This window comes from Streptomyces sp. L2 (assembly GCF_004124325.1).
Classification (GTDB): Bacteria; Actinomycetota; Actinomycetes; order Streptomycetales; family Streptomycetaceae; genus Streptomyces.
On record NZ_QBDT01000001.1, the window covers coordinates 3421425 to 3479095 of the forward strand.

47 protein-coding genes, 1 tRNA gene and 3 pseudogenes (2 of these 51 cut by a window edge) are annotated in these 57671 nt (G+C 71.1%); 15 read left to right on the top strand and 36 right to left on the bottom strand.

Annotated features, from left to right (window positions below):
- The 3 genes from tilS to dacB all read right to left on the bottom strand — a co-directional run.
- Positions 1–590, bottom strand: the 5' portion of a protein-coding gene (gene tilS, locus DBP14_RS14815; protein WP_129307680.1) for a tRNA lysidine(34) synthetase TilS. The gene continues 445 nt to the left of window position 1, outside the view; 590 of the gene's 1035 nt are visible here — the first part of the coding sequence; its start codon is at positions 588–590; the stop codon falls past the left edge of the window.
- Between the two features lie 191 nt (positions 591–781).
- Positions 782–1930, bottom strand: coding sequence for a zinc-dependent metalloprotease (locus DBP14_RS14820; protein ID WP_129307681.1), 1149 nt, complete (start codon positions 1928–1930; stop codon positions 782–784).
- A 289-nt stretch (positions 1931–2219) separates the two neighbouring features.
- Positions 2220–3791: a D-alanyl-D-alanine carboxypeptidase/D-alanyl-D-alanine-endopeptidase gene (gene dacB / locus DBP14_RS14825; RefSeq protein ID WP_129311869.1), complete on the bottom strand. Its 1572-nt coding sequence runs from the start codon at positions 3789–3791 to the stop codon at positions 2220–2222.
- A 124-nt stretch (positions 3792–3915) separates the two neighbouring features.
- Here dacB and DBP14_RS14830 point away from each other — a divergent pair, with 124 nt between their 5' ends.
- Together DBP14_RS14830 and DBP14_RS14835 are read left to right on the top strand one after the other, a co-directional pair.
- Positions 3916–4407 (top strand): inorganic diphosphatase, encoded by a 492-nt coding sequence (locus DBP14_RS14830; RefSeq protein WP_129311870.1) that lies wholly within the window; start codon positions 3916–3918, stop codon positions 4405–4407.
- Between the two features lie 102 nt (positions 4408–4509).
- Positions 4510–6171 carry a threonine/serine exporter family protein gene (locus tag DBP14_RS14835; RefSeq protein WP_129307682.1) on the top strand — a complete coding sequence of 554 codons (1662 nt, stop codon included), beginning with the start codon at positions 4510–4512 and terminating at the stop codon, positions 6169–6171.
- Between the two features lie 77 nt (positions 6172–6248).
- Here the strand turns inward: DBP14_RS14835 and DBP14_RS14840 are convergent, their stop codons facing one another.
- Entirely contained in the window at positions 6249–7115 is an 867-nt protein-coding gene (locus tag DBP14_RS14840) for a VTT domain-containing protein (RefSeq protein ID WP_129307683.1), read from the bottom strand.
- Between the two features lie 156 nt (positions 7116–7271).
- Here DBP14_RS14840 and DBP14_RS14845 point away from each other — a divergent pair, with 156 nt between their 5' ends.
- Positions 7272–7637: a YbjQ family protein gene (locus tag DBP14_RS14845; protein WP_129307684.1), complete on the top strand. Its 366-nt coding sequence runs from the start codon at positions 7272–7274 to the stop codon at positions 7635–7637.
- A gap of 49 nt (positions 7638–7686) precedes the next feature.
- Here DBP14_RS14845 and DBP14_RS14850 read toward each other — a convergent pair whose 3' ends face one another.
- Entirely contained in the window at positions 7687–8448 is a 762-nt protein-coding gene (locus DBP14_RS14850) for a MerR family transcriptional regulator (protein WP_129307685.1), read from the bottom strand.
- A 122-nt stretch (positions 8449–8570) separates the two neighbouring features.
- Here DBP14_RS14850 and DBP14_RS14855 point away from each other — a divergent pair, with 122 nt between their 5' ends.
- Positions 8571–9857 carry an ion channel protein gene (locus DBP14_RS14855; RefSeq protein WP_129307686.1) on the top strand — a complete coding sequence of 429 codons (1287 nt, stop codon included), beginning with the start codon at positions 8571–8573 and terminating at the stop codon, positions 9855–9857.
- Positions 9858–9942: 85 nt separating this feature from the next.
- Entirely contained in the window at positions 9943–11349 is a 1407-nt protein-coding gene (locus DBP14_RS14860) for a glutamate decarboxylase (protein WP_129307687.1), read from the top strand.
- A 45-nt stretch (positions 11350–11394) separates the two neighbouring features.
- On the opposite strand, the gene DBP14_RS14865 is transcribed toward DBP14_RS14860, so the two are convergent.
- The 3 genes from DBP14_RS14865 to DBP14_RS14875 form a co-directional block, all read right to left on the bottom strand.
- The gene (locus DBP14_RS14865) at positions 11395–12036 is read right to left on the bottom strand and encodes a PadR family transcriptional regulator (RefSeq protein ID WP_129307688.1); all 642 of its coding nucleotides are present in this window, start codon (positions 12034–12036) and stop codon (positions 11395–11397) included.
- A 152-nt stretch (positions 12037–12188) separates the two neighbouring features.
- Positions 12189–13649, bottom strand: a complete 1461-nt coding sequence (locus DBP14_RS14870; RefSeq protein WP_129307689.1) for an aldehyde dehydrogenase family protein — start codon at positions 13647–13649, stop codon at positions 12189–12191.
- A 120-nt stretch (positions 13650–13769) separates the two neighbouring features.
- Positions 13770–14594, bottom strand: coding sequence for a helix-turn-helix transcriptional regulator (locus tag DBP14_RS14875; RefSeq protein WP_129311871.1), 825 nt, complete (start codon positions 14592–14594; stop codon positions 13770–13772).
- 371 nt (positions 14595–14965) lie between these two features.
- On the opposite strand from DBP14_RS14875, the gene DBP14_RS14880 reads away from it, so the two are divergent.
- Positions 14966–15454: an ATP-binding protein gene (locus DBP14_RS14880; RefSeq protein ID WP_129307690.1), complete on the top strand. Its 489-nt coding sequence runs from the start codon at positions 14966–14968 to the stop codon at positions 15452–15454.
- 107 nt (positions 15455–15561) lie between these two features.
- Here DBP14_RS14880 and DBP14_RS14885 read toward each other — a convergent pair whose 3' ends face one another.
- Positions 15562–15780: a DUF397 domain-containing protein gene (locus tag DBP14_RS14885; protein WP_048910258.1), complete on the bottom strand. Its 219-nt coding sequence runs from the start codon at positions 15778–15780 to the stop codon at positions 15562–15564.
- 449 nt (positions 15781–16229) lie between these two features.
- Here DBP14_RS14885 and DBP14_RS14890 point away from each other — a divergent pair, with 449 nt between their 5' ends.
- Together DBP14_RS14890 and DBP14_RS14895 are read left to right on the top strand one after the other, a co-directional pair.
- Positions 16230–16739 (top strand): hypothetical protein, encoded by a 510-nt coding sequence (locus tag DBP14_RS14890; protein ID WP_206739271.1) that lies wholly within the window; start codon positions 16230–16232, stop codon positions 16737–16739.
- Between the two features lie 205 nt (positions 16740–16944).
- Positions 16945–17463, top strand: a complete 519-nt coding sequence (locus tag DBP14_RS14895) for a DUF4232 domain-containing protein (protein WP_129307692.1) — start codon at positions 16945–16947, stop codon at positions 17461–17463.
- Positions 17464–17507: 44 nt separating this feature from the next.
- Here DBP14_RS14895 and DBP14_RS14900 read toward each other — a convergent pair whose 3' ends face one another.
- The gene (locus DBP14_RS14900) at positions 17508–18629 is read right to left on the bottom strand and encodes a DUF2786 domain-containing protein (RefSeq protein ID WP_206739272.1); all 1122 of its coding nucleotides are present in this window, start codon (positions 18627–18629) and stop codon (positions 17508–17510) included.
- Positions 18630–18760: 131 nt separating this feature from the next.
- On the opposite strand from DBP14_RS14900, the gene DBP14_RS14905 reads away from it, so the two are divergent.
- Both DBP14_RS14905 and DBP14_RS14910 read left to right on the top strand, forming a co-directional pair.
- On the top strand, positions 18761–19531 hold the full coding sequence (locus DBP14_RS14905; RefSeq protein WP_129307694.1) for a Clp protease N-terminal domain-containing protein: 771 nt from the start codon (positions 18761–18763) through the stop codon (positions 19529–19531).
- 319 nt (positions 19532–19850) lie between these two features.
- Complete coding sequence (locus tag DBP14_RS14910) at positions 19851–21536, top strand: bifunctional 3'-5' exonuclease/DNA polymerase (protein WP_129307695.1); 1686 nt, start codon at positions 19851–19853, stop codon at positions 21534–21536.
- Between the two features lie 69 nt (positions 21537–21605).
- Here the strand turns inward: DBP14_RS14910 and DBP14_RS14915 are convergent, their stop codons facing one another.
- The 3 genes from DBP14_RS14915 to DBP14_RS36860 all read right to left on the bottom strand — a co-directional run bounded on the left by DBP14_RS14915 (position 21606) and on the right by DBP14_RS36860 (position 29215).
- Complete coding sequence (locus DBP14_RS14915; RefSeq protein WP_129307696.1) at positions 21606–24977, bottom strand: AfsR/SARP family transcriptional regulator; 3372 nt, start codon at positions 24975–24977, stop codon at positions 21606–21608.
- A 451-nt stretch (positions 24978–25428) separates the two neighbouring features.
- The gene (locus DBP14_RS14920; protein ID WP_129307697.1) at positions 25429–25713 is read right to left on the bottom strand and encodes a hypothetical protein; all 285 of its coding nucleotides are present in this window, start codon (positions 25711–25713) and stop codon (positions 25429–25431) included.
- Between the two features lie 391 nt (positions 25714–26104).
- Positions 26105–29215, bottom strand: coding sequence for a helix-turn-helix transcriptional regulator (locus DBP14_RS36860; RefSeq protein WP_241740915.1), 3111 nt, complete (start codon positions 29213–29215; stop codon positions 26105–26107).
- Between the two features lie 154 nt (positions 29216–29369).
- Between DBP14_RS36860 and DBP14_RS14935 the strand changes: the two genes are divergently transcribed.
- On the top strand, positions 29370–29897 hold the full coding sequence (locus DBP14_RS14935; protein ID WP_241740916.1) for an ATP-binding protein: 528 nt from the start codon (positions 29370–29372) through the stop codon (positions 29895–29897).
- Positions 29898–29989: 92 nt separating this feature from the next.
- Here the strand turns inward: DBP14_RS14935 and DBP14_RS14940 are convergent, their stop codons facing one another.
- From DBP14_RS14940 to DBP14_RS15015, 16 genes are all read right to left on the bottom strand, one after another.
- Positions 29990–30838: a hypothetical protein gene (locus DBP14_RS14940; RefSeq protein WP_129307699.1), complete on the bottom strand. Its 849-nt coding sequence runs from the start codon at positions 30836–30838 to the stop codon at positions 29990–29992.
- Between the two features lie 13 nt (positions 30839–30851).
- Positions 30852–31529: a C1 family peptidase gene (locus DBP14_RS14945; RefSeq protein ID WP_129307700.1), complete on the bottom strand. Its 678-nt coding sequence runs from the start codon at positions 31527–31529 to the stop codon at positions 30852–30854.
- The gene (locus tag DBP14_RS14950; protein WP_129307701.1) at positions 31519–32361 is read right to left on the bottom strand and encodes a phytanoyl-CoA dioxygenase family protein; all 843 of its coding nucleotides are present in this window, start codon (positions 32359–32361) and stop codon (positions 31519–31521) included. Before DBP14_RS14950 ends, DBP14_RS14945 begins: the two co-directional genes overlap by 11 nt.
- Entirely contained in the window at positions 32358–33014 is a 657-nt protein-coding gene (locus DBP14_RS14955; protein ID WP_129307702.1) for a TfuA-like protein, read from the bottom strand. Before DBP14_RS14955 ends, DBP14_RS14950 begins: the two co-directional genes overlap by 4 nt.
- Complete coding sequence (locus DBP14_RS14960) at positions 33011–34369, bottom strand: YcaO-like family protein (RefSeq protein WP_129307703.1); 1359 nt, start codon at positions 34367–34369, stop codon at positions 33011–33013. The genes DBP14_RS14955 and DBP14_RS14960 overlap by 4 nt, the downstream gene beginning before the upstream one ends.
- Positions 34366–35589 carry a 50S ribosomal protein L11 methyltransferase gene (locus DBP14_RS14965; RefSeq protein ID WP_241740917.1) on the bottom strand — a complete coding sequence of 408 codons (1224 nt, stop codon included), beginning with the start codon at positions 35587–35589 and terminating at the stop codon, positions 34366–34368. Before DBP14_RS14965 ends, DBP14_RS14960 begins: the two co-directional genes overlap by 4 nt.
- Positions 35582–36205: a flavoprotein gene (locus tag DBP14_RS14970; protein ID WP_129307704.1), complete on the bottom strand. Its 624-nt coding sequence runs from the start codon at positions 36203–36205 to the stop codon at positions 35582–35584. Before DBP14_RS14970 ends, DBP14_RS14965 begins: the two co-directional genes overlap by 8 nt.
- Positions 36198–37124, bottom strand: a complete 927-nt coding sequence (locus tag DBP14_RS14975; protein ID WP_129307705.1) for a phosphotransferase — start codon at positions 37122–37124, stop codon at positions 36198–36200. The genes DBP14_RS14970 and DBP14_RS14975 overlap by 8 nt, the downstream gene beginning before the upstream one ends.
- Complete coding sequence (locus DBP14_RS14980; protein WP_129307706.1) at positions 37121–38128, bottom strand: T3SS effector HopA1 family protein; 1008 nt, start codon at positions 38126–38128, stop codon at positions 37121–37123. The genes DBP14_RS14975 and DBP14_RS14980 overlap by 4 nt, the downstream gene beginning before the upstream one ends.
- On the bottom strand, positions 38122–39225 hold the full coding sequence (locus tag DBP14_RS14985) for an aminoglycoside phosphotransferase family protein (RefSeq protein ID WP_129307707.1): 1104 nt from the start codon (positions 39223–39225) through the stop codon (positions 38122–38124). The genes DBP14_RS14980 and DBP14_RS14985 overlap by 7 nt, the downstream gene beginning before the upstream one ends.
- 109 nt (positions 39226–39334) lie before the next feature.
- A complete protein-coding gene (locus DBP14_RS14990) occupies positions 39335–40066 on the bottom strand; it encodes an AfsR/SARP family transcriptional regulator (protein ID WP_164992330.1) in 732 nt (243 codons plus the stop codon).
- A gap of 572 nt (positions 40067–40638) precedes the next feature.
- Positions 40639–40866, bottom strand: a complete 228-nt coding sequence (tvaA, locus tag DBP14_RS14995; RefSeq protein ID WP_129307709.1) for a thioviridamide family RiPP peptide — start codon at positions 40864–40866, stop codon at positions 40639–40641.
- A gap of 421 nt (positions 40867–41287) precedes the next feature.
- Complete coding sequence (locus DBP14_RS15000; RefSeq protein ID WP_241740918.1) at positions 41288–42088, bottom strand: serine hydrolase domain-containing protein; 801 nt, start codon at positions 42086–42088, stop codon at positions 41288–41290.
- Positions 42089–42149: 61 nt separating this feature from the next.
- Positions 42150–43154 carry an HTTM domain-containing protein gene (locus DBP14_RS15005; RefSeq protein WP_129307711.1) on the bottom strand — a complete coding sequence of 335 codons (1005 nt, stop codon included), beginning with the start codon at positions 43152–43154 and terminating at the stop codon, positions 42150–42152.
- Positions 43151–43810, bottom strand: coding sequence for a DUF5819 family protein (locus DBP14_RS15010; protein WP_129307712.1), 660 nt, complete (start codon positions 43808–43810; stop codon positions 43151–43153). Before DBP14_RS15010 ends, DBP14_RS15005 begins: the two co-directional genes overlap by 4 nt.
- Positions 43807–44136: a hypothetical protein gene (locus DBP14_RS15015; RefSeq protein ID WP_164992331.1), complete on the bottom strand. Its 330-nt coding sequence runs from the start codon at positions 44134–44136 to the stop codon at positions 43807–43809. Before DBP14_RS15015 ends, DBP14_RS15010 begins: the two co-directional genes overlap by 4 nt.
- A 420-nt stretch (positions 44137–44556) precedes the next feature.
- Here DBP14_RS15015 and DBP14_RS15020 point away from each other — a divergent pair, with 420 nt between their 5' ends.
- Positions 44557–46056: an NAD(P)/FAD-dependent oxidoreductase gene (locus DBP14_RS15020; protein ID WP_347239650.1), complete on the top strand. Its 1500-nt coding sequence runs from the start codon at positions 44557–44559 to the stop codon at positions 46054–46056.
- 430 nt (positions 46057–46486) lie between these two features.
- Positions 46487–46704 (top strand): annotated as a pseudogene (locus DBP14_RS37450) (hypothetical protein); the annotation flags it as partial.
- Between the two features lie 337 nt (positions 46705–47041).
- On the opposite strand, the gene DBP14_RS15030 reads toward DBP14_RS37450, so the two are convergent.
- The 3 genes and pseudogenes from DBP14_RS15030 to DBP14_RS15040 all read right to left on the bottom strand — a co-directional run bounded on the left by DBP14_RS15030 (position 47042) and on the right by DBP14_RS15040 (position 51722).
- The gene (locus DBP14_RS15030) at positions 47042–47455 is read right to left on the bottom strand and encodes an ATP-binding protein (RefSeq protein WP_129307714.1); all 414 of its coding nucleotides are present in this window, start codon (positions 47453–47455) and stop codon (positions 47042–47044) included.
- Between the two features lie 166 nt (positions 47456–47621).
- A pseudogene (locus DBP14_RS15035) lies at positions 47622–48119 on the bottom strand (DUF5753 domain-containing protein); the annotation flags it as partial.
- Between the two features lie 291 nt (positions 48120–48410).
- A complete protein-coding gene (locus DBP14_RS15040) occupies positions 48411–51722 on the bottom strand; it encodes a DUF3320 domain-containing protein (protein ID WP_241740919.1) in 3312 nt (1103 codons plus the stop codon).
- Positions 51723–51862: 140 nt separating this feature from the next.
- Here DBP14_RS15040 and DBP14_RS15045 point away from each other — a divergent pair.
- Positions 51863–52231 (top strand): annotated as a pseudogene (locus tag DBP14_RS15045) (tyrosine-type recombinase/integrase); the annotation flags it as partial.
- A gap of 102 nt (positions 52232–52333) precedes the next feature.
- On the top strand, positions 52334–53209 hold the full coding sequence (locus DBP14_RS15050; RefSeq protein ID WP_129307715.1) for a hypothetical protein: 876 nt from the start codon (positions 52334–52336) through the stop codon (positions 53207–53209).
- Between the two features lie 47 nt (positions 53210–53256).
- Here the strand turns inward: DBP14_RS15050 and DBP14_RS15055 are convergent.
- The 4 genes from DBP14_RS15055 to tmk all read right to left on the bottom strand — a co-directional run.
- Positions 53257–53330: transfer RNA gene (locus DBP14_RS15055), tRNA-Thr, on the bottom strand.
- Positions 53331–53437: 107 nt separating this feature from the next.
- Entirely contained in the window at positions 53438–55027 is a 1590-nt protein-coding gene (locus tag DBP14_RS15060; protein ID WP_129307716.1) for an alpha/beta hydrolase, read from the bottom strand.
- Positions 55028–55190: 163 nt separating this feature from the next.
- Positions 55191–56396 carry a DNA polymerase III subunit delta' gene (locus DBP14_RS15065; RefSeq protein WP_129307717.1) on the bottom strand — a complete coding sequence of 402 codons (1206 nt, stop codon included), beginning with the start codon at positions 56394–56396 and terminating at the stop codon, positions 55191–55193.
- Positions 56397–56642: 246 nt separating this feature from the next.
- Positions 56643–57671 carry the final stretch of a dTMP kinase gene (gene tmk / locus DBP14_RS15070; protein WP_129307718.1) on the bottom strand. It continues 2277 nt past the right edge of the window, so the window shows 1029 of its 3306 coding nt (coding positions 2278–3306); its start codon lies off the right edge, out of view; it ends in the stop codon at positions 56643–56645.

Below are 57671 nucleotides of genomic sequence, written 5' to 3' on the forward strand. Positions count from 1 at the left end.
CAGGCCGTGCGGGCGGTCTGCCGGTCGAGGTGCAGGAAGGGGCGCCGGTAGCGGCCGCCGGCCCCCGAGACCGCGGCCATGCCGGACAGGGAGCGGATGCCGGAGCCGCGGGCGAGGCCCAGCAGGACGGTTTCGGCCTGGTCGTCCCGGGTGTGGCCGAGGAGGATCGCGGCGGCGCCGTGGCGTTCGGCGGCGGCGTCGAGGGCGGCGTAGCGGGCGTCGCGGGCGGCTGCTTCGGGTCCGCCGTCGCGGCCGACCGTGACGGCGACGGACTCGACGGGGTCGAGGCCGAGGTCGCGCAGCCGCTGGGCGACCTCGCCCGCGCGGAGGTCGGAGCCGGCCTGGAGGCCGTGGTCGACGGTGACGCCGCCGGCGCGGATGCCGAGTTTGGGGGCTTCGAAGGCGAGGGCGGAGGCGAGGGCCATGGAGTCGGCGCCGCCGGAGCACGCGACGAGGACGAGCGGGGAGGGGGGCCGCTCGGCCGTGGTGCGGGGATGCTCGCCGGGGGTGTGCTGGTGGTCGGTGAGGAGGTCGTTGAGGGCGCGGCGGACCGCCAGGCGTATCGCCGCGACCGCAGGATGGGGACCCATGTCCGGTTCCCTTCATGAAGTTTTCGGGGGTGAGCCCGAGATTCGGTCACTCAGAGTGTGTAGATGGTGACAGAAGCGGGGCGTTCCCCGAGCATTGCACGCCTACTCATGGCTCACGGTCCCTCGGACGGGTGATTGAGGGGGCGTTCGCCTGCCGTCGGCCGGATTCGTTCACCACGCTCGTACGGGGTTCACGACTCGGCCTTGCGGTGCACCCGCGCGACCCAGTCCGCCGGTTTGGCGATCTCCGCCTTGGTGGGGAGGGTGTTGGGGGAGGTCCACACGCGGTTGAAGCCGTCCATGCCGACCTGGCCGACGACGGCCCGTACGAAGCGTTCGCCGTCCCGGTACTGCCTGAGCTTGGCGTCCAGGCCGAGCAGTTTGCGCAGGGCGAGGTCGAGCCGGGAGGCGCCCTTGGCCCGTCGTTGCTGGAACTTCTCGCGGATCTCGGAGACGGTCGGTACGACGTCGGGTCCGACGCCGTCCATGACGAAGTCGGCGTGGCCCTCCAGCAGTGACATGACGGCGGTGAGGCGGCCGAGGATCTCGCGCTGGGCGGGGGTCTGCACCAGTTCCACGAAGGAGCGTCCGCCGTCGTCCTCCTCGGCCTCGGGGCGGCCGCCGGCGAGGGACTGCGCGGCTTCCCGGACGCGTTCCAGGACGGTCATCGGGTCGACGTCGGTCTCCGACAAGAACGACTGGATTTCGCCCTCCAGGTGGTCCCGCAGCCAGGGCACGGCGGTGAACTGCGTGCGGTGCGTCTCCTCGTGCAGGCAGACCCACAGCCGGAAGTCGTGGGGCTCCACGTCGAGTTCGCGCTCCACGTGGACGATGTTCGGCGCGACGAGCAGCAGGCGGCCGCCGCCGGCCGGTGCGTCCGGGGGGCCGCCGGCGGGGAGGTCGCGGGTGGCGGGGGCGAAGGTCTCGTACTGGCCGAGGACGCGGGAGGACAGGAAGGACAGGAGCATGCCGAGTTCGACGCCGGTGACCTTGCCGCCGACGGCGCCGAGGACGGCGCTGCCGGGGTTGCCGGTGCGGCGCTCCTGCATCTTCTCCAGGAGCGGCTTGAGGATCTCGCGGAAGCCGGCGACGTTCGCGCGGACCCAGCCGGGGCGGTCGACGACGAGGACGGGGGTGTCGTGGATGTCCTCGGTGGCCATACGAGTGAAGCCCCGGACGTGTTCCTCCGAGGCCTTGGCGTGTTTGCGCAGCTCCGCGACGACGGCCCTCGCCTCGTCGCGGCTGACTTCGGGGCCCGGTCGTACGAGCCGTGTCGCGGTCGCCACCGCGAGGTTCCAGTCGACCATCCCGGGCGAGGCAGTGCCACCGAAGCCAGTCATGGTCCCAACCGTACGTGAGCGTTCCCACTTGGGGCAGGCGGTGGGGCTTGCAGCCCGGCTACTCCGACCGGGTGGGCAAGCTCGGGCGGCGCTGCCCCGGCACCCGGCGCCGCAGGCCGTGCCCACCCTCCCCCATCGCCCTGCGGAACGCCTGCCCACGGCGGGAACGGGACCGGGGCCGCGTCACCCGGGGACGCGCCCCGCAGGGGCGCGGGGAGCTGCGCGAGCGGCCACGACGGTGGGGAGCCAGGGCGCGGTGCAGCCGGGGCATCCCCGAGCGGCACCACTCTCAGCGGAGCGCTTTGCAGCCGCAGGCGGACAGCGCAGTGACCGTCGTGTCGAGGGCGGACTGCGCCGCGTCGGCGTTCGTGGTGTGGGAGGCGAGGAAGGCGAAGGCGAGGAGGCGGCCGTCGGCGTCGACGACCGTGCCGGCGAGGGTGTTGACGCCGGTGAGGGTGCCGGTCTTGGCGCGGACGAGCCCCGCCGCGCCCTCGGTCTCGCGGCCCGCCATCGTGCCGGTGAAGCCGGCGATGGGCAGGCCGGTGAGGATGGGCCGCAGTTCGGGGTGGGCGGGGTCGGCGGCCTTGACGAGGACGGCCGTGAGGAGGTCGGCGGTGACCTTGTCGTCCCGGTTCAGCCCGCTGCCGTCGTGGAACGAGGCTCCGGCCAGCGGCAGCCCCAGCTTCCTCAGCTGGGCGGCGATCGCGCGGGCACCGCCGTCGAAGCTGCCCGGTTCGCTGGTGGCGAGGGCGGTCTGCCGGGCGAGGGTCTCGGCGATGTCGTTGTCGCTGTTGGTCAGCATGCGCTCGACCAGGGCGGACAGCGGCGGCGAGGAGACGGTCGCGAGGGTCTCGGCGCGGGTGGTCGCCTTGGAGGGCCCGGGGGACGAGGTCCTGACGCCGGCGTCGTTCAGGAAGGCCGCGAACGCGCGCGTGGCGTCCGCCGCGGGGTCGGCGACCCGGGTGACGGGGCCGTGGGTGGAGTCGTCGGTGCGGCCCTCGTCGGCGGCCAGGGCGGTGACGGGCGCGAGGTTGACGTTCACGCCGATGGGGTGCAGGGCGGGGCCGGTGAAGAGCGTGGTGTCGTACGACAGCGTGACCTGGTGGATGCCGCGCTCGCGCAGCGCCTTCGCGGTGTCGGCGGCCAGGGTGCGCAGCGAGGCCCAGCCCTGGGCGTCCCGGTGCGCGGTCAGCGTGGGGTCGCCGCCGCCGACGAGCACCAGTTCCCCGGTGTCGGGTTCGAGCGCGGCCCGGGTGGTGAAGCGGTGGTCGGGGCCGAGCGCGGACAGGGCCGCGGTGGCGGTGGCCAGCTTGGTGGTGGAGGCGGGCGTGCTGGGCCGGTCGGCGTCGACGCCGTAGAGCCGCTTGCCGGTGGCCACGTCGACGACGACCGCCGCGTGGCCGCCGCTGAGCGCGGGGGCGCCCAGGAGGGGCCCCAGGACGCTCGCCAGGGCGTCCGGGCCGGGCGGGGCCTCCTTGGTCGTCACGGTGGTCCCGGCGGCCCCCAGACCGGTCAGTACGGGCGGGGCGCTCGGGGCGGGCCTGGGCGCCCCCGCGGCCGTACCGGCGCCGTGATCTGCGCCACCTGACCGCTCCAGGGCGACCGCCCGGTCCCGCTCGGCCGTACGCTGGCCGTTGGCGTCCCAGGGACCTGCCACGGTCACCACACCGGCGGCCAGCGCCAGTCCGGCGGTGGCGGCACCGGCGGTGAACTGCCAGGTCCGGACCGTCCTGACGGTCCGCGAGCCGGGGAGGTGCGCACGCGTGGACCGTACGGCCCTCGCCAGCCGCGCGACCCGCGGCCTCGCGGCGGTCGCGGCGCGCGCCAGACGTGGTCGAACGGCGTTCGCGATCCGCACCACCTGCGGTCTCGCGTCTCGTCCAGGCCCCTGCTCTGGCACGACCACCAGCCCCTTTCGCGATCACACACCTGCGTGAGGGACACTTAACCACCAGAACTATGTGTTGATCATGGAGGAGCCACCGGTGGAGTTCGACGTCACGATCGAGATCCCGAAGGGTTCGCGGAACAAGTACGAGGTGGACCACGAGACCGGTCGGATCCGCCTGGACCGTCGCCTCTTCACCTCGACCGCCTACCCGACCGACTACGGATTTGTCGAGAACACCCTCGGCGAGGACGGCGACCCGCTGGACGCGCTGGTCATCCTGGACGAGCCGACCTTCCCGGGCTGCCTGATCAAGTGCCGCGCGATCGGCATGTTCCGGATGACGGACGAGGCCGGCGGCGACGACAAGCTGCTGTGCGTCCCGGCGACCGACCCGCGCGTGGAGCACCTGCGGGACATCCACCACGTGTCGGAGTTCGACCGCCTGGAGATCCAGCACTTCTTCGAGGTCTACAAGGATCTGGAGCCCGGCAAGTCGGTCGAGGGCGCCAACTGGGTGGGCCGCACCGAGGCCGAGATCGAGATCGAGCGGTCGTACAAGCGCTTCAAGGAGACGGGCGGTCACTGACCAGCCGTCTCCCGCGGGCCGCACGCGCACGCGTGCGGCCCGTTCGCGTGCGGGTACGCATACTGAAGGCCGACGATCGGTTCGTTCAGGGAGCAAGGCACGGTGACGGAGGCGGAGGACAGGAAGCCGCGGTCGGACGAGGCGCGGACCACGTACGACCCGGAGATCACCTCCGAGTTCGCCCTCCCCGAGGGGATGGTGGCCCCCAGGGCCGGCGGTGAGTCCGAGACGACGTCGGAGTTCGCCGTCCCGCAGGGCCTGGCGTCGCCGCAGCAGGCAGGGGCCGAGCCGGAGGGGTCGGCGTTCAGCACCCCGCGCACCTACAGCGCCAAGGACGCCCCGCCCGCGTTCACACCGGCCGCCGGGGTGCCGCTGGTCAGCCTCGTCAAGGACGCCCCCTGGCAGGACCGGATGCGCACGATGCTGCGCATGCCGGTGACCGAGCGGCCGGCGCCGGAACCGGTGCAGCGGGTCGAGGAGGAGGGCCCCGCCGTCCCGCGCGTGCTCGACCTGACCCTGCGTATCGGGGAGCTGCTGCTGGCGGGCGGGGAGAACGCCGAGGACGTGGAGGCCGCGATGTTCGCGGTGTGCCGGTCCTACGGCCTCGACCGCTGCGAGCCGAACGTCACGTTCACCCTGCTGTCGATCTCCCACCAGCCGTCCCTGGTCGAGGACCCGGTGACGGCGTCCCGCACGGTACGGCGCCGGGGCACGGACTACACGCGGCTCGCGGCCGTGTTCCGGCTGGTGGACGACCTCACCGACCCCGAGGCGCACATCTCGCTGGAGGAGGCGTACCGGCGTCTTGCCGAGATCCGCCGCAACCGGCACCCGTACCCCGGCTGGGCGCTCACCGCGAGCGCCGGGCTGCTGGCGGGCGCGGCCTCCGTCCTCGTCGGCGGCGACCTGCTGGTGTTCGTGGCGGCGGCGGTCGGCGCGATGCTCGGCGACCGGCTGGCCTGGCTCTGCGCCGGGCGCGGGCTGCCCGAGTTCTACCAGTTCACGGTGGCCGCGATGCCGCCCGCGGCGATCGGTGTGGCGCTCACGGTCGCGCACGTCGACGTGAAGGCGTCCGCGGTGATCACCGGTGGTCTGTTCGCGCTGCTGCCGGGGCGGGCGCTGGTGGCGGGCGTGCAGGACGGGCTGACCGGCTTCTACATCACCGCGTCCGCACGCCTGCTGGAGGTCATGTACTTCTTCGTCGGCATCGTGGTGGGCGTGCTGGTCGTCCTGTACTTCGGCGTGAAGGTGGGCGCCAAGCTCAATCCGGACGCGGCGCTGAACATGCCCGAGCGGCCGCTGGTGCAGATCGCCGCGTCGATGCTGCTGTCGCTGACGTTCGCGGTGCTGTTGCAGCAGGAACGGTCCACCGTGCTGGCGGTCACCCTGAACGGGGGGATCGCGTGGTCGGTCTACGGCGCGATGCGCTACGCCGGCGACATCTCGCCGGTGGCGTCCACCGCCGTGGCCGCGGGGCTGGTGGGGCTGTTCGGGCAGCTGCTGTCCCGGTACCGGTTCGCGTCGGCGCTGCCGTACACGACGGCGGCGATCGGGCCGCTGCTGCCTGGGTCGGCGACCTATTTCGGGCTGTTGTCGATGGCGCAGAACCATGTCGACAAGGGGTTGGTGTCCTTGGCCAAGGCCGCGTCCTTGGCGATGGCCATCGCCATTGGGGTCAACCTGGGGTCGGAGATCTCGCGGCTGACGTTGCGGGTCGGCTCCGCCGGGAAGCGGCGGGCTGCTAAGCGGACCCGGGGTTTTTAAACGCCGGTCAGCTCGGGGGGGGCTCGCCGTAGGCGGGTGCGGGTGCGTTGTGGTTGTTCGCGCAGTTCCCCGCGCCCCTAAGGGGCGCGGTATTCGCCCTGGTTGTAGTCGTAGCCGTACTGCTGTTGCTGCGGGTACTGCTGGTCGCCGTAGTACTGGTTGTCGTAGTTCTGGTTCCAGTACTGGTCCTGCTGTTGCTGGTACGGCTGGTCGTACTGCGGTTCCGGGTCGATGCGGCGGAGCCGGGTCGTGGCGTCGTCCATCATCGGGGCCGGGGGCTGCTGGTGAACCGGAGCCGGGGGCGGGGGCGGGGGCGGGGTCTTCTTGTTCTTGGAGCGGGCTCGGAGGAACTCGATGGCGATCGGGACGACCGAGACGAGGACGATCAGGATGAGGATCGCCTCGATGTTGTTCTTGACGAACGTGATGTTGCCCAGCCAGGAGCCGAGCAGGGTGACGCCCGCGCCCCAGAGGGTGCCGCCGATGATGTTGAAGGTGAGGAAGGAGCGGTACCGCATGCCGCTGACGCCGGCGATGATCGGCGTGAAGGTGCGGACGATGGGCACGAAGCGGGCGAGGACCAGGGACTTCGGGCCGTACTTCTCGAAGAACTCGTGCGCCTTGACGACGTTCTCCTGCTTGAACAGCCGCGAGTCGGGCCGGTTGAACAGGGACGGGCCGACCTTCTTGCCGAACATGTAGCCCGCCTGGTCGCCGAGGATCGCGGCGAGGCAGATCAGGACGATCGCGGCCCACAGCGGGAAGTCCAGCTGACCGGACGTGATCAGCAGACCGCAGGTGAACAGGAGCGAGTCGCCGGGCAGGAAGAAGCCGATGAGCAGGCCGGACTCGGCGAAGACGACGATCAGCAGGCCCCAGATGCCGTACGTGTCGAGCAGGTGGTTGGGATCCATCCAGCTCGGGCCTAGGGCGAGTGTCATCACGGGTCCGGGCTCCTGGGGGTGCTGGGGAGATGAGGGCGGCTACGGCGGCTGACGCGCGGCGGAGCGCCGCACAAAGCTACAACGCCCGGTGACCGCCCCGGGTTCCACCGCTGTCTCCAGGATGCACTGTGCGCCGACTCGGTCAAAGCTGTGGGCATGGGACTCGATGACTACGGCGGCGGCCAGGGGCCCCAGCCGGACGTGCTGGTCGTGACGACGAACGACGTGCCCGGACACCGGGTGGAACAGGTGATCGGCGAGGTCTTCGGCCTCACCGTGCGCTCGCGGCATCTCGGCAGCCAGATCGGCGCCGGGCTGAAGTCGATGATCGGCGGCGAGCTGAAGGGCCTCACGAAGACGCTCGTGGAGACCCGCAACCAGGCCATGGAGCGCCTGGTGGAGCAGGCACGCGCGCGTGGGGCCAACGGTGTGCTGGCGTTCCGGTTCGACGTGACCGAGGCGGCGGACGTCGGGACCGAGGTGTGCGCGTACGGCACCGCCGTGGTCCTGGCCCGGGAGTGAGCCCCCGGGCCAGGGCGTGAGGACATCAGCGCTTCAAGGCGTCAGGCGGTCATGACGTGTGGCGGTCGGCGTTGGCCAGGATCGCGTCGCGCAGGTGCTCGGCGACGCCGGCGCCCATCGCGTCGTAGAACGCCTTGAAACGCTCGTCGGAGACGTACATCTCGCCGAAGCACCGGTGCATCTCGTAGGGGACCTCGAAGAAGTACCCGCTGATGTGCTGCCGGTGTTCCTCGGCGAGGTCCATGGCGGCCTCGCCGGACGGGCGCTCGCCGGTGGCGACGAGGGCCGCGTAGCGCCGGCCCCAGTCGTCGACCTCGGCCTGGATGCGCTTCCAGTCCTCCTTGGTGTACGTGGCGGCCCGGCGCTGCGACTCGGCGTACGCCTCGGTGTCGCCCCAGCGTGCCTCCGCCTCCTCGCGGTACTGCTCGGGGTCCTTGTCCCCGAACACCTCGAACCGCTCCTCGGGTGTGAGGTCGATGCCCATCTTGCGTGCCTCCATGGCGTGTTCCACGGCCGTGGCCATCTTCTGCAGCTTCTCGATCCGGGCCGTCAGCAGTTCGTGCTGGCGGCGCAGGTGGGCGCGCGGGTCCACCGCCGGGTCGTCGAGCAGGGCCGCGACCTCGTCGAGGGGGAAGCCGAGCTCCCGGTAGAACAGGACCTGCTGGAGCCGGTCGAGGTCGGTGTCGGTGTAGCGCCGGTGCCCCGCGTGGGTGCGTTCGCCGGGCACGAGCAGGCCGATCTCGTCGTAGTGGTGCAGGGTGCGCACCGTGACTCCGGCGAACCCCGCGACCTGTCCCACGGAGTAGCTCACTGTCCGCTCCTCGTCGTCGCTGTCGTCGGTACGCCTCCACGGTGCCGCCTCACGCGGCGTGAGGTGCAAGCCCGGACGCCGTCCGGGATGTTGTGGGCGTTTTGTCCGTTTATGGTGAGCCCGTGGCTCAGGACTCCGCGCGGCAGGCGCCCCCGAACGCCGAGGCGGCCCCCGCGCGGGTGCTGCTGTCACTCGTCCTGCCCGCCGCCGCCGTGGGCGTGGTCGCGAGCCTGGTGTTCGTCGGGGTGAGCGATGCCGCCGAACAGCTCCAGCACGTGCTGTGGGGGCCGCTGCCGGACGCGCTGGGGGTGGGCCGCTACTCGGTGCTGTGGATGTTCGTGATGCTCGTCGGGACGGGGGTCGCGGTCGGGCTGGTCGTCTGGCTGGTGCCGGGGCACGCCGGGCCCGACCCGGCGACCCTGGGGCTGAACGCGCCGGTCCTGCCGCCGGCGGTGCTGCCCGGGCTGGTGGTGGCGGTCGGGCTGATGCTCGCCGGCGGGCCGAGCCTGGGCCCCGAGAACCCGATCATCGCCGTGAACGTGGGCCTCGCGGCCTGGCTCGGCGCGTCCCTGCTGCCCCGGGTGCCGGGCGCCCTGTGGCCGGTGCTGGCGGAGGCGGCGACGATCGGCGCGCTGTTCGGGACGCCGGTGGCGGCGGCGCTGGTGATCTCCGAGGCGCTCGCGGGACGGCCGATGCGGGGGCAGCTGTGGGACAGCCTGTTCGCGCCTCTGACGGCCGCCGCGTTCGGGGCACTGACGACCACGCTGGTCTCCAAGGCGAGCTTCGACCTGGGGCTGCCGTCCTTCGGGCGGCCCACGTGGGGCGATCTGCCGGCCGCCATCGTCATCGCCTCGGCGGCGGCCCTGCTCGGGATGGCCGCCGTACGCCTGCTGCCGTACGTCCACGCGGCCTTCCAGCGGCTGCGCCACCCGATGCTGATGCTTCCGGCCGGCGGGGTCGTGCTGGGTGCTCTGGGGGCGCTGGGAGGGCATCTGACGCTGTTCAAGGGGCTGGCGGAGGTCGGGGAGCTGGCCCATGACCCCGAGGGCTGGTCCGCCGGCCGGCTGGCCACGATGGCCGTGGTGAAGCTGGCCGCCCTGCTGGTCGCCGCGTCCTGCGGCTTCCGCGGCGGGCGGATCTTCCCGGCCGTGTTCGTCGGCACCGCCCTCGGGCTGTGCGCGCACGCCCTGGTTCCGGCCGTCCACCCCGCGCTGGGCGTGGCGACGGCCGTTCTGGGCATGTTGTTGGCGATCACCCGGCAGGGCTGGGTGAGCCTGTTCGTGGCCGCCGTGCTGGTGGCCTCGCCGACGGTCCTCGCCCTGCTGTGCGTGGCGTCGCTGCCGGCCTGGCTGCTGGTGACGGGGCGGCCGCAGATGCAGTTGCGGGCCGACGGCAGCCCGGTCCGCTGATCCGTCCGGCCCCTCGACCCCGTCAGACCTACCCGACTCATCCGGCCCATCCGATTCGTTCGACTCGCTTTCTGGAGGCGTGTTCATGGCATTGCACAAGGGTCCCGAGAAGCACGACGAGCGGTCGATGTCGGTCAACCCGTTCTTCGGGCAGGCCAACCCGGTCGGCGGAATGACCGAGGCCCCGCCCACGCACCGGCTTCCCGACGCCCCGCTGCCGCCGTCGACGGCGGCCCAGCTGGTCCATGACGAGCTGATGCTGGACGGCAACTCGCGGCTGAACCTGGCCACCTTCGTCACCACCTGGATGGAGCCGGAGGCCGGGGCGCTCATGGCGGAGTGCCGGGACAAGAACATGATCGACAAGGACGAGTACCCGCGCACCGCCGAGCTGGAGCGGCGCTGTGTGGCGATGCTCGCCGACCTGTGGAACGCACCGGACCCCTCGGCCGCCGTGGGCTGCTCCACCACCGGGTCGAGCGAGGCGTGCATGCTGGCCGGGATGGCGCTGAAGCGGCGCTGGGCGCAGAAGAACGCCGACCGGTACCCGGGCGCCCGCCCGAACCTGGTGATGGGCGTCAACGTGCAGGTCTGCTGGGAGAAGTTCTGCAACTTCTGGGAGGTGGAGGCGCGCCAGGTGCCCATGGAGGGCGACCGCTTCCACCTAGACCCGCAGGCGGCGGCCGAGCTGTGCGACGAGAACACCATCGGGGTCGTCGGCATCCTCGGCTCCACCTTCGACGGTTCGTACGAGCCGGTCGCCGACCTGTGCGCGGCCCTGGACGCCCTGGAGGAACGGACCGGCCTGGACGTCCCGGTGCACGTCGACGGGGCGTCCGGCGCCATGATCGCGCCGTTCCTCGACGAGGACCTGGTGTGGGACTTCCGCCTCCCGCGCGTGGCGTCGATCAACACTTCGGGGCACAAGTACGGGCTGGTGTACCCGGGCGTCGGCTGGGCGCTGTGGCGGGACAAGGAGGCGCTGCCCGAGGAGCTGGTGTTCCGGGTCAACTACCTGGGCGGCGACATGCCGACGTTCGCGCTGAACTTCTCCCGGCCCGGCGCCCAGGTCGTCGCGCAGTACTACACGTTCCTGCGGCTGGGCCGCGAGGGCTACCGCGCGGTGCAGCAGTCGACGCGTGACGTGGCGCGCCGCCTCGCCGACCGGATCGAGGCGCTCGGCGACTTCCGGCTGCTGACCCGGGGCGACGAGCTGCCCGTGTTCGCGTTCACCACCGCCGAGGGCGTGACGTCGTACGACGTGTTCGACGTCTCCCGGCGGCTGCGGGAGCGGGGCTGGCTGGTGCCGGCGTACACCTTCCCGGCGAACCGGGAGGACCTGTCCGTGCTGCGGGTCGTCTGCCGCAACGGCTTCTCCCACGACCTCGCCGACCTGTTCCTGGACGACATGACCCGTCTGCTGCCGGAGCTGCGCCGCCAGTCCGGCCCGTCGACCCGCGACAAGGGCGAGGCCACCGGTTTCCACCACTGAGGGAATGAGCCACCGCGACGCCGGCTCCGCGCCCGGCGGCGCCCCTCAGCGGTCGTCGCCGGGGTGCCGCTCCCCCGTCGCGTACGGGTTCTCGGCGCCCTCGGCGAGGACGCCGACGAACGGCTCGCCCTCCCCGGCGAACGTGTACGCGCCCGCCTCCAGGCGGCCGATGAGGCCCTGGGTCCAGGCGGCGTCGGTGTCGGCGCGGTGGACCCACAGGTTCATGATCTCGCCGATGTGACCGAGCCGGTCGGGGCCGTCGTCGGGGACGTAGTGCTCGGTGGCGGTGGCCCGCCAGCGCTCGATGCGGCGGACGCGCTCGCGGAGCAGGTCGAGTGCCTCCGCGCGGGGCAGGTCGACGAGGAAGCCGAGGGCTGCGGACTGGATGTCGATCTTCTGGTCGTAGGTGACGAGGGACGCGCGCAGCAGCCGCAGGAACTCCTCGGTGCCCCGGCCGGTGATCTCGTACTCCACGCGCGGGGGGCCGCCGGCCGTGGACGGGGCGCTCTCGTGCGCGTGCAGCAGGCCCTGCTTGGCCATCTGCTTCAGGGCGTGGTACACCGAGCCGGGTTTGGCGTTGGACCACTCGTGCGCGCCCCAGTACTCCAGGTCGCCGCGCACCTGGTACCCGTGGGCCCGCCCGTGCTGGCGGACGGCCCCCAGCACGAGAAGACGGATCGCTGACATGCGCCCCAGCGTAGGGCGGGGCGCCCGGCCGTCCCGAGCCGGGCGGGCCGCCCGGCCCGGGTGATCCCGGCGGCCTTCCGGTCCAGTCCGGTCGGGATGCCGGGCGGCCTTCCGGTCCGGTCCGGGCCGCCCGTCCTACGTCGCGGAACCCCTCAGAACGGGAAGCCGCTGCGGCCGTGCTGCACGGAGATCCACTTGATGGTGGTGAAGGCGTCCACCGTGGTCTCGCCGTTGAGGCGGCCGATGCCGGAGTGCTTCTCGCCGCCGAACGGGACCAGCGGCTCGTCGTGCACGGTGCCGTCGTTGACGTGGAACATCCCGGTGTCGATGCGCTGCGCGAAGGCGACACCGCGCTCGATGTTGCCGGTGTGGACGGCGCCGCTCAGCCCGTAGGGGGTGTCGTTGACGAGGCGGACCGCCTCCTCCTCGCCATCGAAGGGCACGAGGAAGGCGACCGGGCCGAAGACCTCCTGCTGGAGCAGGGCGGAGTCGGCGGGGACGCCGGTCAGCACGCTGGGCTCGACCAGGTTGCCGGTGGTGGTGCCGTGCACCAGGGCCGTCGCTCCCTCGGCGATGGCCTGCTCTACTGTGCCCGAGACGGCGTTCGCCTGAGTGGAGTTGATCACCGGGCCGATGACGGTCTCCGGGTCGCGCGGGTCACCGACCTTGAGCGTGCGCACCTTGGCGACGAACTTCTCGGTGAACTCGTCGGCGACGGAGCGGTCCACGAGGATCCGGTTCGCGGCCATGCAGACCTGGCCCTGGTGGACGTACCGGCTGAAGACAGCCGCGTCGACCGCGTAGTCGACGTCCGCGTCGTCCAGGACCACCAGGGCGCTGTTCCCGCCCAGTTCGAGCACGGAGCGCTTGAAGTGGGAGGCGCAGACCGTGGCGACGTGCCGGCCGACCTTGTCGGAGCCGGTGAAGGAGACGACCTTGGGGACGGGGTGCTCGATGAAGGCGTCGCCTATCTCGGCTATGTCGGTGACGACGACGTTGAGCAGGCCGGCCGGCAGCCCCGCGTCTTCCAGGATCTTCGCGACCAGGGTGCCGCCGGCGATCGGGGTGTTCTGGTGCGGCTTGAGCACCACGGCATTGCCGAGGGCCAGGGCCGGGGCGACCGACTTGATCGACAGCAGGAACGGGAAGTTGAACGGGCTGATCACGCCCACGACACCCACCGGGACCCGGTAGACGCGGTTCTCCTTGCCGTCTCCCGGGGAGGGCAGGATCCGGCCCTCGGGACGCAGCGCCAGGTGGATCGACTCGCGCAGGAACTCCTTGGCGAGGTGCAGCTCGAAGCCCGCTTTGAGCCGGGTGCCGCCGAGTTCGGCGATGATGACGTCGGCGATCTCCTGCTCGCGTTCCTCGACCAGGCGCAGGGCGCGCTCGAAGACCGTACGGCGGGTGTAGGGGTTGGTCGCGGCCCATTCCTTCTGGGCGCGGGCGGCCGCCCGGTAGGCCTCGTCCACCTCACCGGTCGTGGCGATGGTGATGGAGGCCAGCTTCTCCTCGTCGTACGGGTTGAAGTCGATGATGTCCCAGGAACCGGTGCCCGGACGCCACTCACCGTCGATGTACTGCTGGGCCAGTTCGGTGAAGTAGGACGACATGTGATCCCTCAATCGGTAGCCGACACCAGATCCACGACATGTTCTGATCGCTCTGATCGTTTGTCATCGTACTTGTGATGAAAGAGAGTTGGGGATGCCTGTGGAAAGACCGGAGGCGCCTCAGGACAGTTGCAGCAGGCCGCGCAGCAGATCCCGGCTCTCGTCGGGTCCGGGGCAGTCCTGCTGCAGTTCCTTGAGGGCGTGCTCGTACTGGGCGACGTCCTCGCGCTTGTCCAGGTACAGGGCGCTGGTGAGCTGCTCCAGGTACACGACGTCGGACAGGTCCGACTCGGGGAAGCTGAGGATGGTGAAGGCGCCGGACTCGCCGGAGTGGCCGCCGAGGCTGAACGGCATGACCTGTAGCCGCACGTTGGGCCGCTCGGAGATCTCGATGAGGTGCTGGAGCTGGCCGCGCATCACCTCGCGGTCGCCGTAGGGCCGGCGCAGCGCGGCCTCGTCGAGGACGATGTGGAACTCCGGGCCGTTGTCCGCGAGGAGGTACTTCTGCCGCTCCCGGCGCAGCGTGACCCGCCGTTCGACGTCGGCGACGCTCGCGCCCTTCATGCCGCGCCGCACGACCGCGCGCGCGTAGTCCTCGGTCTGCAGCAGGCCGTGCACGAACTGCACCTCGTAGGCGCGGATCAGGGAGGCGGCGCCCTCCAGGCCGACGTAGGTGGGGAACCAGCTGGGCAGGACGTCGGAGTAACTGTGCCACCAGCCCGCCACGTTGGCCTCGCGGGCGAGAGAGAGGAGGGACTCGCGCTCCGCCCCGTCGATGATGCCGTACAGCGTCAGCAGGTCTTCGACGTCCCTGGTCTTGAAGCTCACCCGGCCCAACTCCATGCGGCTGATCTTCGACTCGGAGGCGCGGATCGAGTAGCCCGCCGCCTCGCGCGTGATGTTCCGTGCTTCACGCAGTCGCCTGAGTTGCGAGCCGAGCAGCATGCGCCGCACCACCGATCCGGGCTCTCCCGCGCTCACCTTCGCCAGCCTCCCCAACCGTCTTCAGGGGCCGCAGTCTGCCACTAAAACGCTTCGCGCAGTACTCGTCCGGTTACGGAAACGGAAAGAGGTCAGCCGTTTCCGTACAGGAAGGGACGTGCGGATGCGGTAAGAGGCCTAGAACAGTGGCGGAAAAAATGGCCAAGAAGCGGTACGGGCAGGGCCAATTCGGTCGCGTGCACGTGCATCTGCCCTTGCATCTGCTCTGCGCATCCGAAACCATGGTCCCGCGCCACCGCTGCATCGCAACGACCGCTGCATCGCAACGACCGCGAATTCCGGGAGTGCCTCGCATGGGGACGAATGGATCGACCATGCTCAAGCCGTTACGGCAGGGCCTTCCGCCGCTGGACCCCGCGGCCGTGTCCGATGCCGCCTCCTGTGCACTGCCCGCCCGCTACGAGGCGGTGGGCGAGGCCCGGCGCTTCACCAGAGCGACGCTCGACCAGTGGGACGTCGGTGACCGCTTCGACGACATCTGTCTCGTCGTCTCCGAACTCGTCACCAACGCCCTGCGCCACGCGCTGCCCACCGAGGCCGCCGCCCGAGGTGCCGAGCAGGGCTCGCACGTGCGGCTGCACCTGATGCGGTGGACCGAGCGGCTGGTCTGCGCGGTGCGCGACCCCAGCCACGACACGCCGGTCCCGCGCGATTCGGACGACTTCGCGGCCGAGTCCGGCCGGGGCCTGTTCCTCGTCGACTCCTTCAGCGACAGCTGGGGCTGGCACCCGCTCGCCGGCACGCTCAGCGGCAAGGTCGTCTGGGCCCTGTTCAGGCTGGGTCCGGCCGGGGTGAACCGCTGAGGGACCTCTCTGCGCGCACCCGGGCCCTCGCGGGTCCCGGGTCTACGCGCGTCGGCGCGTGCCCCCTGACATCGTTGCCGGAAACCAGGGCAGCCGGTCGCCGGCGGTCAGCTCGCGATCAGGTGGTCGAACTCGCCGTCCTTGACACCGAGGAGCATGGCCTCGATCTCCGCGCGGGTGTAGACGAGCGCGGGCCCGTCCGGGAAACGCGAGTTGCGTACGGCCACCTCGCCGCCGGGCAGCCGTGCGAACTCCACGCAGGAACCCTGGGAGTTGCTGTGCCGGCTCTTCTGCCAGGCCACTCCGTCCAGCTGCGTGGCAGCCATGCCGTTGTACACGTCGTACCCCCCGTACACGCTGTCAACGTCGCGGTCCACAGGTCGCTCCCGGTCGGTGCACTGGCTGATGTGGCCATGGATGCTGTGGTGAACTGTTCCGGATCATAGCCCCGTTCACGTGCAGATGCATGAGCAGATGCACGTGCACGGGGGGTGTTCCCGTGGTTACAGCTTTGACGTCCGCTTTACCGAAGCTGCTCCAGCGCCTGCCCCGGAACGGGGCGGGCATGCCCACCTCGGCTTACTACGGGTAAGACGCACGGGGGGCCGAATGTGTTCCAGCCGCGGGCCCGCCGAGTTCCGGCCGAGCGGGCGCGCGCGACCAGTGTCACCTGACGTTCCGGGTCGCTGTCCGGAAGTGACCGGGTAACGGCTGGTAACTTGCTGCGGTCCCTCCGGCCACGGGCGGCCGGCCCGCTACAGCTTGGGAGCTCGACGTGACTTCGGTGACCGCAAGGGTACGGACGGCGGCGGCGGTGGCCGCGGGGCTGGTGGGCGCCCTCGCCCTGACCGCGTGCAGCGGAAGCGACTCCGGCTCCAAGGGGGCCGGGCACGACTCCTCCTCCCCCGGCGCGGGGGCGTCCGCGTCGGCGACCGGCGGCGGGGGCTCCGGCGCTACGGCGACGGGGGCGTCCGGCAAGCTCCAGGGCAGCTGGGTCAGCACCAGCGGAGGCAAGATCGTGGCACTGGTGATCACCGGCAAGGAGGCCGGGCTCTTCGTGACCGGCGGGACCGTGTGCAGCGGCAGCGCGGGCACCGAGTCCGGGATGCAGATGATCCACCTGAAGTGCACCGACGGCAGCAAGGACCGGGTCACCGGCATGGTCGACTCGGTCGACAAGAACGGCATGAAGGTCACCTGGTCGGGCAAGACCGGCGAGGAGACGTACACCAAGGCCGAGGGCGGCAAGCTGCCTTCGGGGATGCCGACCGGCCTGTCGCAGTGACCTGAGGGTGACGCGGGTGCGGCCGTGACGTCCGTGCGGAGGTGACGTTCGCGGCCCCGGCACTCGAAGTGCGGCGGTGACGTTCGCGGCCCGGGCACTCGAAGTGGTGACTGCGGAGGGGCGCGTGACCGGGCGGTGCGCGCAGGCGACATGATGCGGGGAGACCGTCTCGACCTCGACGTCTCGACCTCGATGGGACCTGCTCATGCGCGCCATTCCGCTCACCCTCACCGCCGTCGCCGCCGCCCTGCTCCTGACCGCCTGCGACAGCGGTGGCGGCGGCAGCGCGAGCGGCAAGTCCGGCGACGCGTGCGAGATCGGCGGGGTCTCGGTGCAGGTCGGGTCGGCGAGCGTGGCCCCTGCCGCGGGCGACACCGGCGAAGTGCCGGTCAGCATCACCAACTCCAGCGCGACCTGCACCCTGGACCACTTCCCGGGCGTCACCCTGCACCAGGACGGCCTCGCCCCGAAGCTCGGCCCGCAGCAGGGCGCGAAAGCGCAGAAGCTGCGGCTGGCCAAGGGGGACTCGGCCTCGTTCACCATCACCTATGTGCGCGGCAAGGACGGCGACGCCAAGACGCTGAAGGTGAAGTCCATGAACGTCACCCTGCCGGGCACCGACGTGACCGAGAACTTCCCCTGGCGGTACGGCCCGATCGCCGGCACGAGCGGCAAGGGCGCGCCGAACGCCTCGGTGAGCGCCTTCCAGTCGGCGGGCGACTGAGCGCGGCCGGGCGGGCGCCGACGGGCCGGCCGGTGTTCCGCTGCTCAGCCGAGCCGGGGTCTGGCTCTGACCTGGGCCTCGTCCGCCGCCCGCGCGCCCTCCGTCCAGCCGGCCGCGTCGCTCACGCCGCGCAGCCGGGACGTGGTGGTCTGCGGGAACATGCGCTCGGTGCGGTCGGTGACGGCTATCGCGCGCGTGGCCAGCACCGGCAGCAGGTCCTGGGTGACCTGGCTCTCCGCGGCGGCCGTGAGCCGGTCTCCGACCCGGTGGGCGTAGGCCGCGAGGAACGACTGCCGGAAGGTCTTGGTGCGCCTGCGGCCACCGGCTCGCTGGGCCGCCTCGGCCCTGGTCATGGCGTGCGTGGCCTGCACCAGCAGGGAGGTGTACAGCAGCTCGACCACCTCCAGGTCGGCCTCGAAGCCGACCACCGTGGAGAAGCCGAGCGGTTCGTTCCACACCGCTCGGCAGTGGTTGGCGGTGGCGACCGCGTCCAGCAGCACCGCCTTGGCCTGTTCGTACGGCGCCTCGACCCCGATCCGGCACGCTCCCGGCGCGTCCGGGGAAGGGGCGCCGACGGCGAGCAGCGCCTCGTCGACGCTGTACCGGGCCATCAGTTCCTGCGCCTTGGCGCTGAGGGCCTCCGCCTCCTCCGGGTAGCCGGTCGCCTCGGCCTTGGCGAGCAGGGCGCGGATGCGGGTGAGCATGCGGGAGGCGGTGGGGCCGTGCTCGCGGCGCGGCTCCTCCAGGGGCTCCAGGGCGGGCAGGCGCAGCAGCAGCCGGTACAGCTCCAGCACGGTGGTGGCGTGCGAGAAGCGGTCGCCGCCGCGCGGGTCGGTCCCGCGCGCGGGGGCGGCGGGGAGGGCGTCGAGCTGGGCGGCCCAGCGGTGCCCGCGCGGGCGGTCGCGGCCGGCCTGGTAGCGGATGAGGCGGGCCGCCAGGACCACGTGCGTCTCGTCCAGTTCGCGCCGGACCAGCCGGACGACGTCGGCGGGCTGCCAGCCGCGCTGCCAGGCCGCCGCGAGGAACTCCTCGCCGCGCCGGGCGAGTTCGGCGTCCGCGCCGGGGTCGGCGGCGAGCAGGGAGGCGCCCGTGTCGAGTCCGGCGTCGGTGTCGTCGTAGAGGGCGCCCCGAAACGCCCGCTCGACGGTACTGGCTTCACTGGTCACGCCACCGATCGTGCCACGCCCCACTGACACCCGGCGATGCCCGTCCACACCCTGTGGGCAGCGGAAGACACGCGGGAAGCGACTGTCAACCACCAGTTGACAGTAAGGGGGGCGCAACCTACGGTTGACACATGGCGACCAATCCGAACATCACGGCATCCGTACGCCTCGACGACCTCATCGAGGCGATCAAGAAGGTTCACCCCGAACCCCTCGACCAACTCCAGGACGCGGTGATCGCCGCCGATCACCTCGGTGACGTGGCCGACCACCTGATCGGGCACTTCGTGGACCAGGCCCGCCGCTCGGGCGCGTCCTGGACCGAGATCGGCAAGAGCATGGGCGTCACCCGGCAGGCGGCGCAGAAGCGGTTCGTGGCCAAGGAGTCGGCGGACCTCGACCCCAGCCAGGGCTTCAACCGCTACACCCCACGCGCGCGGAACGTGGTCATGGCCGCGCACAACGAGGCGGTGGCCGCCCGCAACGCCGAGGGCCGCCCCGAGCACCTCGTCCTCGGCCTGCTGGCCGAACCGGAGGGCCTCGCCGCGAAGGCGATCGTCTCGCAGGGCGTCCTGCTGGACGCCGTACGCCAGGCGGCGACCGCCGCGCTTCCCCCGGCCGCGGACGACGTACCGGACCTCGTCCCGTACGGCCCCGACGCCAAGAAGGCCCTCGAACTCACCTTCCGCGAGGCACTCCGCCTCGGCCACAACTACATCGGCACCGAGCACATCCTCCTCGCCCTCCTGGAACACGAGAACGGCCACGGCGTCCTCAACGACCTCAACATCACCAAGCCCGCCACCGAGCAGTACGTCAACAGGGTCCTCGCCCTCCTCCTGGAACAGAAAAAGGCAGCGGGCGCGGCAGCGGAAGCGGCAACGGACGACCCGTCGTCCTGAAACCCGGGACGAGGGCGCAGCGGTCCGGCCCCTTCGCACCCCACCGAGGCCCAACCGGGGCGGTCCGGTCCCTTCCCAGCCGGTCCGGACCCTTCCCAGCCCACCGAGGCACAATCGGGGCGGTTCGGTCCCCTTGCAGCCGACAGTGTCGGGTGGTGGGTGGGCGAGGCGGGGTTCAGGGCGGAGCCCCTGGCGGGGTCCGGGGCGGGGTCGGGGGCGGAGCCCCGGCGAGGCGTCGAGGGGCTCGGTGTCGCAGCCGGCGACCGGGCCGGACCGCAGGTCACCCCCATTGTCAGACCCCGCTGGCACACTCGCTCCCATGGCCGACCGCTGGGCACTCGCACCGGCCGAGGACGGAGGCGCGGACGTCGCCCCCCTCGGCCCGGACGGGCTGCCCGCCGGTCCGGTGCGGCGGGAGAGCGATCTCGCCGGGGCGGTGCGGAGCCGCCCGGAGGTGACGCGCTGGGTGTGGCGGTCCACCCCCGAGGTCTACCCGCGTCTGCTCGCCACGGGGGTGCGAGTGGAGCGGTGCTACGACATCGAGGACGCCGAGACGCTCCTGCTGGGCCACGAGGGGCGGTCCGGCGAGCCGCGTTCGGCCGCCGCCGCCCTGGCCCGCCTCCGCGGTGGCCCCGTACCTCCCGATCCGCGGCAGCGCGCGGCCGATCCGGGCGCCCAGTCCCCGCTGTTCGAGCCGCGGGGCGCCCCCCTGCCGCTCGACGACCTCCTCGCCGTCTACGCCGACCAGCAGCGGCGGCACGAGAAGGCCGCCCACCCCGGCCGGATGCGGCTGCTGACCGCCGCCGAGTCGGCGGGCATGCTCATCGCCGCCGAGATGAACCGGGCCGGCCTCCCCTGGAGCGCCCACGTCCACCGCACCCTGCTGCACGACCTGCTCGGCGAGCGGTACGCGGGCGGCGGCGAACCCCGGCGCCTCGCCGACTTGGCGGACCAGGTGTCGGCCGCCTTCGGGCGCCGCGTCCGGTCCGACCTGCCCGCCGATGTGATCAAGGCGTTCGCACAGGCCGGCATCAAGGTGAGGTCGACGCGCCGCTGGGAGATCAGCGGGATCGACCACCCGGCGGTCGAACCGCTGCTGGAGTACAAGAAGCTGTACCGGATCTGGGTGGCGCACGGCTGGTCCTGGCTGCAGGACTGGGTGCGCGAGGGCCGGTTCCGCCCGGAGTTCGTCGCCGGCGGCACGGTCACCGGGCGGTGGGTCACCAACGGCGGGGGCGCATTGCAGATCCCCAAGGTGATCCGCCGCGCCGTGGTCGCCGACCCGGGCTGGCGGCTGGTCGTGGCCGACGCCGACCAGATGGAGCCCCGCGTCCTCGCCGCGATCTCCCGTGACCCCGGCCTGATGGAGGTGGCCGGCCGCGCGAGCGACCTGTACCAGTCCGTCTCCGAGCGCGCGTTCTCCGGCGACCGGGACCAAGCCAAGATCGCCGTACTCGGCGCGGTCTACGGCCAGACCTCCGGCGACGGCCTCAAGAACCTGGCCGCGCTCCGCCGCCGCTTCCCCCGCGCGGTGGCGTACGTCGACGAGGCCGCGCGGGCCGGCGAGGAGGGCCGGCTCGTGCGCACCTGGCTCGGCCGCACCTGCCCGCCGGTCGCGGGGGCGGACGAGGGCGCGGCGGAGGAGGCGGGCATCCCCGTCGGCGAGGACGACACCGACGGCCGCCCCTGGGCACCCGGCCAGTCCTCCACCGACTCCCGCGCGCGGGGCCGCTTCGCGCGGAACTTCGTCGTCCAGGGCAGCGCCGCCGACTGGGCCCTGCTGATGCTCGCCGCGCTGCGCCGGTCCTGCGCGGGCCTCGCCGCCGAGCTGGTCTTCTTCCAGCACGACGAGGTGATCGTGCACTGCCCCGCCGAGGAGGCCGACACGGTCGTCCGGGCCATCGGCGAGGCCGCCGACCTCGCCGGCCGGCTGACGTTCGGGGAGACACCGGTCCGATTCCCGTTCACGACAGCGGTGGTGGAGTGCTATGCCGACGCCAAGTGACGGCGGGGGGCCGGATGCCGGCGCACCACAGCTACGACAACGCGACTGCGGCTACGGCTACGGCTACGGCTACGGCATCGGACCCTCGGCCAGCAGTTCCCGCAGTTCGGCGGCCACCGTCTGCTCGTCGGTGCCGTCGAGCGCCGTGAGAGCCGCGCGCCAGGTGTCGTACGCCTCCGTGTGGCGCCCCTCGTCGCGCAGCAGGAGACCCGACTGGTGGCGGGCGAGACCGCCGACGTAGCGGTCGGCGCGGTCGTCCGCGCGGCGCAGCAGTTCGGCGCACTCGCTGCCCGCCCGCACGGGGTCGCCCAGCAGCCGCAGCGCCCGCACCAGGCCAAGCCGGGTCTGCGACTCACCGTGCCAGTCGCCGTGGTCGCCGAGGATCCGCAGACTCTGCTCGAAGTGTTGGGCGGCGGCGGCCGGTTCGCCGAGGGTGAGGTGGGCGTAGCCGATGTTGCAGTGCGCCGTGTGCCGCACGATGACCGCGCCGATGGTCTCCCCGATGGCCAGCGACCGCCGGTGCTGCTCGATGGCGGCGCGCGGGTCGGTGTGCTCGAAGAGGTTGCCGAGATGGCTGTGGGTGATCGCCTCGCCGTAGGGGTCGTTCAGCTGCCGGGAGTAGGTCAGGCTCTGCCGCAGCGCGTCCTCGGACTCGGCGAGCCGTCCGAGCCCGTCCAGCAGCAGTCCCCGGTTGTTCAGGCAGCGGCGGATCCAGGAGACGGTGCCGAGCCGCCGCCAGATGTCCAGGGCCTCGTCGTTGAGGGCGAGGGCCTCGCTGTGCCGGCCGGTCAGGAAGTGCAGGCCGGCGAGGTCGACGAGCGCGCACGCCTCGGCCGCCGCGTCGCCGAGCCGGCGCGCCGCCCCGAGCGCGGCCTGCCCGAGCGCCTCCATCTCCGCGAGCCGGCCACTGCGCCGTACGTACGGGAACAGCAGGCGGACCACGGTGCAGAGGTGGGCGGCGGTGGTCTCCTCGGCCGTGCCGGCGTGCCGCGCGACCAGGGTGACGATGTTCTCCAGTTCGCCGTCGGCCCAGGCGAACGCGTCCTGGTCAGACGCGAAGGACGGTACGGCCGACACGTCCGCCGCGTGCCGATTGGGCTGGGCGGCGGTGGGGCGGAGCCGGTCGTCCCGGTCGAGGCCGGGTCCGACGGCGGCGGTGAGGACGCGTTCGGCGACGGCGGCGTACCAGCGGAGGGCGGCCACGTCGGGGCCGGCGGGGGCACCGGTGTCGTCCGGGGTATGGCTGCCGCCGCCCGCCAGTTCGCGCGCGAAGTCGCGGACCAGGCCGTGGGGGACGTAGCGGCCGTACGCCGTCTCCTCCAGCAGGGCCACGTCGACGAGGCGGTCCAGCGCGGCCTCGGCACGGGGCTCGTCGGTGCCGGTGAGGCGGGCGACCAGCGGGGCGCCGTACGTCGGCAGGTCGAGCGCGCCGATGCGGGGCAGGGCGCGGGCCGCGTCCCGGTCGGTCTCGCGCTCGCTCGCGGCGAGCGCGTCGTGCGCGACGGCGAGGGACCGGCGGACGCTCAGGTCGTCGTACTCCAGGTGCCGCAGGCGTCCGCCGGTGGCGGTGAGTTGGCCGGCGAGCACGTCCGGGGTGAGCGCGCGGCGGGCCGCGAGGCGCGCGGCGACGACCCGCAGGGCGAGCGGCAGCCCGCCGGTCAGCCCGACGAGGGCGTGCGAGGCGTCGAGGCCGTCGCGTCCACTCACCGCGCGTAGCAGAGCCGCGCTGTCCTCCTCCGGCAGCGGCCCGAGCGGGAAGCGCCGGGCGCCGTCGAGTGCGGTCAGCGGCGAGCGGCTGGTGACGATCACGGCGCAGCCGGGGCCGGCCGGCAGCAGGGGCCGTACCTGGGCGGCGTTGGCCGCGTCGTCCAGCACCATGAGGGTGCGGGTGGGGGCAAGGAGGGAGCGGAGCAACGCCGTTGCCGCGTCCGGGTGTTCGGGAATGCCGCGCGGGTCCACGCCGAGGTCCCTGAGCAGGGCGGCGAGGGCCTGCGGGGCGTCGAGGGGGGTCATGCCAGGGGCCGCGCCGCGCAGATTGACGTAGAGCTGGCCGTCGGGGAAGCGGCCGCGCAGGGCGTGGGCGGCGTGCAGGGCGAGGGCGCTCTTGCCGACGCCGGCCATCCCGCTGATCACCGCGAGTTCGCCGCGCTCGGCGGTGAGGGTGTGGTGGAGGTCGGTGAGTTCGGTGGTTCGGCCGGTGAAGTTGGCGGGGGGTGGGGGGAGTTGGGCCGGGGCGGGGGCGGCTGTGCGTGCGGGGGTGCGTGGGGTCGTGGGTGCGGGCGCGGGCGCGGGTGCGGGTGCGGGTGGGTCGGGGTGCGGGCTTTGGCGGCCTTCGGCCGCATAGGGGTTCCCAGCCGCACCACCCGTGCGGGTTTCGTCGTCGGGTACCGGTGGCCCCTGTGGGGGGTCCGCGCCGTCGGCGGCCTCGGGTGTCGCTGTGGTGTGCGGCGTCCCTTCCGGCGGCGCGGGCCTGGATGCGGTGGGCGGTGCCGGTGCCGTTTCGGTTTGTGCCGTTTCGGTTTGTGCTGTTTCGGTTCGGGCTGCTTCGGTTCGGGCTGTTTCGATTGGGGCGGCCGGTTGGGTGTCCGAGGCTGTCCGGGGCTCCGGCGCCGGCGTCGGGGGCGGGGTGTCGCGGAGGATCCGCAGGTGGATGTCGCGGACCTGGGGGCCCGGTTCGATGCCGAGTTCGTCGATGAGGCGGGTCCGCAGATCACGGTGGACGGCGAGGGCCTCGGCCTGGCGGCCGGTGCGGTGCAGGGCGAGCATCAGCTGGCGGTGGTACGCCTCACGCAGCGGGTGCTCGGCGACCAGGGCCGCGAGTTCCGGGGCCAGGGCGGTCAAGCGGTCGCCGCCGAGGGCGAGTTCGGCGTCGTAGCGCCACTCCAGGGCGAGCAGTCGCGCCTCCTCCAGGCGCTGCACCAGCGCGTAGCCGCCGACACCGACGGGGACGCCGCTGAGGGGCGTTCCGCGCCACAGCGTCAGCGCCGCGGTGCAGGTCTCCACGACCCGCTCCCAGTCTCCCCGCGCGTGCGCGGCGCGCGCCTGGGCGACGCGGGCGTCGAAGACGTGCACGTCCAACTCACCGCCGTTGACGCGCAGCAGGTAGCCCGGTGCCACGGCCCTGAGCCGATCGGGGTCGTCGAGGAGCCGGCGCAGCCGGGTGACGTGGTTGTGCAGGGAGGCCTGCGCGGAGGCGGGCGGCGCGCCGCCCCACAGGGCGTCCTTGAGCGACGCGACCGACACCACCCGGCCGGCCTCCAGGAGCAGCGCGGCCAGCAGCGCGCGGACCTTGGGGCTGCCGATCACACGGACCGGCTGCTCCGACACGGTGTCGTCGGGGTCGTACGCCGTGTCGTACGCCACGTCGTGCGGCAGTCGGTCGTACCGGTCGTAGAGGACCGGTGGTCCCAGCAGCCCGAACCGCAGCTCGCACCGCCGCATCACGCCGCCTCACTGCCTTCCCGTACTTGCCTGCTCGCCGACTTTCCCCTGTGGTGCCGTCCGATCGTGCTCCGCGCCGGGCGCGTACCCGCCGTCGCATGGCGGAATTCCACCTTGCCCACAGCGGTTTCCCGCCACCTTCCCTCTGTCGGCCCGGGCCGGGATCCGTTAGGGTTCCGGCCTGCTCCCCCATGCCGCCCGGCGACTTCCGGCCAACCGTTGAGGAGCGTACGAACCAACCGTTGGCCACATGTTAGCGATCTGTTGGCGGCCCCTGATGTGATCATTCCATCGGATCAGGCCCGACGGCGCGCGCGTTTCATCGCGTAACTCGGGGGAGTGTCGCCGCAGGCCGGGTCCGGGGACGCCAAAGGACCCCGGTCGGCGGAGGTGAACGACCGGGGTCCTGTCCCGTTCTCAGTCCACGGAACCCCTTGGGGTGCCGGAACGATCAGTCGGCGGCCCACGCTCTGGCGTCCAGCACGCGCTCGTGCGCGGAGCCGGACTCCTGCCGTGCTGCCGTGAGCGCGGTCTCCGCGGCACCGGTGGCGCTCTTCCCCTCGGCCGGCGCGGACATGACCTGCCTGACGCGCTGCCGGGCGACGGCCCAGCCCTCCCAGTCCGTCTCCGCGCGCGCCAGTTCGTCCAGGACCCGGTCGGCCTCCGCGCGCAGCGACTCCACCCGCTCGCGGGCGACCCGCTCCTCGTGTTCCAGCATTTTCAACACCGGCAGCATCCAGGCACCTCCACGACACGACGTTCCACCGGCTCGGGCAAGCCTGCGGTGACCGGTACCGGTCCGGGTCGTCCGGATCGTCGTCAGGGTCGTCCGGGCGGCCCGGGACCGGTACGGGTGGGCGCGGGCCGGGCCGTCATGGTCGGAGCGGCGGCCGGCTCCGCGCCCGCGCGGGGCACCGCGGTGCCGGGGCCCGTTGCGGCGCCGCAGGGATGGGGCGCGACGCCGCCCGGAGGGAGCCTGCAACGGCGACGGGGTAGGGCTCAAGCCGGGTCGGGCCGACCACGGATACGTATTTAATTCCCGGCCCCGCTGCCGGCCCCACTCCCGGTCCCCCTCCCGGCCACGGGCCATGGGTCGACTCGTTGCTCCCCCGCTCCCCCCGTTCGGCTCAGTCCGCAGCCGGTTCGGCGGGAGCCGCCGCGCGGTGCGCCGAGGAGAGCTGCTGCCTGGAGTGCGCGCCGGTCTTCCGCAGGGCCCGGGCCACGTGCTGTTCCACGGTGCGCGGCGAGAGGTGCAGGGCGGCCGCGATCTCCCGGTTGGTCATGCCGGCGCCCGCGAGTTCGGCGACCTCCGCCTCGCGTGGGGAGAGGAGGTCGCCGTAACCGGGCCGACCGGGCGCCCGCCGTTCCTCGGCCGGGCTGTGCGCGCGCAGGTCGGCACGGGTCCGGGCGGCGTCCCAGGTGGCGCCGAGCGCCTCGAACCGGTCGGCGCAGTCGGCGAGCGCGGCGACGGCGGGCCCGGTGTCCGCACGGCGGCCCGGTCCGAAGCCCGGCCCGCGATCCGGGCCGCGATCCGGGCCGGGGTGGAGCGGGTGGAGCGTGCGGAGCGTGTGGAGCGGACCGTCGAGGCCGGGGTCGATGCCGAGCGCGAGCGCGCAGCGGGCGGCGGCGGCCGCGGTGAGGGCCGCGTGGTAGAGGCGGGGCATGGCGGCGTACGCCTCGGCCGCGGCCGCGTAGTGCCGGACGGCGGCGGCCGGGTCGCCGGTGTGCTCGGCGAGGACACCCCGGGTCCACTCCAGCGCGGCGTCGGCGGACGGCGCGTCACGGTCCTCCAGCCCGGCGGCGAACTCGGCGGTCATCTCGCGGGCCCCGGAGACGTTCCCGGCCCGCGCGGTCGCCTCGACCGCCCAGGGCGCGAGGTCGGCGCCCCAGGCCCAGGTGCCGCCCTTGGCGCGCAGCCGCTGCCAGGCGGCGTCGGCCTCGGCGACGGCGGGGCCGGTCTCGTCGCGGGCGAGGGCGAGCCGGATCAGGGCGCCCGAGGCGGTGGCGGAGAGGGGGACAGGGCCGCTGTCCCGGTCGAGGGAGTCGGGGCCAGTCAGGTGTTCGGTGGTGTCGGCCCACTCGCCCCGGGCGAGGGCGAGGAGGCCGAGGACCATCCGGGCGTCGGCGCCGGAGGCCATGTCGCCGACCTCGTCGACCAGGGCGCGGGCCCGCGCGGCGAGCCCGGCCCAGCGGCCGGTGGCCCAGTCCAGCACGAGGATGGCGCCGCGGCCGGTCTGCTCGGCGTACGCGGCGCCGTTGCGGGCGGCGAGCGCGACGCCCTCGTCCAGCAGGGCCCGGCACTGCCGGTAGTGCCCGAGCCAGGCGGCCGCGTCGGCGGCGTTGCACAGTCCGCGGGAGGCCTGCTGGCGGGCGCCGAGCAGCTCGCTGTCCCGAGGCAGGGCGTCGATGAGCGGCCAGGCCGCCGGGTCGCCGATGTTGAGCAGCACACTGACCTGGTTGGCGGCGACGGCGGCCTGCACGACGGGGTCCCCGGACTCGGCGGCCACGGTCACCGCGCGCTCCAGCCAGGCGATGTTGTCGGCGAGCGGCATGCCCGGCCAGTAGGGCATGGACAGCGCGGACATCGCCCGGGCCAGCGGCACCGGCTGCCCGGCCAGGTCGTCGACGGCCCGGATCAGCTCGGCCTGGCCCTCCAGGATGCGGCCCATCTGGTTGCACAGCAGCAGCCCGAGGTCGAGCCGGATCTCGCCGCGCACGGTCGGCGGGAGGTCGGCGCCGGCGACGATGTTCTGCAGGACTTCCAGCGTCTGGTCGGAGCGCAGGCCCATGACGGCGCTGCGGGCGAGCAAGGTGGCGAGCCGGGAGCGGGCGTGCGCGGGAACCTCGCCGCCGGACAGCGCGTCCTCCAGGAGCCGTACCGCGCGCTGGATCTCGCCCGTGTCGGCGAACTCCTGCGCGGCCCGCTCCACGGCACGCAGCCAGCCCCGCTGGTCACCGCAGGCCCGCCGGTGCGCGGCCAGCCGCTCCCACGGCACCGGCTGCTGTCCGGCCAGCAGCGCGGCGGCCCGCCCGTGCAGGGCCTCCCGCACCGGGCCGGGCAGCTCCCGGCGTACGGCGGCGGCGGCGAGCGGCGCGGCGAAGCCGTACCTGCCGACGCCGTGCTCGCACAGCGCGGCACCGCGCAACGCGGCGAGCAGCGCGGCCCTGCCGAGGGGCTCGGACAGTCCGGCGACGGCGGTCAGCTCGCGCGCGGTCGCGGGCCGGTCCAGAACGGCGGCGGCGAACACGACGGGCCGGTGCGCCTCGGGTACGCCGGCGGTACGGCGCAGGGTGAGCGCCGCGAGCCGGGGCGGTACGCCGATCCGCTCCAGGTCGCCCGGTCCAGGCTGCGCCTCGGGACGCCCGGCGGTGTGCGCGGCGAGCAGCTCCAGCAGGTCGGAGACGGTCTGGGCGTTGCCCCCGGAGGCCTGGTGCAGCGCGGTGACCAGATCGGCCGTGCAGTGTCCCGCCCCCAGCACGGCGGCGGCGAACCGGCCGACGGCGGCCCGGTCGAGGGGGCCGAGCGTCTGCCGTACGACGGTGAGCGCGGCCGGGAACCCGGTCCGCGGGCCGAGGACCAGCCCCGGCTCGGCGAGTTCCTCCGGACGGTGAGTGAGCACGCAGGCGAACCGCGCGGGCGGCGCGGCGAGCAGGGTGCGAAGGGCGGCGACCTCGTCCTCACCGGCCCGGTGGACGTCCTCTACGGCGAGGAGGAGGGGGGCGGGGCGGGGGCCGGCGCCGGTGGTGCTCGGACCGGGAGCGGGGCCGGGGGCTGAATTGGGGCCGGGGCCGGGAGCGGGACCGGGGCCCGAATTGGGGCCGGGGCCGGGGCCGGGAGCGGGACCGGGGCCGGGAGCGGGACCGGGGCCCGAATTGGGGCCGGGGCCGGGAGCAGGGCCCGGCCCGAGACCGTGGCCGGAACCGGAGCCTGGACCGAGACCAGAACCGGCATCCAGCCCGAGACCCGAGCCGGATCCCGAATCGGGGTCTGGACCCGTCCCCCGGCCCGCTGGATCAGCTGTGGCGAGAAGGGCGGCGGCGCTCGTGCGGGCCGGTACCGGCAGGCCGGAGAGCAGGCGGTTCAGCAGCCTGGTCTTGCCGGTGCCGGCCGCGCCTTCGACGATCAGCAGGACGGGCCCCGTACCCTCCCCCTCGGCCAGCCCGCGGGCCAGCAGCCCGCGCAGCGCGTTCTCGGTCAGTTCGGCCACGTGCGTCACCGTCACCCTGGTATCCGGCATGTCCCGATTCTTTGAGTATCCGTAATCAGTCTCTCCTGCTTGCCGCCCCGCGAGCGTCACGGGGAGCGTGGGACGGGTCAAGGCCTCCCGGCCCCTCAGGCCGGCGGGGGCCGTCACCGCCCCCAGCCGGCTGCGCAGGACAGGAGTCCTGACAATGAACGAGACCACCTGTCCGAGCCCCCTCACGGACCGCCACGGCATGCCCGACGGCGCCTGCGTCCCGGCAGACACCGCCCTCGGCATCGGCGCCCCGCTGAGCGGCCGCCCGCGCGAGGAGGTCCCGTTCCGGCCCGGACGCCTGCTGGCCGCCGTCACGATGCCCGCCCGCCCGGAGTCCGTTCCGGCGCTGCGCCGGCTGGCGCGGACGGTGGCGCGCAGCCGCCGGCTGCCCGAGCAGGCCGAGGAGGCGCTCGGGGTGATCGTCACGGAGCTGGCCGCCAACGCCGTACTGCACAGCGGGGGCGCGGACGTCGCCCTGCTGCTGGAGATCGACGACACGGCGCTGACGGTGCGTGTGCGGGACAACGGTCAGTGGCGGGAGCGCCCGGCCCCCCGCTGCGAGCCCGCCGACCTGCACGCCGCGTTCGGCCGCGGCCTGACCCTGGTGGACGCGTACGCGGTCGACACCACGGTCGAACGCACCGCCACCGGCACGGTGATGCGGGCCGTCGTCGCCCTCTGAGCGCGCGGCGGCCGGGCAGCAGCGCGTGGAAGCGGTTCGCCCACTTCTGCGGCCTTCCCGGCCACGCGGAGGCCCGCGCCGGCGAGTCCGGTTCAGCCGGCCGCCTGGTCGACCAGCTGTTCGCGGAGGCTCGACACGAGCAGGTCCGGATCGTCGGCGGCCAGGCAGACGGACGTGCCGCTGAGCGAACCGCGGCCGGTCCGGGTCTCCACCGGACGGTTCAGCCGGAGCCGCACGTTCGTGTAACCGGCGGGCTTGATCGCGACGACCTGGTCGTCGGTGGCCTCGTAGAAGCGATTGCCCCAGTTCTCCATCTGGCTCCGGACGGAGTCGATCGCGTCCAGCGGCACGTCGAGCCGGACGATGGCCCCGCACCGCACCGCGAGCGTCCGCTCGGTGAGGTAGTGCGGTTTGCGCCGCATCAACTGGTAGAAGGCGAACACCCAGACGGCCCCGTAGACCGACAACACCGCGATCGTGAGCTTCAGCCACGGCCACGGAATGAGCCACTCGAACAGGACGATCTCCAGCAGGGAGATGCTCGCCAGCCCGTAGAACAGCGGGGCCTGCGACTTCCCGTATCCGAAGGTCGCCGCTCCCTCGGGCGCGTCGATCCTGCGTCGCAGCACCAGGCCCAGCGCGCTCAGGATGGCGAGTTCGTGCTTGGCCAGCGACCACAGCGGCGGCGGAAGGACCTCCTGCGCGGCGGCTCCGAGGGCTTGGCCGCGGCCGTCGCCGAGTTCCCGGCGCCTGCGGTACGTGGTGCCCGCCGCCACGAGCAGCACCACGGTGACGACGGCGAGGAGCACCTCCATCCCCAGAGCCACGAGCACGGCGCGCCCGATGTCGAACACGCCCGTCACCACGAGTAACGCGTTCGCCAGGACGACTGCCGGGGTCACGAATCGAAGCGCGGCACGCACCCGCTTCCCAGAAGTCACGGCATCCCTCCGTTCATGTCGGGTACTTCAGGCCTACGGGCTGTCCATGAGCTGAGCAGGCGCCGGTGACCGTGACGAACCTGCCGGTCTCGGGCAGGTCCAGCACGCCCATGGAAACGATCCCATAACCACCCGATCCCCAGTCAGCACCCCAACTATTCTTGACGATCAGCCCCGAACGCGGGCCATGGCGGACGATTCCGACACACAGGACCGCGTGCAGCCCGGCCCTGTCCTCGCCGGTCTCGGGCATGCCCAGCCAGCCGGTCCCGCTGCGCACGACAGCGCTGCCGTACAGGCCGATCTGCAACGCGACCGGATGGCCGGCTCCCAGCGCGGACTCGATGTGGCCGAGCTTTCCACCCGCGCTCCAGCCCGCGCCGTCCACAGCGCTCCAGCGGAGCCGGACGGCCGACGCGGGTACGTGCGCCGAGTGGTCCGGCGTCCCGTCGGCCGGCGGCGCACCCGACCTCTCTACGGCGGAAAGGCACGAAGCGACCGTTCGGCCGGCTCCGGAGTCTTCCGGGGCGGCGCCCATGCGCCCCAGACACGGGACGCACACGGCGATGTCGTGAGCCCACAGCAGTCCCGCGACGACGGCCGGCGCACACAGGGGTTCGGGCCCTTGATCGAGGACGGGACCGAACTCCCGGCCGAGGTCGATCGAGCCGGTCGTCTCGTCACGCGTCATCGGCGGGCCCGAGCGCCAGCGTCAGGCCGTCCCTGGCGGCCAGGTCCAGCGCACTGCGCAGGCGTCGGGCGGACTCCGTGACGCATGCCCTGCGAGTCCGTGCCGCGTCCGAGTTCCGCGGATCGGGCTCCGTGCGCCAGGGGGCCCGGAAGCCCGCTGTCAGGGGCAGTACGCCCGCGCAGCCGGCTCCGGGCACCGCCTCCGGGGCGACGTAATCCACAGCCACGTTGATCCTGGGCCGGTCTGTCGTGTTCCGCCCCGACGAATGCGCCAGCCGCAGGTCGTGCATGCTGAACCCGCCCTCGTCGAGCAGCACCGGGAACTTCTCGCCGGGTACGCGGTCCGGGCTCAGTGACCGGCCTCGGTCGGGGTCGTCGAGGTCGTGGTCGAGGGTTCCCCACCGGTGGGAGCCGTCGGCGAACCACATCGTCCCGTTCTCCCGCGTGGCCGGCGTCAGCGCGACCCAGACCCGCAGGGCCCGGCCCCCGTCGCCGTCGAGGTCGTAGCTGAGCGCGTCCTGGTGCCAGCCGAAGCCGGTCCCGGTGCCCGGTGGCGACACGAAGATCGCGGAACTCCAGATGCCGAAGGCCGCCCCGAGCACGTCACGCACCGATTCCGTGATCTCGGGGCGGTCGGCGAGCTCCACGACCGCGGGGAGGACGAGGTGCGGTTTGGGGAACGCCGCCCAGGCCCGCGCCGCGCCGCCGGCACGTTCCGCCGCGTCGAGGTGGCCGAGCACGGCGTCCCGCACCGCCGTGACCGTCCCGCCGGGCAGCCGCCGGTCCGGCAGGTGCCATCCCCGCTCCACGAACGACTTCCGCACGGCCGTCATGAGGCCGCTGCCAGGTCACGTATCCGGTTGGCGAGTTCGATCGCGTCCGCCCGCTTCTGGTCGGTCGACCCCTCCAGGAGTTCCTGGACTTCGGCGGCCCGCTCCGCCGACCACCCGTCACGCCGCAGCGCCAGACGGATGTTCGAATGACTCCGTTCGGGGAAGTACATGCTCTTGGCCGTGTCCAGCACGTCGCTCGCCTCCCCGGCGGTGATACGGCCCGACTCCCGGAGTTCCTCGACCGACGTGCGGATGTTCACCATCGGAACGCACAGCGCGCGCAGGGACTCGGGGTCGAAGGTGATGGCCACCTCGTCGTCCGCGTCCAGGGCGCCACTGGCGTACGACGCGTAGATCTTCCCCACCCCGGTCATGCCGTAGAGATCGAGTTCCGCGGCTCGCAGGGCGCCCATGCTCGACGATCCGAACACGGGGATGTCCCGCGCGAGCGCCTTCAGGATCTCCTTGGGCGAGATCGACATCGCGTGCAGGAACTTCCCGTCGACGACGCCGATGACGTCGGGCGCCACCGGCTCGGCGAGCAGCCTGTCGATGTCGCCCCGCTCGATCGGCGGGAGGAAGTCCGCGTCGGGAAGGATCCGTTCGAGGACGTCCCGCTCGACACTCGGTCCGACGAAGACCACGATCCTCATCGCAGCGCCTCCTGCCGGTTCGCGGCCTCCGCGAGGGCGTCCCGCAGGAGTCCCAGGTTCTCCTGCCACACGGCTGCCGCACGGAATCCGAGACGGCCCCGGTCAATCGCCCAGGACTCGATGCCGGGCACGACCACCCGGACCACGGAGACCGGCAGCCACTTCGGGGACAGGTCCACGACCGCCACCTCCTCGATGCCGGTCGCCCGGAGGTTGCCGATCATCCGCCGGGTGTCCTCCATGACGTCCGCCGACAGGTACGTCGGCAGTGACTGGAAGTCGGTCTGCCGCCGGGTCCGGTAGTTGGCCCACGCCTGCGGGTTGAACGCCGCGCTGCGCTTGATGTGGAGCATGTACTTGGGCACGTCCTCGTCCGGCAGGCTGATGTCCTCGCGCATCGCCTGGATGTCCACGACCCTGCTCTGCGCCGCCTCGCTCAGCGCCCGCAGCGCGGCCACGTCACGGTCGGGATGGGTGCCGAGGCCCTGGTGGCTCCGGGAGAAGGTCGACCCGAGGTCTTCCGATACGACACAGAGGAAGCTCGGAATCCCGTTGCGCGACATGATGCTCTTGAGCTCCACCGACAGCCCGGCGGCCCGATACCGCTCGATGAGCCGGCGGTGCGGGGCGGGCAGCGTCTCCTGGTCGATGGACTTGTTGCGTTCCATGAACCACTGCTCGACGGTCTCCGGGATGCCCGGCGCGACCGTGCCCTTGGTCACCGCGCGGCTGAGGCGGTTGCTGATCACCTCCGCCATGGTCCAGTCGTCGCGTTCGATCAGCTCGCACAGGGCGTGACAGGTCGCCTCCTCGACCGAGTTCCCCGACGCGATCCCGTTGGTGGTGCAGATGGGGAAGGGCGGTGTCTCGTGGAAGGACTGGTAGTAGCCGGCGAGGTACTGCGGCACGGCGATGTCGTCGCCGCTGATCAGCTCGGTACCCATGACCCAGGAGATCGGGAAGTGGTCACGGTAGTGCTTGAAGCGCTCGATGTTGACCGAGTCCGGACGCACCATGCGTATGCCGTCGCGGCTGAGGTCGTCCACCGAGCCGACGACGTCCGGTGTCCGCGGCTGCCAGGCGGCGAACCGCTCCACCGCCTCCATGACGGCTGAGGTCTTCGCGTCCAGATGGGAGGCCCCCTTGCCGTTGTACACGGATATCAGGTCACTCGACCTGGGAACGATCGCGTTGTAGACGGGGATCCCGATCCGGTCGAGCCCGGTGATGTCGGCCACCCGCGTGACGCCGATGCGCCGCAGGTACGGCTGGATGGTGCGCCAGGTGTCCTCCGTGGTCCTTTCGCGGTGGGGGCCGCCACCAGCGACCTTCGGCACCGAGTTCCGCAGTTTCACTGTTCCCGCCTCCCCGCCCGGCGGACCTGGAGCCCGCTCGAACCGTCTCCCCGGTACCTGTACTCGATCCGCGCCCGGGGCCCGACGGGTTCGGCGGCCCGGCCCGCCAGCCACACCGCCGTGTACCAGTGGCTGTCGGCGCCGCCCTTTCGCGGATCGGCGTCGAACTCGGTGCTCGCACCGAGCCGGGCCCGGTAGGACAGGACGACGGCGTTGGCGCCCGCCTCGACGTCCACCGGCGCCGTGACGACCTCGAAGGGCTTGACGTCGGTCGCGAGGTCGCACTCGTACACCTCGACCTCGTCCGACGCGGTCGGCCAGTCGCGGATGACTTCGGGCCGCTCGTACGTTCCGATCCACGCCCGGTCGTCCTGGTCGACCAGCGGTGCGAAGTCGATCCCGTACCAGTCGTTCCAGGCGGCCACGTCCGCCGGCTCGCCGCGGTGGGCCGACAGGTAGGGGCCGGGGACGCGGTAGAACCGTGCCGTGCTCCTGAACGACGCGGGAACCATGCGGGCGTCGTCGCGCAGATGCCGCTGACGCGCGTCGGTGAGCGTCTCCCAGATCTTCATGTCCAGCGGTTCGTTGCCCACCAGGTCCGTGGTGAGGACGCTCGCCTTCTCGGGCAGTTCGATGCGCGTCGACCAGTCCCGGATGAACTCGATGCGGCCGGCCACACCGTTGGCCTCCGCGACGGCCTCGGACAGGCCGATCATTCCCGAGGGTTCGACGGCGTAGACCTTCCTGGCGCCGGCCTGAGCGGCGGCGACGGCGAGGATGCCGGACCCCGACCCGAGGTCGAGCACGACGTCTCCCGGCCGAACTGTCTCGCGGACCGCGGCGACGAAAGCGCCCTTGCGGCGCCGGTCGTTGAGGATCCGCAGGTGCACGTAGGCGGAGTCGTACCCGCCGGCCGGCCACGGCCGCGGGCTGAACCCGGGCCGCGGCCGGGTGCCCAGGATCCCGGCGTTGACGAGACCGACGAGATCGGTCATCACGTCCCTGGTGTCCAGTTGGCCCCCCGTGCGCGAGCGCACGCGCCGCACCGCCTCGGAGACCGTCAGGGGCCTGTGCAGGACGTCGACGAGACCGACGGCGGCGTGACCGAAGGAGAGGGTCCGGCCGTCGACGTGCACCTTGCAGTTGTTGCTCGTGTCGATCTCCAGCAGGACGTCGGGGCGCCGGTACATGACCGTGTCGGGGCTGAGGCTTTCAGTCACTCGCGCTCTTCCTTTCCGCCGCGGACTTCAGGGCCACGGCGAACACTGAACGGAAATCGGCCATGCTCCCGGCCTCCCAGCGGCCGTTCGTCGCGTTCACGCCCTGGCCGGGCTCGGCGACGACGAAGCCGTCGGCCCTGAGCACGTCGAGGTTTCTGCGGACGGCGGGCTTGGCGAGCATGGCGGGGTTCATGACCGGGGCCAGGATCACCGGGCACTCGGCGGCCATCACGATCTGCGTCACGATGTTGTCGCAGATGCCGTTCGCCAGCTTTCCCAGCGTGGCAGCCGTCGCGGGGGCCACGACGACCGCGTCGCTCTCCGCCGCGATCCGGACGTGGGGGGCTCCCCCGGCGGATGCTCCCCCGGCGGGCGCTCCTCCGGCGGACCAGGAGCTCTCGTCCGTCAGCACGCTGCCGTTGACGAACGGCCGGAGACTGTTCGTGGTGACGAACTGCTGGGCGGACGGCGTGAGGGCCACGTGCAGCCGGCCCACTCCGGCGGACGAGAGCCACGCGGCCATGTGGGGCCCGGCCACGCTGGAGACCGAGCCGGAGAGGCACATCGTCAGGGTCAGGCGGGCCAGGCCCTGGGCCGCGGCGTCGTACTCAGCCATCGACGGCTCCCTTCACCGAGGGCAGAACCCCCTGGACTCGTTTGGCGAGTTTGTAGGCGGACGCCTCGTCACCGCGGAACACGGCGGACAGGGCGAGGTGGTGGGCGACGCGCTCCACCAACCAGCCCATGACCTCGTCGCCGCCGGGTGCGTCGGCGGGCGCCGGATGCGCGGCGCGGTACGCGTCGGTCAGGGCGCCGATCGCCTCGCGCAGCAGGCCCGCTCGCTCGTCCGGCGCGACCGCCACCGCCTCGGCGTAATCGCCGAGCAGGCACCCGAGGTCGGCGACGGGGTTGCCGACACCGGCTTCTTCCCAGCCGAGGACGGTGCACGGTTCCCCCGGCACGATGTCACCGGCGCCCGGGCGGCCATGCACGAGCGAACTCCGCCTGGTCCAGGACGCCCGCTCCACCGGCAGCCCGGCGGACAGGCCGGCCCGGATGACGTCCGTGTGCCGCGCGTACGCGTCGTGGTCCCCCCACGGGCGGGCCCAGGCAGGCCCCGGCAGTCCGGGGACGTCCCCGGTCCCGGCGCGCGTCTGGTGGAGGCGTGCCAGCGCCCGGCCCAGTCGCGCCGACATCGCGGTCAGCGTCGGCATCCCGGGCATCTCGTTTCCGAACAGGACGTCGAACAGCAGCCCGGACCTGGGCAGGCCGCCCCACAGGGACAGGTCGAAGCTCCTCGAGGGCAGCCGGACGTCGACACCCAGCGGGGGAAGGATCCGCGCCAGCCGGTCGATGCCGGCGCGGGAGGCGGCCGGCGCGGCAGACGTACGCAGATGCATCCACTGGTACTCCGCCGGCTGCCTGCCGAGGTCCTTCAAGCAGGCCCTGAAACCGTCGGCCCCGGGCAGCGTGCGCACCACGTACACCTGGTCCCGGTGCCACCGGAGGGCCGTGGTGTCCGGTACGGCCGTCACGGCGCGCCGCCCGGACGGTGCGACGGCGACGGCGACGGCGACGGGCCGATGCCCGACGCCTCGAACTGCTCACTCACGGCCGCGTACCAGTCGGCGAACGTCCGTGCGCCCCGCTCACCCGCCTCGATCACCCCGAGGCTCGTGGCACGCGCGCACGCCTGGCCGTAGGACAGGCTGGGGTCCTGATGCCGTGACTCCACGGCCGTCGACCAACCGGGCAGGACCTGTTCGGCGAACAGCGGCATCGTGTACGACGCGTCCACCAGCCCGCTCTCCACCACATCGCGCACGACCGGCTCCACCAGGGGTGCGCTGGGCTCCTCCGAGTAGAGGATGAAGGCGTCCCTCCGGCGCAGGCTCATGGCGTTGTTGGCGACCTTGATGTGGTGACGCACCCGCGCCTGGTTCAGCTTCGCCGACAGGGTGCGGATGGCGCGGGCGGCGCTGCCCACATCGTGAAGCGACAGGTAGTGCCTGACGAAGACGTGGTCCGGCCGGCCGCTGCCGAGTTCACCGTGCAGCACCAGCCAGCCGGACAACGTGTAGCGCTGGGTCGCGGGCATGCGCAGTGCGACCTGCCCGTCGCCGTCTGCCTGGTCGCCGTCGACCTCCTGGGGGCGGCACAGGAGGTGGACGCCGGAGCGGGTGGCGCGGATCACCGCGCCGCGGTCGACGACCGTCCAGCCCCGCGACAGGGTCCACCTGCTGGCGTGGGCCGCCTCCATCCGGGCCACCGCCTCAGGTTCCTCCCACCCGTGGATCGGGGTGGTCGCCCTGCTCCCGTCGACCAGCAGCCTGGACGCCCGTTCGTCGCCGGCGTGGTAGCAGAGGTAGATCAGGCGCCAGAGGTGGCTCAGCAGAGGAGCGCCCTTCGCCTCCATGTCGGGCGATTCACGCAACCGGCCGAGCCTGGAATGGACAATGGTCCCGTCGTCGATCCGGACCTCGTCGTAGATGAGGCGTAACCGGTCGCGGAAGGCGCCGTGGCCCGCGTCCGTCACCATGCGACCCCTTTCGAGCGTGCCGGGTCGCGCAGGATCGCCGACCCGAGGATGAGCTGCAGGCGTCCCGCCCGCCCGAGGGTGCCCTGGTGCTCCAGTCTGCTGAGCGTTGTGCGGATCAACTGCGTGCCGCAGTGCCGGACCGAGCGGAGCACCGACTCCTCGTCCATGGGCGACCGCCCCTGGTAGGCGGCGAGGAAGATCCTGTTCCAGGCGCCCGCGGTCCGGATGTCGCCGTGCACCGCGAGGTCCGTGGCAAGGCTTTCGGCCAGGACAGTGCCGACGTCGGCCGCCGCGTCACCCGCGCCGGCGAGCTCCCAGTCCACGAAGGTCGCGCCGTCCGCTGTCGCACAACCGTTCTCCGCGACGAGGATGTTCGGTGCCCGCAGGTCCCCGTGCACGAGGACGGGCTCGAACCGCTCCTCCCTGAGTCGCCCCAGCTCCGCCGAGACCGACTGGACGCATGCGACGAACTCGTCGAAGTCGACGCCGACGCCGCTGCTGAGCTCACTCGGTGTCAGGTCGGCCAGGTCATCGAGCGGAAACGGCCGCACCCTGCCCTCCGCCGCCAGCGGACCGACATCGATCCGCGCCGCGTGCACCGTAGCCAGCGCGCCTCCCACCAGACTCGACGCCGTCGCGGCGGATCGGGCGTCCGCTGCGCGCAACACCACGTCCAGGGACGCCGAGTGGCCCGCCTCCGTCGTGGCGAGCACATGCCTGACCGGGTCCCAGAACAGCAACTCGGGTGCCGGAACCGGGACTCCGGACTTCCGGGCGTCCCCGAGCAGGCCGAGAACGACCGCTTCGTTCTCGTAGCCGAATCCACCGGGCCCCAGCGCCTTGACGAAGAGGCGCATGCCGGTGTCGGTCTCGACGATCGCGGAGACGCCGCGGCTCACGCAGGGCGTGCAGGAGACGACGGACGAGCCGTGGGAGCCGCCCCCCAGGCCGGCCACGGCGAGAGCGGCCGCCTCATGAATGTCCGTCGTCGCGCGTGGGACGGACGGCTCCGAGATCCGCTCGAATCCCGGCAGGACCATGCCGTGCATGCGACGCCGCAGCAGGTGCTCCACGGGATACGGGGGCGGGTACGGCATCGCTGATATCTCCAATTCACGGTTGGCGACGGGAGTTTTCCGGCGCACGACGTCGCGACAGGACAGCGCGCAGGACGACGGGCTTCACCGGCCTGGGATGGGGGCACCGTCAGGCCAGCTCTACCGGATAATCGTTGCGAAGGATCGCCTGGTGCAGGCGGGCAACCAGCGGTGACGGCTCGGTGCCGAAAGAATGCGAGAGGGCGGATCTGAGCTGCCGGTAAAGGTCCAGGGCATCCTGTGTACGGCCGCTGTTGTGCAAGCATGCCATCAGCCGTGCGTACAGCCCTTGATGCCAGGGAAAGCGTGACAGGCTGTCCCGGATGCGTTCGATGACAATCGCGGAACGCCCACATCGAATGTTCGCGTCGATCCACTCCGTCAGCGTTTCGATATGCCGCTCGACGGCTTTCAGCCGGAATTCATCGGCGAACGGCGCCCGAATGTCCGGCATGGGATCGTCCCGCCACAGGTCGATCGCGCGCCGAAGGGCTTCGATTGCCGCGGCGTCCCTGCCGACCGACCGCGCGTCAGCGGCGATCGCCCGGTAGGCGTCCATGACCAGGAGGTCTGTCGTGACCGTGCTCGTCGACAGCGCATACCCCTGGCGGGCGGTCAGCACGAACTCGCCCGGTCCGGCCTGCCGCAACTGCCGGCGCAGCCCGGAGATCGTCACCTGAACCGAGTTGACGGCGGTCAGGGGCGGGTCGTCTCCCCAGATCCCGTGAATGAGCCGGTCCCTGGTGAGGGACTGGCCGAGGCAACTGGCCAGCATGGCCAGAACAGTTGCCTGGCGCGGGGTCATCTCTATCTGGCCGCCCTCTGCGTCGAGGGTGAGCACGGACCCCAGGAGATAAACCCGAACGGGAGGCAGGACATTCGGCCCCCCAGTGGTCCCCGGTATCGCCGGTATCCCGCCCACGGGAACGGAGTGCTTTCTGGTCACATCGGGAACTGACTGTGGGCTTTTTCGCCGATGTGGCTGAATATTTTCGCCCTCACCGTCCAGCAGAGGGCCGAAACGGGCGCCTTGCAGGCGCCGGTTCACCACTCGCTCCATAACGAATCCATTAGCGGCATCTCCCCCGAGTTCGAACCGAACTGCAAGTCGCAGCGCGAGCTCTGTGTGCCAACTGTCGTGACCGTATCAAGGCGACTGGGTTGTTGCCAGCAGATCACGCGTTAAATTCGTAAGAGAGAGCCAGACTGTATGGATTCGGCCAGCGATTGTCCCGCATCGTTTCCCGGGCGTTCCCGGGCTGCCCTCGGACGCCGCAACCCGCGTTTCCACGCCGGACGAAGGCCCCCGACACGGTCGGCGCCGAACGAGGACGGACCCGTGCCGCGGCAGCACGGACGGACGCCGGGCCACCCGGCTCCCACCGGATGCCCAGCGCCCACGCCCGGCGGCTGTCAGCAGTGGAGAGCGACCGACGCGGCGGCGGCCATGACACTCCCCTGTGCCTCCTCGTCCGGAGAGATGCCGGACTTCTCCTCAAGGAAGGTCTGCAGCTCGGCCGCGTCCAGACCGGCGAGGGCCGCGACGGTGGAGCTCGCCTCCGCGGCGCCGTCCATCTCCTGCACCTTCGCCACGAGGTCCTCGAACGCCTGAACGTCGGTGATCTGGGTCTTCTCGGTCACGACTCGTTCCCTTCACGCTTCGACCCTCGGGACCTCCGAGACGTCGCTCCCCGACGTTAGGCGAGCACTCCCACGGTCTACTGATCGAACCCTTATCGCATGCTTATCGCCCCGCCGAGGCGGCGACGGAAGCCCCCGGCCCTGCACACAAAAACCCCAAGCCATGCAGCTGACCTGGGGTTTCAGTGGAGACGCCTTCGGGATTCGAACCCGAGACCTACGCATTACAAGGGCTGCCGCGATCGGGGTGGGTGGTTCCGACCCGTGCCACGCGGTGCTGTTCCCGCAGATCAGCGCCGCGCGGCACGTCGTCGCGTCCGGCCCGGGACGGCTTGTGCCACACCATCCGCTCACGCATCGCGCACGCAGACTGACCCGCGCACCGCAGCCGTTCGGTTGCACCACGATGGAATCCGCCGCTTTATCCGCGTTTGTCGGCCGATGCGCGAAGTTCGCCTATTCCCTCTGCATCCGTGTCCTTCACGGATCCGGAGAGGCGATGAACGACCACCCAGCGGCCGTCGGGCAACGCTCCGGCGAAGACCCTGGATTTGCGGGTGGCACCGTTGTGGTAGGTCAGCGGCAGCTCTCCGACCCGGCGCCAGGTGAGCGCCGGCTCACCGAGAGTCCTGTCGACGACGAGTCCGGTGAGCAGGCGGGCGGCTGTACGCGTGCTGGCCCACATACCGCCAGCGGGCAGGATGGCCCCGGTCAAGTCCCATGGCTTCGAGGGGCGGCCGAACCAACTCGATGCCAGCAGACGCTGGTCCGCGGGCGGTCTCGCGGCCACCGCCGCCGCAGGCAGTCCGAGAGGCACGAGCACGTGATCGCCGACCAGTGCCTCGTAGTCCTGGCCGGCAGCCGACATGAGAGCGGCGCCGAGCACGGCGTACCCGAAGTTGGAATACTCCTCGCGCTCGCCAGGGCTCGCGGTGACCAAACCATCGAGCCGACCCACGGACTGTTCGAGCTTAGCCTGCGTGAAGTCCCTGTACGGGTTGAACAGACCTGTGTCAGGAGGCAGTCGCGGGAGGCCGGAGGTGTGGTCGGCGAGGTGCCGAAGAGTGACACCCGTACCGGCCGGCGCGCTCAGCCACCGTTCGACCGGGTCATCGAGGGAGACAACGCGCTTCTCGGCAAGCACGGCAAGCACGGTTCCGGTCAGGACCTTGGTGAAAGACCCCAGCTCCACGTACGCGTCGGGATCATGCCCGCCGGTCACACGGGGAGCATCGAGGTGACTGCCGATGACGCAGGTGGAAGGGCGTCGCACGGAGAGCCTTTCAGTCGGCGGAAGCGGCCGCTACCGGTTCGCGGTTCTGTGGCGCGGTGCTTCCGGTTCCGTCCACCGCTGCTTTCTCCTTGCCGCGTGCACTCAGCTTTCGCGCCGCCTGCAGTGCGCGGGACAGTTCCGGCGACAGGAAGACAAGGTCACACGCGATCATCGTCAATGCGAATCCGGTGAGCCCCATGAACAAGCCGATGGAGACATGGAAACCGATGGATGCGGCGGCCGCCCACGGACGCAGGGACCGTACCAGGACTCCCATGGGAAAGTAGACGAGAAAGAGGACTGTTGCGTAGGTGCCGAGGTACACCAACAGGTCGTTGTTGTACACAAATTGCGAGACGCCGGGGAGTTCGAATTCCGGTACCCGCATGATGTAGAAGAGCGCGGTTCCGTCCTGCCACGCCTGCCCCTGCACTTTGTAGAGCCCGCTAACCATGTAGACCAGGCACATCTGCACGGCGATCGCGGTGACACCCAGGTTGTGCAGTGGGACACCGGCAGCTCGCAGGGCCTTGGGTACGCGCTGTAGCACCCGTTGCCCCAGCGGAGAGCGCAAGGAGAAATGATCGTAGCAGCGTGTGAGAAGCAACATCGGAATGACCAGCTGCATGAGGTTGTCGCCGCCGTCCATCAGCGCCGACTGCCGCTGGTAGAGCGACCACAGAAATATGGCGTGCACCACCAGGACGGGACGGCCCCCGACACCCAGCGTGACGGCCAAAGCAGCGATCAATCCGATGTGGAACAACACCTCGAACACGACCGGCGAGTTGCTCCATGCGTAGACACTAAAACTTCCCGAGTCGTGCAACTCGTCGAGGAAGAGGTGGTAGGGCAGCAGTGTGTCGTTTCCGGGGCCGAAGAGGTAGCGTCGGTCCCCGTACTGGCTGACGTAGAACATGAGGCCGACGAACCCCAGTAACGCACGGGTTCCCGACACACCCAGGACCGCGGCAGGACGGCTGGCCCAGGTGTCGATCTTTTCTGATATTTTCACTGCAGATCAGCAGCCTTCTTCCATGGAAAGTCGTAGGCGTCGACCTTGTCGTGTGCGTGGGGGTTGTCCCTCTGCGACCAGGGCGGGAGAGACCGGACGTACATCCGGACCTGCACTTCTTGGAGACTACGACCGTCCGTGCACGCCTGATTCATTTGAGTCAGCGCGTACCGTGAGAGGTAGTTCACCGCTTGATTGCGCGTGCGCTTCTCGTAGGGCAGCAGCGGAATGGGATTCTTTCCCGACTTCTTCGCCTTCCCTTTTTCTTTCTGATCGCGGAGGCGCCTCAGGAGGTCGTCGGTCGAGTTGTACTGCTGGATTCCGTTGCTGACCACCCGTGACATCCGGGAGGGAAAGAACCTGTCGTTCTGGACCCTCTTGATGGATGGACCCGTCACGTCGTAGTACTTCGTGACCTCGCCGTCGCTGCAACGGCCCCGCGCGATGATCCCCTGGTCGACCATCACCGGATCCGGGGCGAAGAGCATCCAGTTCTGCGAGAAGTACGGCTGGAGGTAGGCGTTCAGGAGCGGCGCCAATTGCACCTTGGCAGGACTCAGCGGCGTCTGGGAGAAGGCCGCGATGGAGAAGTGGGCGCCCAAGAGGGCGGCACCGGCAAGCAGTACCGCCCTCTGGACGCGACGAGTCGCCGTCACCTATCGAACGCGGTCGCGCTGGAGACACTGCTGGAGATCCTGGCCGGCGCGCGGAACACTCCGCCGAGGCTCAGGTTGTCCGTCAGCGCTCCCACCGCGTGGGCCACGGAAGGGCAAGCGGCCCTGGCGTGCACGGCAGCCCGGGCGGCCGCCCGGCCGACCGCGCTCGCGGCCGCCTTGGGCGCAACGGCCTCGCCCTTGCTGACGGCCACCTTCTCGTTCACCGGCGCCACAGGCGTGGCCTGGGCCGAGCCCTGCATGGTCAGTGCAAGGCATGTACCCGCGACAGCGGCACCGATGACGGCACCGACAGTTCGCTTCTGCATTGTTCCCCATTTCGTTTTTCGGTCATTCCCCACAGCCCCCACGGTTCCCGGATCCCGTCGGCGCCTCCGGATGAGGCGCCACTGATCACCGGGGATGTCCCCCGCGTTCAGGGCTGGAGTCAGCTGCACTGCAACCGTTCGGAGCAAACAAATCCCAACATCTAGAAAGTCAGGACCTTTGGTCGCGTTCGCTCCTGACGGTTAACTTATCGTGCTCATGATCATGGGACAAGTGACTTTTATGAGACTCCTGTGACTGAAAAGTGACACCTGAACCGGTCATTTATGGGATGACTCAGATGAAACGAACGAACCCGTCAGACACCGCACCTTGCCGAGCGATGTCGTTTAGTGTTTGCTTTGTCGCGCATTGGGCGAGCCGTGCGGTAGGCCTGCGTCGGTCGACCCTGGAGGTGGCGCTTGCCGACGAAGGGGGAAAAGCCGGTGATGAAGGCGGACGTCGCAATCGTGGGGACGGGCCCGAACGGACTGGCGGCTGCAGTCGTCATGGCACGCGCCGGATTGCATGTGCAACTTTTCGAAGGTCACCATGAGATCGGTGGCGGCCTGCGCACCACGTCACTGTTCGACGCTGACATCACGCACGACGTATGCGCGGCCGTCCACCCCATGGCAGCTGCGTCGCGGTTCTTCCGAGAGTTCGATCTGGCCGCGCGCGGGGTGCGCCTACGTCTACCTGAGATCAGCTACGCCCACCCACTGCCCGACGGCACAGCTGCCCTGGCTCACCACGACCTGGAGGCAACCTGCGCTCGGCTGGGGACGGACGGCGAACCCTGGCGACGCATGATGACTCCACTGCTGGAGCGCAGTTCCGACGTAGTCGACCTCGCCCTTTCCCACCAGCGCGCCATTCCGCAGGACCTGCTCGTCGCAGTCAGGTTCGCTGCGCGGACTCTCACGCTCGGCACCCGGCTGGGAGGGCGCACTCTGACAACCGAAGCCGGCAAGGCCCTGCTCACCGGTGTCGCGGCCCACGCCGTGGGACGACTGCCGAGTCTTGCCTCGGGCGCGATCGCACTCCTGCTGGGGCACCTCGCCCACGGTAGCGGCTGGCCCCTTCCAGAAGGCGGCAGCAGCCGCATCGCCGAGGTCTTGGCCGCAGATATCGCCGCGCATGGCGGCACGTTCCATACCGGATGCAAAATCGATGATTTGAGGCAACTGCAGGGATCGAAGGTGGTGCTGTTCGACACCGCCCCGAAAGGTCTCCTCCAAGCCGCCGGCGAGTTACTCCCTGCCCGCTACGCTCGCCACCTCGCCCGCTTCCGCCACGGCCCCGGGGCCGCCAAGGTGGACTTCCTCGTCAACGCTCCCATCCCTTGGAAGGATCCTGACGTAGGTCGGGCAGGCACCGTGCACCTCGGCGGGACGCAGGCGCAGATACGTCACCAAGAAAGCCTCACCGCCGCAGGTGTCGCCGCACCAGTGCCCTTCGTCCTGGTGGTCGACCCTGCCGTGGCCGACCCCACTCGCGCTCGAGAGGGAAAGCGGCCGGTGTGGGCCTACGCCCACGTACCGAACGGGAGCTCCCGGGACCCCGTACCCATGGTGCAGGCACGTATCGAGCACTACGCGCCCGGCTTCGGAGACACCGTCATCGCCAGCCGCGGTATCAGCGCCCGCGACTACGAGACCTACAACCCCAACTACGTCGGTGGGGACATCAATGGCGGGGCCGTGTCCCTGAAGCAGAGCGTGCTCGGCCCAGCCCCCCGTGTGAATCCCTACCGCACGCCGCTCCGCGGCGTGTACCTGTGCTCCGCATCCGCACCGCCAGGACCTGGCGTGCACGGGATGTCCGGTTACCTGGCCGCCCGTTCCGCGCTGAGGCACGAATTCGGCATTCACACAACACCAAGCCTCGCTCCCAACGAGACCGCCCGCACCGGTCCATGAGGTGACGGGAACGACAGAGCGCCGAGGTCCCTCGTGCACAGCCTGCGCGGCCTGGCTACGTCGCTTTCCTGGCTCAGGCGCCGCACGACCGCGGACCGGAAACTTGTTAATGTGCGAGCCATGACAGCTGATGAACATGAAAAGCCTGGCACAGAGCAGGAGTTAGCGGCATCTCCTTGGAGCTGGGGAAACCTGGGCCCGGTCGGCGGCTTCCTCTTGATGCTGTCTGGACTCGGTCTGCTCCTCTGGGGGTTTCTGGGCCGGTCCAGCTCCAGCCCTTCACTGATCTACCAGGCCGCGAAGGTCGTGGCGATCGGCCTGGTGATCACCGGTACCACTCTGGTGGCGCGACGACGCGACTCGTCACGGCGCCCCAACGCAGAGACAAGCCCCGACGCAGAGACACAGCGTGGTTCACGGTCGTGAACGTTCCCCTTGATCGTGGATCGACGACTACTTCGCCCCCCTCGACCACGAATGGGCAACGGGACGCACCACCCGCGGGCAGGTGACCGCCCTTGTGCAGCCTGATCCTTGGTCGGGCTGCTGGCCGAGCAGAGCTGGTCGAGGTCCTGGCCTTGCAGCACCGCGTTGCCCAGCGCACGGGCTGATGCATCAGGCGTTTCATGCTACGCCGAAGCCGCGTAGCGCAGACAAGCCGCAGGAAGCGCTGATGCCCTCGCCACGGCGACCGGCCAGAGCATCGGCCTGATTAGCAGTGCCAGCCCGGTACATGGAGCCTTCGATGTCTACCGGCGCTGTCGGTGCGGTTCAGTAGGCGTAGCCGCCGCTGCGATCTTGGGGCTACAGTTCTGCTGGGTAGGAACCGAGCTGCCCAGATCGTTCCCGTGCGCAGCCGTCGGCGGGTGTCAGGCGCAGGGTGCGGACGGCGAACGTGCCCGCGGTGCGGCGGGGAAGGCCAGCTCTACGCGTCGCTCTGGATCGGCGACGCCCGCGAGTTCGTCTTCGGGTAGCAGCCGCAGGGTCAGCACGGCGGGACCGCCGGCTCCGCCCAAACTGTCCTGCCCCAGCGCAGTTCGTAGTAGCCCCAGCGGTGTGAAAGGGCATCGACCAGGACAAGGCCGCGTCCCGTCTCATCGCCGTCTGCGACCAGGTCCATTTTCGGCAGGGCGTGGGATTTGTCGGTGACGCCGATCCGTACGAGATCGTCCGTGACACGCCGGACGGACACCCGGACCAGACGGCACGAGGTGTGGCGGACCGCGTTGCCCACCAGCTCGGAGACGATCAGCGTCCCCGCTTCCGCCAACTCGGCTATGCCCCAGGTGTTCAGCGCGACCGAGACAACGCCCCGGGCACGACTGGCCGTCTCGGGCTCACAGGGGAGGGTTTCGGTGTAGCCGGGCGGTCCGACTGTGGGTCTGGTCGTGACGCTCACGGGGTCGTCTCCTCGGGGCTGGGATGTCCCGCTCGCAAGGGGGGATACGCGAGCCGGACTCTCCTGCGCTGCCGCCGAGGGCAAGCCTGGACCTGCCCGGCGACGCCAACGCCCGTACGGAGAGCCGGAGTTTCGGCTCAACAGCATTGCGGGGAATTGCGCGACGTCATCCGAGGGCGATGATGGCCGACTCGATCAAGGCGCGGGCGGCGTTGCCGTGAACGGCCAGCTTCGTCAGCTCCCCGAACGCCTTGCGGTAGTCGACGAGTTCGCGCGGCTGCACCACGTTGACCTCAGCCGTGAGGGTCTCCACGACACTGCGTGCGCCGTCATGGAGGTAGAACGCCTCCAGCGGCCACATGGTCCTTTGCGCGGTGAAGGGGATGATGCCCAGGGAGACGGAGGGCGGCGGCATCACGGTCAGCAGATGCCTGAGCTGTCCGGCCATCGTCTCGGCGTCGCCGACGCGGTAGCGCAGGACGCACTCCTCCATGAGCACGACGAACCGGTGTCCGCCCTCATACAGGAACCGGCTCCGGGCGACGCGGGCCGCGACGGCCTCGGAGACGTCGTTGAGGGTGCCCTGGAAGTCGGTGATGGCCTCCACCAGGGCCGTGGCGTAAGCGGGGGTCTGGAAGAAACCAGGCACGACGTTGGACACGTACGCGCGGGTGACGCCGCGGTGCGCGTAGCGGTCGTTGATAAGCCCAGCGGAAGAAGCCCAAGAAGTAGGCTCCCGACCCGCTCCGCTCATGCATCGCTCATGCAAGCCACCTCGCGGCACCAGAACCGACGCGGCAGGCCCCCGAGCAGCGCAAAAGGCCAGGCCACTGGCTATGTGGCCTGGCCTTTTACAGAGCCGTTCGCAGAAACTATCCGCTTACGGCGCGTCAATTGGTCCCCGCGCACCACCACGCCGGCCATGACATAGCCCGTCCGGTTCACCCGGTTACCGTCAGCCGACCGCCGTAATGTGCCCGTCTGTCTCCCTCAGCTTGCCACGACGGTGCAGTGCATCGATGTCGGAGTCCAGGAAGCCGCGGATGTCCCTGCCCATGCGGCGCCAGCCAAAGAACTCGCCTGCATGCCGGACCAGTTCGTCCCGCGACATGCTCGGGCACTCTGCAGCAAGTTCGTACAGCGCCAACTGCCGCTCAGCCGGAGCGATATGCGCGGCTTTGCGAGGGGTGTCGCCGTCACCTGGAACGCGGGCGTCCAGCTCATTCCTGCCTGCCACGTCCAAGAAGTCACCATCGACGGCGACCTGCCCCGAGCCGACGAGACCGCGCACCACTTCCTGCACGTTGTCGCGAATCCGGTTGCCGGCCCGAGCCACGCCCCACGCCTCCCGGGCCCGCTGCACCAACAACTCCTCGTGAATGGGTCCTTCGATCCCAATGACCCTGGTAACGAACTTGCGCAGCGCGGGCCGGGCCTCCAGAGTGTGCAGTTCGTACGGTGACGACACGGTCATTTCGCTTGTCTCGTACTGCGAGCTCCACGGCCGGTCGGGCTCGGTGTCGACCAGAACGCGCACGTGATCCGCTGTAGCGATCGGAGGCACGTAGGTTGCCGGTTCCGGGGCACCGGGCGCGGCCGAGACGGCGGAGGGCGGGACCACCGCCCTGGTGCCCGGTGTACCTGCCACTTCGTCGTCCCCTGCGGGCACAGCCGGACGCGTCCTTGTATCCATCGGGGCTGTATCCGACATCGGTCCCCGCTCGACCGCCAACTCGACCGCCTCACGCAGCCTCAGCTCAGCGGCGGCCCTGCCGCGATACCAGTCGGTTCCCCAGATGCGATGCAGCCGCCAGCCCAGCCCGGCGAGAACCTCCTCCCGCAGCCGGTCGCGGTCCCTTGCCGTCCTGGATGAGTGGTACATAGCGCCGTCACACTCGATGCCGAGCGCGTAGGCGCCGGGGAACTGCGGATGGCGCACGCCGACGTCGATGCGGTATCCGGCAACGCCGACTTGCGGCTGCACCCGGTAGCCCCAGTCACGCAGCACCTGCAGGACCGACTCCTCGAAAGGGCTGTCCGGATCGGCGTCGGCCTGGGTCACGTCCTGCGCAAGGACGGCGTGACCGTTCTCGACGTACTCCAGGTACCGCTTGAGGTGCTGCACGCTTTCGTTCGCGCTGTCGGCCAAGCCGCTGCCCCGGAAGGATGCGACAACCTCCATGCGGAAACGTGCCCGGGTGACAGCGACGTTGAGGCGCCGCCAGCCGCCTCCCTTGTTGATCGGCCCGAAGTTCGTGCCGAACTTGCCATGCTCGTCGGGACCGTAGCCAATCGACATGATCATGACGTCGCGCTCGTCGCCCTGGACGGATTCGAGGTTCTTGACGAAGAACCCGTCCAGTCGATCCTCAGTGAAGCAGTCGTCCAGGTCAGGACGGGCCAGACGGGCCTGCTGAACGGCCTGGTCGATGGCCGCTGCCTGTGCTTGAGAGAGGGCGACGACCCCCAAGGTGCGGCTGGGTCGGGTATCGAAGTGATGGATGACCCGCCGGGCGACAAACTCCGCCTCCACGCGGTTGTCCCGTCGACCGCCGCGGTCGTACACGCCCTGTGCGGAGAAGAATTCAACACCGATGTCGTTGCCGTGATCCAACGCTCCGGGGAAGGTCACCAGGGAGTTGCCGTAGAAGGATCTGTTGCTGAACGTAATCAGGTCCTCGTGACGGCTTCGGTAGTGCCAGCCCAGCGAAAGCTCTCGTAGGGCACCCGCCTTGCAGACATGGAGCAGCGACTCGAAGGTGTCGGGGATGTCCTCGTCATACTCGTCGGAGTCATCCTCGACTGCCGCATCGAAGAAGGACGTGGGCGGAAGCTGCTTCTCGTCACCCGCCACGATCAGGGAACCCGCCCTGTACACGCAGTTGACGGCGTCGGCAGGGCGGACCTGCGAAGCCTCATCGAAGATGACCACGTCGAAGTGGTAGTCCGCAGGCAGGAACTGGCTCACCGTCAACGGGCTCATCATGAAGCACGGCTTGATCAGCCGGACGACTTCACGGGTCCGGCCCAGCAGTTCCCGGACCGGCATGTGGCGTCGCTTCAGCTCCGCCTGACGCTTGATTACTGCGGCAGCCCCGCCGCTGAAACGGCGCGGTCTACGCTTGTTGCATTCCTCGACCACAGCCCCGCTCGCTGCAGATACCAGCCCTCGATCGACCTCCTGGAAGTCCGCCACCCGGACATCCAGGTCTGCCGAGCGGGTGACGGCAAGCCTGGTGTCTGTGGCCAAGAGGTCGTCGGCCCAGCACTTCAGTACCGCCTGCTCCACGGCCGCAGTCAACCGCTCCGGCAGGACACCTCGTTCGACAGCACGCGGGACGATTTCGTCAATGCCATGACGGGCCAGGACGTCCAGTCCAGAGCGGTACGCCTGCCACTCTTCCGGGCCACGCGGGTCGGCCCGGAGGTCATCGACGGCCTGTTGGGCTTGATCGAAGGTGTTGAACAAGGCGAGAGACAGCTGAACCCGGCGGCGCTCCTCGAAGAGGTCGTGCAGTGCGGCCGAGGACTCAGACCAGCGCTCGGCACGGCGTGCCGCCGCGACGCACCAACCGGACAGCGCGCCACGAATGCGACGGGCCAACAGCCCTGGCAGCGGGTCGGGCTCAGCGCCATCAGCCAGGCGGGCCGCGAGAAAGTCCCGGTCAGTGCACCCCCGGGTGAGTTCCGCAACGCGATCCGCCACCGCCAGCACCGTATCCATGGTGGGCAGTTCGTCCTCGTCGTGGGGAACGTAGCCGCCCAGTGCCTCGTCGTGGTGCGCTATCAGCCGAGAGAGCTCGGACGCGGCGTTCTGCCAGGCCAGAGCATCCTTTAGGCGCTGGGGCAGCGTCTTGTCCCAGGCCCCATTGCGCGTGAGCGCGGCCACCTCCGCGCGGTCGTCCCGGTACTGGCCGGACAGCCGCGAGAAAGCGCCCCGATGCTGTTCACTGAACCTCTCGACCAGGGTCGGCAATCCTTCGGCCGCCAGCACCTGCTCACCGAAGACGTCCTCCGCTGCCCCACGGGCAGCCCCGCGGGCGGCGAAGGCGTCCCGCAACTCCCCAGCCGCTCGATGGGCCTCGCGCAGACCTTCCTCGTCTAACCATCCTGCAGGCGGCCGCTTGGCCACGGAGGCCAGATCGGCGAGTTCCAAGAGGCCGAACGCGGCCTGGGCGGTTGCTGGCTTGGGCATCCCGAACAGCTCGGCCAGCTGGGCGAGGCTTCCCGAGGGGTCGTCCGTCAGTCCCCCGTCGGCAGTAGCCAAGTCCCGGTCGGGCAGGCCCGCCTCCAGGGTGCGTATGGTCTGCCGTACGCCCTGAACAGTACGCAGTTCTGGCGTCGTTGCCGCAAACGGGCTGCGCTCGGCAACCGTGCGCAGGTCTGAGAGCGCTTCAACTGCCCGACGTCGTGTTCTCGCGGCCGGACGGGCGCCCGCTGGACCCGCGCGCGGACTACGAGGAATTCAAGGACCTGCTCACCGAAGCCGGGATCGACGAGCGCCGCCTGTACGACGGGAGCCGCCACACGGCCGGCACGATCCTGAACGAGTTGGGCGTCGACATGCCCACGATCATGGAGATCCTGCGGCACACCCAGATCAGCCAGACCCGCCGCTATGTGAAGGGCCGGTCCCAGCTGTCGAAGGACGCCATGCGGCGGATGGGCGAGTTCTTCGTCGCTGGCCCCCAGCTCACCCCCGACATCCCCGCGACCAGCGATGAGACCACCGACAGCAAAGCGGCGCGGTCCCGGAGGCGGCGTCGTATCCGCTGACAGCAGCGCCCCAGGACGAAATCGCCTTTCGGCCTGGGGCCAGTAACAGCAGACGGGTACAGGACTTCCCAGTCCATTGGCTGACAGACATGATGTACCGCCGTGAAAGACTTCGTGATTCCTCTCGCAATCGCAGTCATCGGGCTTGCAGCAACTGGCTGGGGTGCACTCGTTGGGGCGCGAGCAGCCAGGTTCGGTGCAGAGAAGAACGCCGAGGCCGTTCGACGGCAGGTGCAGGATCAAGGTGCCGTCGAGCACGGTCACTGGACGCGGCAAGAGCGCATGACCGCGTATGAGAGCTTCCTTGGAGCCTGGGATGAGTGCCTGCGCATCACCCAGACGCCTGCCGAGGACCACGCTTCCGATTCAGCGGCGCTGGAAACCCTTCGAGTGGCCGCAGTCCGCATGGCTGAGCGGGCACGGCGCATCGCCATACTCGGCCCCTTGGATGTCGCGCGTGCCGCTGAGTCTCTATCTAAGACAATGGAGCGAGACGTAAAGATCGTTGCTCGACTCACCACAGAGGTCCAAGAAGCGATAGCTGATGTGGACGGACGTCCCATCGACAACGACGCCCTAGCCGAGGCAACAGCAGAGTTCCAGCGCCGGAATCGAGACCTCACAAACCTCGTGACGTCGTATCGGGCACAAGGGCGAGACCTGCGTGAATTGGATGGACACCCAGTGCTCCGTGCAGCGCTGGAGAGCATGCAGCAGTACCGTCAGGTCTCCAGCGCCGCTCGTGATGCACTTACAGAAAACTTTGAACGACTCTCAGCAGCGTCGGAGCAAGCGTTCCCGGTGGGAGCAGAACTCATCTTGAGCCGGGAACAGCATGAAATCGATCGGCAGGCGTTCACACGTGCGGCCCGTACGGCGCTGAGCACGCCGCCCCCGCTCTCGACGTCGACTGAGACCAGAACTGAGACCTCTGACACGGGCAGCAGACTCACCCGGCGTCGCAATCACACTCACTGAACGACAAAACCCCAGGTCGGAAGCGTTTCCGACCTGGGGTTCGATAGAGCCGCCTTCGGGATTCGAACCCGAGACCTACGCATTACGAGTGCGTTGCTCTGGCCATCTGAGCTAAGGCGGCGCGCTGACCGCACTATGGTGCGATCAGCAACGTCGGTAAGTTTACACAGGTTCCCGGGGTGCTCCGTACACGCCCTCGGGGGCGGGGGGAGGCGCCCGGCGGGAGGCCTAGGAGCAGCGCTTCTGGGGGGCCGGCGGGGTGCCGTGGAGGAGGTACGTGTTGATCGCTCCGTCGATGCAGCTGCTGCCGCGGCCGTAGGCGGTGTGGCCGTCGCCCACGTAGGTGAGGAGGCGGGCGGAGGAGAGCTGGCGGGCCAGGGACTGGGCCCACGGGTAGGGGGTCGCCGGGTCCCGGGTGGTGCCGACCACGACGATCGGGGCCGCGCCCTTCGCCTCGATGCGGTGCGGCGCCCCCGTGGCACTGACCGGCCAGTACGCGCAGTTCAGCGAGGCCCAGGCCAGCCCTTCGCCGAAGACGGGGGACGCCTTCTCGAACTCGGGCAGGGCCTGCTCCACCTGCTCGGGACCGGTGAAGGCGGGCGGCAGGTCCAGGCAGTTCACGGCGGCGTTGGCCATCATCAGGTTGGTGTAGTGCCCGTCGGCGTCCCGCTCGTAGTAGCTGTCGGAGAGCGCGAGCAGGCCGGCGCCGTCGTTCTCCTTCATCGCCGAGGCCAGCGCCTCGCGCAACTGTTCCCAGGCGGCCTGGTCGTACATCGCCGCGATCACGCCGGTCGTGGCCAGGGACTCCCCCAGCTTGCGGCCGTCCGCGTCGCCGGCCGGAATCGGGTGGGCGTCCAGCTTGCCGAAGAACGCCTTGAGATGGTCGCCGACCTGCGCCGGCGTGGTGCCCTTGCCGCCCAGGGGGCAGTCGGAGTGCCGTACGCAGTCCTTCGCGAACGCCTGGAACGCCGTCTCGAAGCCCGCCGTCTGGCCCAGGTTCAGCTCGCGCGAGTCCAGGGAGGGGTCCATCGCCCCGTCCAGCACCATGCGGCCCACCCGCTGCGGGTACAGGCCCGCGTACGTCGCCCCGAGGAACGTGCCGTACGACGCGCCCACGTAGTTCAGCTTGCCGTCACCCAGGACCGCCCTCAGCATGTCCATGTCCCGCGCGGCCTCGACCGTGGAGACGTGCCGCAGCAGCCGCGCCGAGTGCGCCCCGCAGCTCTCCGCGAACGTCTTGTACGCCGTCACCAGCGCGGTCGTCTCCCTCTGGTCGTCGGGAGTCGTGTCCGTCTGCGTGTACGTGTCCATCTGGCGGCCGTCGAAGCACTCCACCGGCTCGCTGCGGGCCACGCCCCGCGGGTCCATCGCGACCATGTCGTAGCGGGCCCGGACCCCGGCCGGGTAGCCGATGCCCGCGTACTGCTGGAGGTAGCCGACCGCCGAACCGCCCGGACCGCCCGGGTTGACCAGCAGCGAGCCAAGCGGCTTGCCCTTGCCCGTGGCCTTCTTCCGGGCGACGGCCAGCCGGACGTCACCCGCGGCGGGCTTCGCGTAGTCCAGCGGGGCCTTCATCGTCGCGCACTGGAAACCGGGCGCGCCGCAGCTGCGCCAGTGCAGCTTCTGCGCGTAGTACGACGACAGCGCCGGCGGTGTCGCACGCGGCAGCGCCGCCAGCACCCCCTGCGCCGTGGCCCCGGCCGACACCGTCGAACTGCTCGGGGAACAGGCGGAGACGAGGAGGGCGGCGGCCGCGAGGAGGGTGGCGGCGGCTCGGGCCGTCGACCTGGGGCGGCGGGGGGTGGGCCTGATGTGCATCAAGCGAGCGTAACGCTGTGCGACCTCCCGAGCGCGGTGCGTCGGCTTTGTAGCTCGTTCGGGGGACGGGGGTGGCGCTCGCTCCGGTACGCCCGTGTGGGGGACGCTGCCCCGAAGCTACCGATGGCTCGCCGAGGTACGGCTGCCTCGACCTCGCCGCCCCTCAACCGGCCCGCAGCGCCATCGTCATCGCCTCCACCGCGAGCAGCGGAGCCACGTTGCGGTCCAGGGCGTCCCGGCACGCGGCGATCGCCTCGATGCGGCGCAGGGTGGACTCGGGCGATCCGGAGCGGGCCAGGCGCTCCAGCGCGTCCTCCGCGTCCGCGTTGGCGATGGCGACGCGGGAGCCGAGCTGGAGGGCGAGGACGTCACGGTAGAAGGCGGTGAGGTCGCCGAGGGCCACGTCCAGGCTGTCGCGCTGCGTACGGGTTCTGCGGCGCTTCTGCATGTCCTCCAGGTCCTTCATCACTCCCGCAGTACCGCGCGGCAGCCGCCCGCCCTGGGCCGCGCCCAGCGCCGCCTTGAGTTCCTCGGACTCCTTGCCGTCCATCTCCTCGGCGAGCTGCTTGGCGTCCTCGGCGGCCGCGTCGACGAGTTCCTGCGCGGCCTTGAGGCAGGCGCCGACCTCGTCGAGGCGCAGCGGGAGCTTGAGGACGGCCGCGCGGCGCCCGCGGGCCGCGGGGTCCGTGGCCAGGCGGCGCGCCCGGTCGACGTGCCCCTGGGTGGCGCGGGCGGCCTCGGCGGCGACGTCCGGTTCGACGCCGTCGCGCCGTACGAGCATGTCGGCGACCGCGGCGACCGACGGGGTGCTGAGGTTCAGGTGGCGGCAGCGGGAGCGGATGGTCGGCAGCACGTCCTCGATCGATGGGGCGCACAGCAGCCACACCGTGCGCGGCGCGGGCTCCTCCACCGCTTTGAGGACGGCGTTGGCCGACTTCTCGTTCAGCCGCTCGGCGTCCTCGACGAGGATGATCTGCCAGCGGCCGTTCGCCGGGGCGGTGAACGACTTGCGGACCGTGTCCCGCATGTCCTTCACCAGGATCTCGGAGCCGACGGCGGCGACCGTGGTGACGTCCGCGTGGGTGCCGAGCAGCGCGGTGTGGCAGCCGTCGCAGAAGCCGCAGCCGGGGGCTCCGCCGAGGGCACGGTCGGGGCTCACGCACTGCAGGGCGGCGGCGAAGGCCCGCGCCGCCTGGTTACGGCCGGCTCCGGGCGGGCCGGTGAACAGCCAGGCGTGCGTCATCTTCGACGACTCCGGCAGCGGTTCGTCCGCCGCGGCGGCCGTGACGAGGGCGTCGGCGTCCCGCGCGGCGGCGTCGAGCACCGCGCTCACCTTCTCCTGCCCGACGAGGTCGTCCCACACGCTCACGGGTCACGCCGCCCTTCCGTCACACTCCACGTTCCGCCACCCATTGTGCGGGTGAGCACTGACAACGGGGGCGGGTGGGCGAGGTCGGGGGTCAAGGTACGAGGTGGGGCTGGGCGAGGTGAGGCTCGGTGGGGTCAGCCGGCGAGGGCGAGCGGCGGGCGGCCAGGCTTTGCGGCCCAGCCACCCCGGGCGCCACTGAGACCGAGCCCGGCCTGGCCATCAAGCCGCTCGTTCGGCCCAGCCCGCTCAGCCCCGGCGGCCCCGGCCTCGTCCTCGGCGGCCCTTGTCCTCCTCGGCTTCCCCGGCGCCCTGCTCGTCGTAGGAGTCGTACGAGCCGAGGAGTTCGTCCGCCAGGCTCGGCAGGTCGTCCAGCGGGGTCTCCTCGGCCCAGTCGGGGCGCGGCCGACGTCGGGGGGTGCCGTCCGCGTCGAGCTGGGGCATCTCGCGGGTACGGCTCTCGGAACCGTCGGGGCCGGAGGCGGCCCGCTCGTCCCGGAACAGGCCGGGCGGCACCCGGTCCGCCGGGTCACGGTCCCGCACGGGCGGCAGTACGGCCGTCTCGTCCGCCGCACCCGGGGACACCGGCGGCAGTACGGCGGTCTCGTCGGCCGCGCCGGGAGCCACCGGTGGGAGCACCGCCGTGTCGTCCGCCGCGCCCGGGGTCGCCGGTGGCTGCGGCAGCTCGGTGGTCACCTCGGAGTCGGGGTGGGAGGCGTCCGCGGGGCGGTCCTCGCGCACGGGGCGCAGCACCGTCGTCTCGTCCGTCGGCGGGGAGACGACCGGTGTCGGCACCGTCTCCTCGGCGCCCGGCGCCGGCGGGGCGGTCCGCCGCTGGTTCCGCGAGTCGGCCGGGGACACGGCCGGGGTCGGGACCGTCGCCGTCTCCGGGGGCATCCCGGGGGCCTTCGGCTGGGGTGCCGACGGCCGGCGGGCGGCCGCGTCGGCCGAGGCGGCGGCCTCGGCCGCCTGACGGCGGGCCTCCTCGGCGCGCAGCAGGGCCTCCTCGGCCTTGCGCTGCTTCTCCAGGCGCCGGGCCTCGGCCTCGGCGTGCAGCCGGGCCTCCTCCTCGGCCTGCTTGCGGCGCCGTTCCTCTTCGGCCTTGCGGCGGGCCTCCTCCTCGGCGCGGGCCTTCTCCTCGGCGAGGAGCCGCTGCTGCTCCTCCTCGGCGCGGCGGCGCGCTTCCTCGGCCCGCTGCCGGGCCTCCTCCGCCTGCCGCTCGGCCTCCCGGCGCTGCGCCTCCTCAAGTTCGCGGCGCTTGCGCTCCTCCTCCTCGGC

Coding starts and splice junctions, on each gene's coding strand:
- DBP14_RS14820 (WP_129307681.1), bottom strand. CDS start 1,930: ATGACTGGCTTCGGTGGCACTGCCTCGCCCGGGATGGTCGACTGGAAC.
- DBP14_RS14845 (WP_129307684.1), top strand. CDS start 7,272: ATGGGACTCGATGACTACGGCGGCGGCCAGGGGCCCCAGCCGGACGTG.
- DBP14_RS14860 (WP_129307687.1), top strand. CDS start 9,943: ATGGCATTGCACAAGGGTCCCGAGAAGCACGACGAGCGGTCGATGTCG.
- DBP14_RS14865 (WP_129307688.1), bottom strand. CDS start 12,036: ATGTCAGCGATCCGTCTTCTCGTGCTGGGGGCCGTCCGCCAGCACGGG.
- DBP14_RS14870 (WP_129307689.1), bottom strand. CDS start 13,649: ATGTCGTCCTACTTCACCGAACTGGCCCAGCAGTACATCGACGGTGAG.
- DBP14_RS14875 (WP_129311871.1), bottom strand. CDS start 14,594: ATGCTGCTCGGCTCGCAACTCAGGCGACTGCGTGAAGCACGGAACATC.
- DBP14_RS14880 (WP_129307690.1), top strand. CDS start 14,966: ATGCTCAAGCCGTTACGGCAGGGCCTTCCGCCGCTGGACCCCGCGGCC.
- DBP14_RS14885 (WP_048910258.1), bottom strand. CDS start 15,780: ATGGCTGCCACGCAGCTGGACGGAGTGGCCTGGCAGAAGAGCCGGCAC.
- DBP14_RS14895 (WP_129307692.1), top strand. CDS start 16,945: ATGCGCGCCATTCCGCTCACCCTCACCGCCGTCGCCGCCGCCCTGCTC.
- DBP14_RS14905 (WP_129307694.1), top strand. CDS start 18,761: ATGGCGACCAATCCGAACATCACGGCATCCGTACGCCTCGACGACCTC.
- DBP14_RS14910 (WP_129307695.1), top strand. CDS start 19,851: ATGGCCGACCGCTGGGCACTCGCACCGGCCGAGGACGGAGGCGCGGAC.
- DBP14_RS14915 (WP_129307696.1), bottom strand. CDS start 24,977: ATGCGGCGGTGCGAGCTGCGGTTCGGGCTGCTGGGACCACCGGTCCTC.
- DBP14_RS14920 (WP_129307697.1), bottom strand. CDS start 25,713: ATGCTGCCGGTGTTGAAAATGCTGGAACACGAGGAGCGGGTCGCCCGC.
- DBP14_RS36860 (WP_241740915.1), bottom strand. CDS start 29,215: ATGCCGGATACCAGGGTGACGGTGACGCACGTGGCCGAACTGACCGAG.
- DBP14_RS14935 (WP_241740916.1), top strand. CDS start 29,370: ATGAACGAGACCACCTGTCCGAGCCCCCTCACGGACCGCCACGGCATG.
- DBP14_RS14945 (WP_129307700.1), bottom strand. CDS start 31,529: ATGACGCGTGACGAGACGACCGGCTCGATCGACCTCGGCCGGGAGTTC.
- DBP14_RS14950 (WP_129307701.1), bottom strand. CDS start 32,361: ATGACGGCCGTGCGGAAGTCGTTCGTGGAGCGGGGATGGCACCTGCCG.
- DBP14_RS14955 (WP_129307702.1), bottom strand. CDS start 33,014: ATGAGGATCGTGGTCTTCGTCGGACCGAGTGTCGAGCGGGACGTCCTC.
- DBP14_RS14970 (WP_129307704.1), bottom strand. CDS start 36,205: ATGGCTGAGTACGACGCCGCGGCCCAGGGCCTGGCCCGCCTGACCCTG.
- DBP14_RS14980 (WP_129307706.1), bottom strand. CDS start 38,128: ATGGTGACGGACGCGGGCCACGGCGCCTTCCGCGACCGGTTACGCCTC.
- DBP14_RS14985 (WP_129307707.1), bottom strand. CDS start 39,225: ATGCCGTACCCGCCCCCGTATCCCGTGGAGCACCTGCTGCGGCGTCGC.
- DBP14_RS15015 (WP_164992331.1), bottom strand. CDS start 44,136: ATGCAGAAGCGAACTGTCGGTGCCGTCATCGGTGCCGCTGTCGCGGGT.
- DBP14_RS15060 (WP_129307716.1), bottom strand. CDS start 55,027: ATGCACATCAGGCCCACCCCCCGCCGCCCCAGGTCGACGGCCCGAGCC.